We start from the raw sequence: 52,007 nt of genomic DNA on the forward strand, positions 1-52,007 counted from the left end.
TGCATCAACCCTCCATGTGCGGTCAGAAGCCAATGACAGCACTACAGCAGTTATCCGAAGATTCCCTCTTGGAGGATAACATGCGTTTCCACGGAATTGCTGCCGATTGGGTAACGGATTTCAAGGCAGAAGTGGAGCAAAGATTTAATAAAAAACCGTTTAGTCAGGAGTTGACCCCTCCTAGCTGGACGGTTTTTTATTGTCTGGATAAGTAGGGTGGAATAGCTTGAGCGCATTATATACCCCATTTTCAACTAGGTTTTTTCAAAAACCCGCTCATTCTTGCTTGTATTTTTTCAATTTTCCTATATAATAATAAAGAACGTAGATGAAGCTTTTACCTTTATTGCTACAAACTATGTACGCAGCAAATGTTTACAGGCGGGGAGTTCCTGCCGTGAGATTCCGTGTGATACAATCACAATAAAGGCAGGCGTGCATACACTAAGAAGAAAGGCGGATTTATTAGTTATGAAACAGTTGATTTATCTGGACAATGCGGCGACAACCAAAACGCGTCCGGAAGTAGTGGAGGCAATGCTCCCGTATTTTACGGAGTATTACGGCAACCCGTCTTCCGTTTATGAATTTTCGGCAGAGCCGAAGAGAGCGATTGCACAGGCTCGCGAGACGATCGCGAAAGCGCTGGGCGCAAAGTCCAACGAGATTTACTTTACCTACGGCGGCACGGAGTCTGATAACTGGGCGCTGATTTCCACAGCAGAGGCATATCAGGCAAAGGGCAAGCACATTATCACGACCAAGATTGAGCACCATGCGATTCTGCACACCTGTGAGTACCTGGAGCAGAGAGGCTTTGAGGTTACTTATCTGGATGTAGATGAGTTCGGTGTTGTTAAATTAGACGAGCTGGAGAAGGCGATCCGTCCGGACACCATCCTCATCTCTGTTATGTTTGCAAACAATGAGATCGGTACGATTGAGCCGATCAAGGAAATTGGTGAGATTGCGAAGAAACACGGCATTTTATTCCACACCGATGCGGTACAGGCATTTTGTCATGTTCCGATCAATGTAGATGAGTGCCATATCGATATGCTCAGTTCCAGCGCCCACAAGTTAAATGGACCGAAGGGAACCGGCTTCCTTTATATCCGTACCGGATTAAAGACTCGTTCCTTCATCCACGGCGGCGCACAGGAGCGTAAACGCCGCGGCGGTACCGAGAATACGGCTGGTATCGTAGGATTCGGCAAGGCAGTTGAGATTGCGATGGCGACGATGGAAGAGCGCACAGCAAAAGAAAAAGCGATGCGTGACCACCTGATCGAGCGTGTATTAAAAGAAATTCCATTTGCACGCCTCAACGGACATCCGTCCCAGAGACTTTCCAACAATGCAAACTTTGCATTCCAGTTCATCGAGGGTGAATCCATGCTGATCATGCTTGACATGGAAGGCATCTGTGGTTCCAGCGGTTCTGCATGTACCTCCGGATCCCTGGATCCGTCCCATGTACTTCTGGCGATCGGACTGCCGCATGAGATTGCACACGGTTCCCTGCGTCTGACCCTGTCAGCCGAGACAACCATGGAGCAGATTGATTTCACGGTAGACTGCTTAAAGAAGATTGTAGAACGTCTTCGTTCTATGTCTCCGCTGTATGAGGATTACATTAAGAAACATCCGCAGCAGTAAGATTTAGACATTTTAAGCAAAATGAACATCCACAGTGAATGAAGATATAGAGAGGAAACACCCGATGTATTCAGAGAAAGTAATGGATCATTTCCAGCATCCGAGAAATGTAGGCGAGATTGAAAATGCCAGCGGTATGGGTACCGTCGGCAACGCAAAATGCGGCGATATTATGCGTATTTACCTGGATATCGATGACAACCAGATCATCCAGGATGTAAAATTTAAAACATTTGGCTGCGGTGCAGCCGTTGCGACCAGCAGTATGGCGACCGAGATGGTAAAAGGAAAAACCATCCAGGAAGCGATGGAAGTTACCAACAAAGCCGTTATGGAGGCACTGGACGGACTTCCGCCAGTTAAGGTACACTGTTCTCTGCTCGCAGAGGAGGCAATTCACGCTGCTCTCTGGGATTATGCTCAGAAGAATGGCATTGAGATCAAAGGACTCGTAAAACCGAAGACGGATATCGGCGAGGAAGACGTCGAAGAAGAGTATTGATGAAAAAGAAAAAAGTAGTAGTCGGCATGTCAGGAGGAGTTGACTCCTCCGTGGCTGCCTGGCTTTTAAAAGAACAAGGATACGATGTGATCGGCGTCACAATGCAGATCTGGCAGGATGAGACGAATGTAGAGCAGGAAGAGCACGGCGGCTGCTGTGGTCTGAGCGCTGTCGATGATGCCAGACGGGTTGCAGAACGGCTTGAGATCCCGTATTACGTGATGAACTTCAAAAAAGAGTTCAAAGAAAATGTCATGGATTACTTTGTACAGGAATATCTGGACGGGCACACACCGAATCCATGTATTGCCTGTAACCGATATGTAAAATGGGAGTCCCTTTTGCAGAGAAGTCTGGAAATTGGGGCTGATTATATTGCAACGGGACATTATGCGCGTGTGAGGAAGCTGCCGAATGGCCGCTATGCGATCTGCAAGTCTGCGACGGCGGCGAAGGATCAGACCTACGCGCTTTATAACCTGACCCAGCATCAGCTTGCACACACTTTGATGCCGGTCGGCGAATATACGAAAGACAAGATTCGAGAGATGGCGGAGGAGATTGGACTTCCGGTGGCACACAAGCCGGACAGTCAGGAGATCTGTTTCGTGCCGGACAACGATTATGCAAAATTTATCGAGGAAAATAGTAATTGCCGGATTGACGAAGGCAATTTTGTAGATAAGTACGGCAATATTTTAGGTCATCATAAAGGAATTACCCATTATACAGTGGGACAGAGAAAGGGCTTAAATCTGGCACTTGGTCATCCGGTGTTCGTGACGGAGATCCGTCCGGAGACGAACGAGGTTGTGATCGGGGAAAATGAGGACGTCTTTTCTAACCGCCTGACCTGCCGGAACCTCAACTGGATGGAGATTGAGGATCTGGGCGATCAGGAGATGCGCGTCAGTGCGAAGATTCGTTACAGCCACAAAGGGGCATCCTGTACGATCCGCAAGATTGGCGAAGAACGGGTGGAATGCGTATTTGATGAGCCGCAGAGAGCGGCGACGCCGGGACAGGCAGTCGTTTTTTATGACGGCGAATATGTCGTAGGCGGCGGTACGATCGAATAATTTAGAAATGAAAGAAGATTTTAATTGGGCAGAAATGTCTGTCGGCATCAAAGTTGTGCTGCGATGCGATTGATTGGAAACAGTGAATGCGCGGATCATGGAGAGGTTAGAATCTTCTGTAAGATTGGAGTTTTTTATAAATGGCAAGAGGAGAAAGCAGAAAAAGAAAGCCAGGCACACCGGATTACCGGAAACGTTTCTGGGCGGCGGTGACCGCGATTGTGGTCGCGGCGGGTTCCATTGGCGTAAGCCATGCGGGATTTACCCTTCCGAATCAGGCACAGAAGCAGGTGAAGATGGCGGCTGCTGAGACAGAACCGGCGGAACAGACAGCGAAGAAACAGGTGCCGAATGCGGCAAAGCGAAGTCTGGAGCTGGAAGATGCACAGGGCATTCAGGAGGCGGATGCAGCGGCGGTTGCGGACCAGAGCGAGCTGGAGAGTGACAAAACGACGGCGAGCGGCTTCCGGAGTGTCGATGAGACAGTGTATGCGACTGAGAACCTGCTCAATGTGCGTTCGGGCTGTGGAACGGAGTATGAGATTGTGACACAGCTGAATCAGGGTGACAGCGTGCAGCGCGTCGGTATCGGAGACGGCTGGAGCGAGGTGCTTTATAAGGACAAGAGCTGTTTTATCCGTTCCGAATACCTGACGACGACCGAGCCGGGCAGTGAGGAAGCGACGGTCACAGCGCAGGGGGCAGAAGCGGATGCACAGGGTGCACCGGTGTCCAACGGACGTATCGTAGCGATCGACGCGGGACATCAGGCAAAGGGCAATCCGGACAAAGAACCAGTCGGACCGGGCTCCTCGACCATGAAGGCGAAGGTGGCTTCCGGCACCGAGGGTGTATCGACGAAGCTGCCGGAATATGAGCTGACTTTATCAGTTTCGAAGAAGTTAAAACGGATTCTGGAAGAGAGAGGCTATCAGGTCGTCATGATCCGGGAGTCCAACGATGTCAACTTAAGCAATGCGGAGAGAGCGGAGATCGCCAACAAGAGCGGCGCCTCCATTTTTGTCCGGATTCATGGCAATTCGCTGGATAACACGACAGTCAACGGAACACTCTCCATGTGCCAGACGGCGACCAACCCGTACAACGGCGGGCTTCACGCGGCAAGCTATTCTCTTTCCAAGAAGATCACGGACTCTGTCTGCGCGGCAACCGGCTTCAAGAACCGCGGTGTGCAGGAGACAGACAGCATGAGCGGCATCAACTGGTGTAAGATACCGGTTTCCATTGTCGAGATGGGCTTTATGAGCAACCCGGAAGAAGACCAGAAGATGGCACAGGATGATTATCAGGAATTGATTGCCGGGGGAATTGCGAACGGAATTGATGCGTATTATCAGTAAATAGTGAAAAAAACAGATGACAAAAGTCAAAATATCATGTATAATAGTATAGGTGTTTCGAAGAGAAACACCTAATATCTGGAGACGTAGCGAAGCGGCCGTAACGCGGCGCACTCGAAATGCGTTTGTCGGTTCATCCCGGCACGAGGGTTCGAATCCCTCCGTCTCCGCTTCTTGGGGATCCTTGTAAATACAGGGATCCCTTATTTTATTTCATAGGAAATTGCGTCCTATGAAACAAAAAATGCTCCGCGAAGATGCGCACTTGCGCGAAGCAGAAACATGTCGCAAGCGAAAAAGAGCTGCCACGTTTTGAGTGACAGCCCTTGATTGGCAAATTTATGGATTTTTACCGTACCTTCGTATCTTCCGCATAAAACTTCGCATAAGCATCCTGCAAAGTCTTCAGCGTCTTCGGATCTTTTCCTCCGATTGGTTTTCCATCGAGTTCAACGGCCTGGATGCAGAGCCCGCCGGAGCTGCTGACGATGATTTCGTCGGCGTCTGCCAGTTCCTGCATGGTAAATGGTGCCTCGCTGGTCGGGATGCCGTTTTTCTCAGCTAACATCAGCAGATGTTTTAACGTGATGCCCGGAAGAATCAGATTATCTCTCGGTGGGGTGCAGAGAACGCCGTCCTTGATGATTAAGATATTGCTGTGGGCGCATTCGGTGACGCGTTCGCCGCGGTGGAAGACCGTTTCCTGGCAGCCCTGTTCGATGCAGCGCTGGTAAGCGATGACACTTGGAATCAGGTTCAGCGTCTTGATGTTGCAGTGCAGGAAACGGGTGTCCTCCATCGAGATCAGGCGGAAAGTCTTATCAAATGGAATCAGGTCGCACGGAACAGTAAAAATCATCAGATTTGGTTTTACGGTAGCAGGTGGAAACTGATGTCCACGATAGGTAGTTCCGCGGGAACACTGCCAGTACAGCATACCGTGGTCAATCTCATTGGAATCGATGCATTTCTGCAGCTCGGCACGCAGTTCTTCACGCGACATTTCAAACGGGATTTCCAGCAGCTTGCAGCTGTTGTAGAAACGGTCCAGATGGTCGTCTGCGGCAAAAATGTTGTTATTTGCAAAGGTGGTGGCATCGTAGCAGCCATCTCCAAAATAAACGGCGCGGTCCAACATCGGGATTTTCATTTCCTCGAGGGGGCCGATTTCTCCATTGTAATATCCGACATATTTCATTGCATATACTTCCTTTCTATGTTGATTCGAAAATACCTCGTCAAGTGTTTACATTATACCACATCCGCCTATAAGATGAAATCTCCCACAGGCGGATGTGTTCTTATCATTACAGATTTATTTGTCTTTATGTTTAATAATCTTATATCCGCCTACCAGCAGCGTCGGCAGCAGGTAGAAGAGGATAAATCCGTAAGACAGGTACGAATAGCCCTGCTCGATCAAGGTGACAACGCCGACGCGGGATAATACGAGTGCAGCGATCAGCGTGATGACCGTAATCAGACCGCGGTTTGTATCGGACAGCTTGGCAGCGCCCTTTTCCTCCATGGCAACGTCGAAACGGTCGATGATCATGTGGATGCAGCCAGTTGCCGTCTCAACCAGCGTCCAGCCCATAACGAGACTGAACAGTGCCATCAGTGCCGGTCCGCCGTTGACTGCCTTGATCATTTCCATCCACGGGGTTGTGACATCCGCGCCGACGATGGAGGTGTCACCGTAGAAGCACATCATCGCAAAGTAAGACAAAAACCATGGAATAACCATCAGAAGACCGGCGATCAGACCGGAAATAAAGGTTTCTTTCCGTTTGGTCTGGCGTGTCAGGGAGAACATACCCATCGGGATGGAATTGATGTTGTAGGCAACATACAGGATACCGGTGTAAATGCACAGCGGAACAGTGACAGAGCCGTCGTAGGTGCTGGTGTCCATCGTGCTGAATACATGGGAAATGTTGCCGCCCTTGTTGACGAGTACCAGAATTGTAAACAGAATATAGCCGCCGTACAGTAAAATAGTACCGATCGATTCAAATTTCTCGATCACCTTGGAACCCTTAAAGTTCAGGAGTCCGCAGATCAGAACGATCACAACGGAGCCGAGAATATTCGGAAGTCCGACCTGCTCGAAAATACTTCCAGTTGCGGCTGCCATAACGGCAATCAGCAGAATCGCGATGAGGACAGTTAAAATATCCATCATCGGCCAGAGCGGTCCAATGACCTGCTTGATATAGTTTTTATAATCGTAAACCTTGTAGATCCGGCAGATCTCAAAGGTCAGGAAGGCAAACAGGGCAAAACCGATGCCGATCGTCAGTCCGGAGATCCAGCCCATCGCTCCGAATTTCGCACCGTAAGAATAAATCTCACGTCCGGTTGCATAGCCGCCGCCAATCAGAACCGATTGCAACAGGACGCCCGGCAGAATGTACTTGGCGTATGTGCCTTCGTAGAAATTTTTGAATTGTTTCATACCTTTCACTCACTTTCTTTTGTTGACTATTAAAAATTATAAAGGATGAATGAAAAACTTGCCAATAGAAAGAACAGATATTATAATAAGGGAAACTTATAACGAAACAGGAAAAGCCAGATCGAAAGCCCGTAAATTGGGCGGCATGATTCATTTTTTTGCTCGATCAAAAAGACGCGATTACATATAGGATATAGAAATGGGGAAATGAGATGAATTTAAAACAAATGGAATATTTTGTGGCGGCGGCGGAGCAGCTGAATTTTACGCGGGCGGCGAAAAAATGTTTTATTTCGCAGACAGCGATGACGCTGCAGATTCAGTCGTTGGAGGAGAAGATCGGGGTGCCGCTTTTTGTGCGGGACAAGCACCATGTCGAGCTGACGGCGGCAGGAAAGGTATATTTGAACGAGGCGCGGGCGATTCTGGTCCGCGCCGAGGAGGCGGCGAAGCTCGCGCGGACGGCAGCGGAAGGCGTAGCTGGGGAGCTGACGATCGGATTTATCCGGGGATATGAGCAGAGTCGTTTTTCGGAGACGCTCAGAAGTTTTCATGAGGCGTACCCGAATATTTCGATTCATCTGCTGCGGGAAAATATGAGCGCGCTCTATGAGCTGTTAGATAATGGAACCTGCGATCTTGCGTTTAATCTGTCTTTGTACACGCAGAATTACGAGGATTTAAAGCACCGGTTCCTCAAACGGTTTCCGATGATGGCGGTTCTTTATCCGGGACATACGCTGGCGGGAGAGAGCCATCTGATGTACCGTGACCTGGCGCGGGAAGATTTTATCATCATGCAGCCGCAGGGACGTTCCAACGATGAGGCGGAAGAAGTATTGATTTGTTACAATAAGGGCGGTTTTATACCGAATATCGTGGCGCGTGAACGGGAGGTACAGACGGTGCTTCTGGAGGTGTCAGCGGGATTTGGCGTGGCGATTCTCCCAGAATATGCCGTCCGCCATTATCGGAATGCGCGGAATCTGGTAGTGGTTCCGCTTCTCCGCGCGGACGGCAGCCCGGAAGAGCTTGATTTTGAGATCGCATGGCGTCAGAGCAACCCGAATCCGGCGATTGAAAAGCTGCTGCAGTGGGTGGAGACACATGAGTATGTGGAATAATGAAAGCTGGAAGCTGCTGTTCATATCTGTTGAAGGGAGATTAACTGGAAAAATGAACACAACCATGTGCTTATAAAATGAAAAACAGGCATATCGCAGAGAAAAGGATGAAAATCATGCATGGATTCCTGCGGTATGCCTGTTTTGGAATAAATGGATAAGGGCTGCTATCAGTCGGGCTGCATGGTAAAAAGAGTTTGAGCGCAGTCTTTATTTAAATGGGAAAACAACCGTCAACATCCATTTAAATGCTTCCGGTGCATAAACGGCGTGCGGCTTTTTCGCCGGCATGACGAGAACTTCGCCTGCGTGAACCAGGTGCTCGACGCCATCGACCGTGAAGCGGCCGGTGCCTTCCAGAACGGTCACCATCGCATCTCCGGTGGAATCATGGGTGGAGATTTCTTCGCCTTTTGCAAATGCAAACAGAGTAACGCTGACAGCTTCGTTCTGTGCCAGAGTCTTGCTGACGATCTGACCGTCCTCGGCGTTTACCAGACTGGTTAAAGTCTGAACTTTTTCATGGGTGATGTTTTTGATATATGGGTATTCCATGGTGCTCCTCCTCCATAATAAAAAATGATAGTTGTTTATAATGTGCAGATTCCTAGGAAAAGAGAATCTGCGGATGGGTGAACATAAAAGTTGTTTGTGAATTTAGTCCAAGATTCTTCCATCAATCGAAATCGTCGTCACCTGCCACGGAATGAATTTTCCGCTTTCCTGCAGGGCTTTTTTCACGGCGTGCTCGATACCGCCGCAGCACGGAACCTCCATGCGGACAACGGTCACGCTCTTGATGTCGTTGCTGCGGATGATTTCGGTCAGCTTTTCGGAGTAGTCGATGCTGTCAAGCTTTGGACATCCGATCAAAGTTATTTTACCATGGATAAAGTCCTGATGGAAGCGGCTGTATGCGTAAGCGGTACAGTCGGCAGCGACCAAAAGTTTGGCACCGTCGAAATACGGGGCGCGGATCGGGGCTAATTTGATCTGAACTGGCCAGTTGGACAGAGCGCTTATTGGGGTGTTTTCTGAATGGTCACAAGCAGCGGATTCAGAAAAATTGTCATGTGTGATAGCGGAAGCAGCAATGCCAGGACCGCCTGTGGATGTGGCTGCTGAGGATGCATGGGAAGCAGCTGTGTCAGGACGTTTCAGGAAACGGCTCATGGATCCAGGACATCCGCCAAATGCCGGTGTCGCCGGTTTTGCTTCGGAACGTGCGGATGCATTTGCCGCTGCGTTTGCCTCTAATACCTGCTTTGCTTTGCGTGCTGCCATGTGGACCTGGACTGCCGCCTCATCGTAAGCCGCAGCCTCGCGCTCGACAAAGGAGATCGCGCCAGTCGGACAGGCTGGCAGACAGTCGCCCAGACCGTCACAGTAATCATCTTTTAAAAGGGTTGCTTTACCGTCCACCATGCCGATCGCGCCCTCATGACAGGCGGAAGCGCAGAGACCGCAGCCGTTGCATTTTTTCGGATCAATTTCTACAATTCTTCGTACCATATAAATTCCTCGTCTTTCTTATTCGTGTGCATCTGACCGATTTTCATACATGAAAGGATGAGATATGTCAGAACATCTATTTTGATTTTTTTGTTTTCTTAAGTACATGATAAGTATAATCGTCCGGCACAGAAAAGTCCGTTGTTTTTACAACATTTTTGAAAAGTTATAATAGCTGTCGAGAGCTGTTATCCTCCCTTTACTTTCCCATATCCATGTACTATAATTAATACTTATATAGCCTGATGATGCAAAGCTGGATTGATAAGATTCAGCGAGGGCAGTTCGATGTGATTTGGTGGAACTGGTTGAATAAGTCATTTGACAGAGTGATCGGGCGGATGGGAATTATTAGAGTTTTAAAGAGGATTCATAGAGATAAAAATAGAAATAGAAAAGGAAAGAAAATCGGAGATTTCTTTCAAGAAAGGACAACACAAGATGAAATTTGCAAATAGAATGGACCGGTTTGGCGAGGGCGTATTCTCCATGCTGGCACAGATGAAGAAGAAAAAGCTGGAAGAGGGAGAGACGATCGTAGATCTGAGTATCGGCGCGCCGAATATTGCACCAGCACCTCATATTTTAAAAGCGCTCAGCGATGCCTGCCTGGTGCCGGAGAATTACCTGTATGCAATTCAGGATCAGCAGGCGCTCTTGCAGGCAGTGTCTGACTGGTATGAGCGCCGCTATGGGGTGAAACTGGATCCGGAGACGGAGATCTGCTCTCTGCTTGGTTCCCAGGAGGGACTGGCGCACATCGCACTTTCGATCGTGGACGAGGGCGATGTGGTTCTGGTGCCGGATCCGTGCTATCCGGTCTTTGCGGATGGTCCGTCGCTGGCGGGGGCAGAGCTTTACTATATGCCGCAGCGGGAAGAAAATCACTACATCATTGATTTGAAAGAAATTCCGGAGGAAGTGGCACAGAGAGCGAAATTTATGATTGTCTCCTACCCGAACAATCCGACGGCAGTGCTGGCACCGGACAGTTTCTATGAAGAATTGATCGCATTTGCAAAGAAATATGATATTATCGTGCTGCATGACAACGCCTACAGTGAACTGGTATTTGATGGAAGAACCTGCGGAAGCTTTCTGCGTTTCCCAGGAGCGAGAGAAGTCGGAGTGGAATTTAATTCCCTGTCAAAGACCTATGGACTGGCGGGGGCACGTGTCGGCTTCTGCGTGGGAAATAAGGAAGTTGTCAGTCATCTGAAAACGTTGAAATCCAATATGGATTACGGTATGTTCCTGCCGATCCAGAAGGCAGCGATCGCGGCGATTACCGGTGACCAGAGCTGTGTGGCTTCGACCAGAGCTGCTTATGAGAGACGGCGTGACTGTCTGTGTGATGGTCTTGCATCGATCGGATGGAAGATGGAGAAACCGGAGGGAACGATGTTTGTCTGGGCACCGATTCCGGCTGGATTTAGCGATTCGATGGAATTTGTAAAAACGTTATTTGAAAAAACGGGAGTTCTGGTGACACCGGGAAGTGCGTTTGGTCCATCGGGAGAAGGACATGTGCGGATGGCGCTGGTGCAGGATGAAGATGCGATCGCGCTGGCGGTACAGCGGATTGACGCGAGCGGAATCTTAAAATCAGAGCAGTAAAGGCGTAAGCGCATAGAAGAGTCAAGCGAATACAGGGATTGATAGATGAATACAGGAAAAAATATCCGGGAAAAACAGAAAGCACTGGGAATGGCATGGATCTGGCATGTGATCTTAATATTATACATTTTATTTATCTACTCCAATTCCATGCGCCCGGCAGTGCAGTCATCGGCGGAGAGCGGACGGGTTCTCCGGCTTTTGCAGAAGCTGGCAGCAGATACCGGAATAGCCGTACCATGGCTGACCGAGCATATTGTGCGCAAATGTGCTCATTTTATTGAGTATACAGGATTGGGGATTTTGCTGCGGCAGAGTGCTCTCTGTGTGCGTGTGAACGGAGCTATTTTGGAAGAAATGTGGACAGAGGATCCGGCTGATGGGAAAGATAGGACTGGGAGAATGCGTGCGATGGCACCGTGCGGGTCTGTATGGCTGGAAATCCACCGCATCGCTATATTTGCGGTTCCATTTCTGGATGAGACGATTCAGCTGTTTACCGAGGGGCGTTCTGGTCAGATCAGCGATGTGTGGCTGGATATGGCAGGAGCGCTGACCGGAACGTTGCTGTATCTGGCGGCGGGACAGATATATTTACGAATAAAAAAGAATGAAAATGGATAACACATGGAGAAAAAATATGCCGGATCGAAATATAAAAATCACCCTGCAGTATGACGGAAGCCGCTATGACGGGTGGCAGAAACAGGGAAATACAGACAAGACAATTCAGGGAAAACTAGAACAGATTCTTGAAAAAATGGCAGGTCAGCCGGTTGAAGTACACGGTTCCGGGCGGACCGATGCAGGTGTCCATGCCTGGGGGCAGACGGCAAATTTTCATCTGCCGTCATCCTGTGATGAAATGAGTGCAGAGGAGATAAAGGCGTATATGAACCGCTATCTTCCAGATGATATCGCTGTCTTATCGGCGCAGGAGGCAGGAATGCGTTTTCACAGCCGTCTAAATGCCGTTTCCAAGACCTACTGCTACCGGATTGAGACGGCAGCGAAGAAAAATGTATTTGAGCGCCGATATGTGTACGGTCTGGGGGAACCGCTGGACATAGCGTCTATGAGACGGGCGGCTGCGTATCTGACGGGTGAGCACGATTTTAAAGCATTCTGTTCGTTGAAACGGATGAAAAAATCGACGGTGCGGAATCTCACTGCTATTGAGCTGACCATGCAGGAAAGTGTGTGCGAACTGCATTTTCGTGGCAATGGCTTCCTATATAATATGGTAAGAATCCTGACCGGTACACTGATCGAGGTAGGACTTCATAAGCGGACACCGGAATCAGTGGCGGAGGCGCTTTTTTCCTGTGACCGAGCGCTGGCAGGTTTTACGGCGCCGCCGGAGGGGCTTTTTCTGGAACGGGTCGAGTATGAATAAAGCTGCATTGATTTTTGCCAGCTGCCGTGAGGAGCTGGACAGAAATCAGAAAAAATTCATAACAAATGCAATAAGAACTGGTTTCTTTGCATTAAGTTATATAGAAAGGAAATTTCGTCCATGTTTTTGACGGGGCTTTTAACGACCATGGAAGAGCCGGTCGCCTATGATAAGATGAGCGATGAAAAGCTGCTTCTGCGAGTGGCAGAGGGAGATAAGGCGGCATTTCAGCAGCTTTATCAGAATACGGATAAAACTATATACGGTTTTATTCTATCGATTTTGCGGAATCCGCAGGACTCTGAGGAGGTCATGCAGGAGCTTTATTTAAAGGTCTGGACTTCGGCTGGAAGCTATCAGTCGCAGGGCAAACCGCTGGCGTGGATGTTTACGATCGCTAGAAATCTTTGCTATATGCGCTTCCGTGACCAGAAGCATGAAGCGGATATCGGGCTTTCGGATCTTTCTGAGATGGAGACAGGGGAATTCTGTCCCCAGATAGAGGATGCTGCGGATAAGATGGTATTACACGCAGCACTCAAAATATTAAATGAAGAAGAACGGCAGATTGTACTTCTGCGGACATCAGCGGGGTTAAAACATCGTGAGATCGCGGCAGATTTGGAGATGCCGCTGGCAACGGTGCTTTCCAAGTACAACCGTGCTATGAAAAAACTGAAAAAACACCTGAGAGAGGAGGGAGTACATTGACCGATCACTCTGAAACAGCGTGGGAACAGGATGAGATTGAGTCACATCTGCGATCGGCGATGGATGCCCTGACTCCCAACGTATTCGATAAAATCGATCTCTCGACGCCACAGGAGATCTATGTAAAACCATCCCGCCGTGTACGGATGTACCGCCGGATGCGGACCGTGGCGATGGCAGCAGCCGCCTGCCTGTGTGTGGCTGTGTTAGGAGGCGGTGTTTCATTTTACCAGAATCACCGTGTCGATTCGGTGATTGGCATCGATGTCAATCCGAGTATTGAGCTTTCCGTCAACCGGAACGAGAAAGTATTGCAGGCGAATCCGCTTAATGAGGATGCGGAGACGATCCTGGATGATATGAATTTGAAAAATGTAGACCTTGATATTGCGGTCAACGCATTGATCGGTTCGATGGTCCGGAATGGTTATCTGAATGAACTGGACAATGCGATTCTGGTTACCGTGTCAAATGAGAATGAGAAAAAGGCGTCATCATTGCGTCAGGATGTCGTAGGGGATGTAGAGTCTTCCTTGCAGGAACACGCGGTACAGGCGGTTGTTTATGACCAGCGGATGAAGGTAACCGGGGAGATTCAGGATCTGGCGGAGAAATACAATATTTCTTATGGAAAAGCGTATTTTTTGCAGGAGCTGATCCGGGATAACGACCTGGCTGAAAATGATATGAAAAAATTCGCCGGTATGACGATGGAAGAGATTGCGCGGGAGATCGCGGAGCGTGCTTATACGGTAGGTTATTCGAAGACGGACAGCACCATTGAGACGGATGCGGCTCTGGTTCATGAGGTGACATTTCCGCAGACCGAGGAAGAAACCTTAGCGGAGACGACCGTGGAAAGCACCGGTCAGCCGGAAAATGAACCGACGCCGGCAGAACAGCCATCGACTGCCGCACGCCCGGTGGAGACAACCGCCGCAGCAGATGAGGACGAGGAAGAAGTCGATTCGGGAGGCAAGAAAGCGAAGATTGACTATGTGGACTACGAGAGCGGTTCGCTGAACATCGTTTTTAAGGAAAAGGTTAAATGGAAAAATCCGACCGTGTCGGTGGTAGATCCGGACGGTCAGAGCTATTCGGCGAGAATCACGGACACAGGCGGAACCTCCTGTGAGATTCACGTCAAAGGGCTTCCAGCCAATACGGAGTGCACGTTTACGCTCAGCGGAGTGGCAGTGCGGGACGGCGGTTCCTTTGGTACGGTAAAAGGCTATTTCGAGACGCCGGATATTGCGGATGATCTGATTGATGAGGATGACGACGATGCGGATGATGATACAGTGGAGACAAAGCCGTCCGAGACATCCCGTGCGCCGGAGACACTGACAGAAGCAGTAAAAGAGAGCACGCACTCGGAGACAGAGTACAGTCAGATGGAGACAAAGCAGACGGAAAAAGAAACGAAGACAGATGCGGAGTCAGCTAATTAAAGCGGAGTGTATGAGGATATATGATTCCTGCTACCTGAACCATGATATGTCTGGAGTTACCAGAAGTTGGTTCGGGCAGCAGGAATTTTAAGAATCATTAGAATTATTTGCAGGAAGCCTCGTGACGGAAAAATATCCGGGGCATTACGAGACTGTAAAATGTTTCGAACTGGTAAATAATTATAATTGTTCAAAAAAACATAAGTGTTTGAAAAAAATACTTGACGAAACAAAAATTTATGATATAATAATAAATGTGGCTGAGACAGCTATGAAATAAAAGATTGGGCTATCGCCAAATGGTAAGGCAACGGACTCTGACTCCGTCATTTTCAAGGTTCGAATCCTTGTAGCCCAGCTATTTTGAGACAGTGAGGATGATTCATCCTTGCTGTTTTTCTTTTATCTTTTCTATTTTTTTCTGATTGGTAGATTCTTAAAGATTCCAACGATTGACAAATTCCCTAAAGTACAATAGACTTATCTGGAAACATAATTGAGAAAAAGTTTCAATAGTATTTTTCTCTCTATGCTTTGCTTCAAAATCAGGCGGATGTAGAAGTCTGATGACATACAATGAGTTTGACTAATGAAGAGAGATGGAGGCAGAGAATGACATTAAAGGATTTATCAATAGGAAAAACTGCAACCGTTCGGACAGTTGGCGGAGAAGGTGCACTGCGGCATCATTTTCTGGATATGGGATTGATTCCGACTGCATCGGTTACGATGGTAAAATATGCGCCGATGGGCGATCCGGTTGAGGTGCGGATTCATAGCTATGAACTGACGTTGCGCCTGGCGGATGCAGAGAAGATAGAGATTGAGAATGTACGCGAGGCAGGAACCGAAGCAGCGGACAAAAAGGAACATGGGATTCCGATGGCGCGCGCGATCGATCACCCTGGACTCGGAGAAGGTGGAAAATACCATACAAAGGCGGAGGAACACCCATTGCCGGATGGCACCGTTCTGACGTTTGCCCTGGCAGGTAATCAGAACTGTGGCAAAACGACGCTTTTTAACCAGCTGACCGGATCCAATCAGCATGTGGGGAATTTCCCGGGTGTGACGGTGGACCGGAAGGATGGCACGATCCGCGGACATGAAAATACGAAAGTGACCGACCTGCCAGGAATCTATTCCTTATCGCCATATTCGAATGAGGAGCTGGTGACGCGTCAGTTTATTTTGCAGGAGCACCCGAAGGGAATCATCAATATCGTGGATGCGACAAACATTGAGCGCAACCTGTATCTGACCATGCAGCTTCTGGAACTGGATATTCCGATGGTTCTGGCGCTTAATATGATGGACGAGGTGCGCCAGAACGGCGGTTCTGTCCGTGTCAACGAACTGGAGGAAGAACTGGGGATTCCGGTTATCCCGATCTCAGCGGCAAAGAATGAAGGAATCGGAGAGCTGATCGATCATGCGCTTCATGTAACGCATTTTCAGGAGAAACCGGGACGGCAGGATTTCTGTGATGCGGATTATCACGGTGGCGCGGTGCACCGCTGCCTGCATGGTATTATGCATCTGATCGAAGATCACGCGCAGAATGCGGGTATTCCGGTGCGCTTTGCTGCATCGAAGCTGGCAGAAGGCGATGAGGAGATTGAGGCGCGTCTGAATCTGGACACGAATGAAAAAGAGACGCTGGAACATATTATCTGCCAGATGGAGAAGGAACGCGGGCTGGATCGGGCAGCTGCGATTGCGGATATGCGGTTTGGTTTTATCGAAAAAGTCTGCAGGCAGACAGTCGTCAAACCGAGGGAAAGCCGGGAACACCAGCGAAGTGTGAAGATTGACCGTCTTCTTACTGGAACCTACACGGCGATTCCGGCATTTATTGCAATCATGGGTCTGGTATTCTGGCTGACATTTAATGTGATTGGCGCGGTCCTTTCAGATGGTCTGGAACTGGTGATTGGATGGCTGACAGAGCGGGCAGACGCAGCGCTGACAGCGGCAGGTATCAATCCGGTGCTCCATTCCCTGCTGATCGATGGTGTGTGCAATGGTGTCGGAAGTGTTTTGAGCTTTCTGCCGATCATTGTGACGCTGTTTTTCTTCCTGTCGCTTTTAGAGGACAGCGGTTATATGGCACGTGTGGCGTTTGTGATGGATAAACTGCTTCGAAAGATCGGTCTTTCCGGACGGAGCATCGTGCCGATGCTGATTGGCTTTGGCTGCACGGTACCAGGAGTCATGGCAAGCCGGACGCTTTCTTCGGAGCGGGATCGAAAAATGACGATCCTGTTGACTCCGTTTATGAGCTGTTCCGCCAAGATTTCGATTTATGCGTTTTTTACCGCTGTCTTTTTCCCGCATCATGGGGCGATTGTTATGATTGCACTTTATCTGTTGGGAATCCTGATGGGAATTTTGATGGCAATGCTTCTTAAAACAACTTTATTTAAGGGTGAAGCCGTTCCGTTCGTCATGGAGCTTCCGAACTACCGGATGCCGGGGGCGCGCAATGTCGCCCAGCTTCTCTGGGAAAAGGCAAGGGATTTCCTGCAGAAAGCATTCACAGTTATTTTTGTGGCGACGATTTTAATCTGGTTCCTTCAGACATTTGATCTGCACCTGAATGTTGTGTCCAATTCCCAGCAGAGTCTTCTGGCGGTTATTTCTGGTGTGATTGCACCACTGTTTGCGCCGATGGGATTAGGCGACTGGCGTGTCTGCACGGCACTTCTGACCGGATTTATGGCAAAAGAGAGTGTTGTATCAACGCTGTCGGTTCTGTTCGGGACGACTCAGAGCCTGCGTGACATTCTGACCCCTCTTTCAGCGGTCAGTCTGCTGGTTTTCTGCCTGCTCTATACGCCGTGCGTGGCAGCGATTTCATCGGTCAGACGCGAACTGGGCGGAAAATGGGCTTGCTTTGTCGTGGTGGCGCAGTGCGTGATTGCGTGGATTGTAGCGTATGCGGTCTATCTTTTGCTAGGGATGGTAATGTAGGTTTTGACTGAAAGTGAACCAAGGAAAAATTTCAAGCAACAAAAGGAGCTGCTGTTTTATTCTTTTTATGGGTTTACAGTAGACAACATTTTAGAAAAATGTTTATAATAGTAGGAAGTGAAAAAATAGACAGGAAAGTAACCGGATGGACAGTCATTCGAAAAAATGGATCCGTTTTTATCGAATAGAACCAGGAGGCGGGGACGGAGTTAATGCAGACGATCAATGAAGACATCAAAAATGGCACATTTAAGCCGGTTTATCTGCTATACGGCGAAGAGGCGTTTTTGAAGCAGAGTTATAAAAAGAAGCTGCGGGCGGCGATCTCGGGCGATGATACGATGAACTACAATTATTTCGAGGGAAAAGGGCTGGATGTGAACGAGCTGATCAGTCTGGCGGACACGATGCCATTTTTCAGCGAGCGGCGTCTGATTCTGATCGAGGACAGCGGATTTTTCAAGACTTCTTCGGAGGCGCTGGCGGAGTATCTGCCGATGATGCCGGACACGACCTGCATCGTATTCGTGGAGGAGGCGGTCGATAAGAGAAACAAACTCTACAAAAAGGTCAAGGATCTGGGTCACATTGCGGAGATGAAGCGGCAGGACAGCGCGCAGCTCGCCAGATGGGCGGCGACGATCCTGGCGCAGAATGGGCGGAAGATCACGCCGTCCACGATGAATCTCTTTTTGGAGCGCGTCGGCGATGATATGGAAAACATCCGGATGGAGCTGGAAAAACTCATTTCCTACACGATGGGCAGTGAGGTAGTGACGGCAGAGGATGTGAAAGTCATCACGACCGTGCAGATCACGAACAAGATCTTCGACATGGTAGCGGCGATCACGGCGGGAAAGACGAAGCGGGCGATGGATCTGTACGAAGACCTGCTGACACTCAGGGAGCCGCCGATGCGGATCCTGTTCCTGATTGCCAGACAGTTTAACCAGCTTTTGCTGGTGCGAGAATTGCAGGCGTCCGGCGCAGACCGGGGGACGGTTGCCTCGAAATTGAAAGTACCTCCGTTCGTAGCCGGAAAGCTCAGCAGCCAGGCGGCGGCATTTACGAAAGAACAGCTCATTTCCTATGTGCAGACCTGCGTGGATGCCGAGGGGGCAGTCAAGACCGGGCGGATGGGCGACCGGCTGGCGGTGGAGCTGCTGATCAGTCAGCCCAGAAGTTCCGTGCGCTGATTCTAAAGGGCAGTGCCAGCATCAGAATCAGCGGTTCTTCGGCCGGACCCGGCTGGAAAAGAAGCAACAAAAAACCATTATTCTGTCACACCCACAGAATAATGGTTTTTTAATTTGGGTTAATTTTTAATATATAATTCGAAAGATCCGCTCTGGATAATTAAGCCAGAGTATTTACAGCCTTGGAAAGACGGGATACTTTGCGGGAAGCTGTATTCTTGTGGTATACGCCCTTGGAAGTAGCCTTGTCGATCTCGCTGGTAGCAGCTAATAATGCAGCCTGTGCAGCAGCCTTATCTTTTGCAGCAACAGCAGCTTCTACTTTCTTAACAGCAGTTTTAACTTTGGATCTGATAGCCTTGTTTCTTGCAGCTCTTGTCTCTGCAACTAAGATTCTTTTTTTTGCGGATTTAATGTTAGCCAATGTAGTGTACCTCCATCATAAATTCTTTTATTTTGATTCGTAATTCATTTTGTATTTGGTTTGCATTAAAGCCTGGACACGGACAGTTCAATGTAAACATACTATTACATTCTATCGAATAAAGGCAGTATTGTCAATATCTATTTGCCTGTTTTTAGGGAAAAATTCGGAAAAAATGAAAGGGGAGCTGAAAAAGCAGCTCTTGTCAAGTTGCATAAGCGGAATAAAAAATAAAAAAAATTGATCGTTCAATATGATGAAATTGTGAAAAAATAAAAAAAGTGCTTACACGAATGGAAAAAAGACGTTATAATAGCGAACCGTAACCCAAATCGAATATAGTTTGAAAAAACGCAGTGAGATTGCATACAGCAGTAGAGATCGAAACGAGTTTCCGATTTCTGCTGCCTTTTATTTTGTGAAATTTATCACGGACAGCATCTTGTGCGTGGGTGTGTCGGACTGATTTGCCGTTGCATCTGGATAGAAGCAATTATTTTATAGGAGGAGAATGAAAATGCCAAGAAATAAGAGAGAAAGTTTTATCTATTCCGTTATCATGTGTTTCACGATGGTACTCTGGATGAGTATGTACAATGTAACCCTTCATATGGGACATTTATCCTTGGAAACGATCCGCGAAGGATGGATCGGATTCCCGTTTGCATTCGTGTATGCGTTTCTGTTTGACTGGTTCATCGTGTCCGGTCCGGCGAAGGGAATTGCGTTCCGTTACTTTGTATCACCGGAGAGCAGCACACTTCGTAAAGTAATCACGATCTCCTGCTGCATGGTCGTTCCGATGGTATTTGTTATGTCCTTATATGGCGGTCTGGAAGCCTGCGTGAAATCCGGCGCATGGAGCCAGCTGCTCATCATCTGGCTGACCAATATTCCGAAGAACATCATCATGGCGCTTCCGTTCCAGCTCATTGTAGCAGGTCCGCTGGTGCGCCGCGTGTTCCGTACCGCATTCCCGGAGGGAACCGTGCTGCAGGAACCGGTTATGTAGGGAGATAGCAGAAAATTTATAATCATCGTAACTGTTCAGTACCTTCACAGTCACGCGCAAAAATCTATTAAAAATTGCCTACGGCAATGGAATTTTTGCCTGCTGGCCCATGTTTTTGTACGGTCAGCGCAGTAAATGCGCAGACCTACTGAACAGTTACTAATCATCATTATATAAAAAGAGGATATCTGTTTTTTGTATCATTATGGGTTCAGCAATACCGAAGCATAAAATATGCCGTCCCACCATTCAAACCGTGCATCGCCGTGGTACTGTTCGGCGATCATGCGGATCGATTCGGTTCCGATGCCGCTTCCGGCAGGTTTGGTCGATACCAGTTTTTCATTCATCCAGGTAGGGCTGAATGCGCTGGTGTTGTCCGTGGTGATGGACAGGGTGGAGGTACCCGTCTGCACCGCGGAGAGACGGATGAAAGGCGGCGTGTTTTCAGAGCCGGAACACCCGGTCTGACAGGCGTCCAGGGCATTTTCCAGCAGATTTCCGAGAAGCACGCACAGTTTCGTCTCCGGGATGACCGGGTGATCGGACAGCTGAATGTGGATGTCAAACTGGATTCCGGCGCTTTCCGCCTTATCTGCATAGAAGGAAAGAATGGCGTTGAGCGCATAATTGTTGCAGTATACGCGGTCCGAATGAGTCGGATGTTGTTTTTCGTAGTCTGCGAGGTATGACTTCAGATCCTCTAAATCGCCGCGGTTGGCACAGTCCTGAATCACCCGAAGATGCTGGCGGAAATCGTGGCGCGCCCGGCGGTTTTCGATGATCCGGGACTGGAGCATTGTGTACTGGTCACGCTGGATCTGCAAAAGACGTTCCATCGCCTCACTGCGGGCATTGGCTTCCAGCTGTTCCCTGAGCTGTTGGATAAACAGGATCATGAAATGACTGATTAAAAACATGCAGATCAAAAGCATGAACCGCGCCAGCAGTGCGGCGACTGTGATGGTACCGCTTCGGATATTTCCGGTTAAAAGCAAAAGAATCAGGGTCACAGAAGCGGGGAGCAGCCACGCTGTATTCCAGAAAGACGGGATTGATACGGAAGAAAGCCCCTCGACGGTCCGGGTCATTGCTTTTGCCATGAAATAGATACTGCACAAAACGAGGAGAAAGGTAACCAGCCCGGTCTCCCAGGAGAAAAAGTTGTAGCCGAAGAGCGCCTGACAGATGCAGAAAGCGGCGGCACGCACGACCAACAGATAATCGATGATAAATAAATATAGAAATAAAATCATTCCGCTCTCGGCGTCTACCATCAGCTTAAATAAAACGCCAAAGCAAGGGAGCGCGAGGTATTGCACCCATACACTGGACAAACCGCTTTGAATCAGGAACAGAAACAGAAGCAGATAGCCCAGTTCGAATCCACAGACCCAGAGAAAAGTTTTCCACGGAGAATGGCGGAGTTTTTTGTGAAATGGAATACATGCCAGAATATGAAACGGAAAAGTGCTCAAAAATTCATTAAAAAATAATTCAATCATAGATGCGGACCTCCCCGGACTAAATGGTACGAATATTGGATATATTGTTCCCGGACATCCCGGTATTTCAGGCGGCTGATGGGAATGGAGGCGCCGCTTTTCATCAGAAAACGGTCTTCCAGAAGCTTATCGACATCCTCCAGGTTTACTAAAACCCCCTTGATGCAATCGCAAAACCAAGGATAGGACAAAAGCAGGGCAGAAAAATCCCGCTGATTCATGGAAATTTCATGTTGGCTCCGATCCCGCATGTGCACCAGAATCCGCCGCTTCAGATATTCTGTGTACGATATCTGATGCAGAGGCAAGCGAAGCTCTGTTCCCTGGCAGGGAACCAGAACGGAAACCTCCGCCTCGTCGGCGGAAAGATGGCATCGTTCCAGCGCCTTTGAAACGCGCTCCATCGTAACCGGTTTTAGCAGATAAAAAGCCGCGTTCACATCGTAACTGTCCACTGCAAAATCCGGCGAAGTAGTGACAAAAACGATCCGGCAGGAAGCATCCAGCGCGCGGAGTTTTTGGGCGGTTTCCATTCCGCTTAATCCATCCATATAGATATCTAAGAAGACAATATCGAAGGAACCGACGGTAAAGCTGGCGAGAAATGTTTCACCATTTGGAAATATTTCTGGTGCAGCAGTAGGAATACGGTGCTCCTTCATATAAGAAAAAATCAGATGCGATAATTGTTCGGCATCCAATTTCAAATCATCTACAATCGCGATTTTCAAAACAAAATCCCTCTTTTCTTCTGATTGTCTGGGAAAAGGCTGCTTACGCATGCTTCGAACCTTTTGATCCTAATATCATAAAAGTATCATAACATAAAAAGAAGCAAAAAAGGCATAGTTTTTACATCTTGTGTCGTATTTTGGCATCTTGTGTCGTTTTTATTGAAATTGTTTGCCTGTAAGATAAAATGAGAGAAAATATTAGTTCGTATATCTGACAAAACCATTTTATATACAGGAGGGGAAAGACGCGTATGATAAAAAGGAAATGGTATGAACGAGTACCGGCGGCAGCGCTGGCGGCGATGCTGATGGTAAATGGCGGCGGAACAAATCTGCAGGTAAAGGCAGAGGTTGTGTCCGTATCGGAGGAGGATTCCACTGATGCGAAAAAGGCAGATCGCGGTGAAACAGAAGAAAAGGAGAGCCAGGATCGCGACAATAAGTCGAAAGATTACGGCGAAGATGGCGATGTAAACAAAAAAGGTGGAGAAAACGCCGGCGGAGAGAAAAAGACAGACGAAGCAGAGAAAAAAGTAGAGAACTCGGAAGAATCGGGCGGAAACGGTGGACAAACTTCGGGTTCAGGCGCTTCGAAAGAGGAAGAAACGTCAGAAAACGAGAGAGAGCCGAGGAAAGACAAGTCTGAGAAAGAAGATTCGACTGAGAAATCCGGGGATGAAAAGGACGAGCCGGACGGAAAATCGGAAGAATCGGGTGATAAAGCTAATAATCTACCAGGGGGGGAGTTAAATACAGACGAATCTAAGAAAAACCCGGAAGAAAAGCCAGCCGGAGACTTGACTGAGAAACCAGCTGAGAAACTTCCAAAAGAGATTTCTGCAGAAATCGCGCCGGAAGTGCCGGAGAACGTGGAAGAGGCAGAGCCCTCCACACTGGTCGTGACCGGATTTGAGGAACTTCCGGAAGAAATTCTGGGACAGAGACTTGCACTTGGAAGCTCGGAAAGCGATATCAGCTTTCCAGATACCCTGACGGTAACGGCTCGGGAAGAAAAAGCGGACAGTGAGGAAGAGGACGAAGAAGATGGTTCCGGAGAAGAAAAGGTCCAGAAAATGAGTATTGAGCAGAAAAGTGAATCCGAAGACGAGTCTGCGGATGAGATGGAGTCTGAAGATAAAAGTAAGTCTGGGGATGAGGTTGAGTCTGCAAATGAGACCGACCAGCCGAAAACAGGCAGCCGGGAGAAAAAACGGAAACTGAAAGGGATCACCTGGGAATTAGATCCAGAGCAGAGTGTTTATCCAGAATTTCAGAGTGGTATCTCTTTGAAAGAATATTTCTCTGAATTTGACAAGGACGGCAATCCGGTCGAGACCGAGGATGAGACATTCGCGGACTATGAAGAGGCGAATGCGCCGTACAGCGGGGCAGTCTATGTCTACCGGGCAGTTCTGCCGGAGGAAGACGAGGACGGAAATAGCATCGAGTATACATCTGAGGAGATACCGGAGATCTGCGTATTGATTGGGGATCCGGAGGTGGCGGCATATGAGCTGAGCCAGACGGTGCCGGAGTATACGGTGCAGTATGAGCAGACAGATAGGTACTATTTTAAAGTTTTTACGATAAGGGGAGAAACACTTGGCACAAAGTCATTATACAGTTCAAAAGAAGAAAATGGATTGGCGATTAACGATGCAATTCAGGATTGTAAAGAAAATTATAATGAACAAGGAGAAATCAAATTAACAATTAATGATACGAATGAGGATAATTGTTCATTTATAATTAAAGAAAGCTGTACGATTGACTTATATGGTTCTTATAGAAGAAACAGAGGAACTTTATTCACAATCGATGCGCCGGATATAGAAGTGACCATTAATAATCATGCCGATATAGGCGTAGGATATTTCTATGAAAATAATTACCCGGATACATCTTCGGTGACATTTACAAATCCTGATAAAAAGAATATCAATGCATCGTTTGTCATTGAAAAAAACGACAATGTGGATGTGAGTGGAGCAGATATCTGTAGCCAGGGAGAAGTACAGGCATTAGTTATAAAAAAAGATTATGAAATGACAGGAGGTACAGTAAACGGCGCTGTTTCGATCATGGGGGATGCTACATTTACGATGCAGGACGGAACCGTGAACGGAACAATCGAAGGCTCAGGAGATGCAACATTCATTATGAATGATGGCACGCTGAATGGTGCGATTCATATTGTTCCGAATGTAGAAATCCAGGGGGGAACGATAAATTCGGAATCTTCGGATGACAGATATAGCTATGCTATTTATTTAAATGAAAATTCAAAGTTGGCGGTAAGCGGGGGAAGCATATCCGCAAAGAATACAGCAGGAGCCGCTTATGGTATTTTAGGCAGTGATGGATGTGAGGTGGCTTTATCTGGAGCAGTTGATATTACAGCATCAGCGCCGGATGGAAAACCAGCTTCTTCCATGTATTACTCACAGGCGACTAAAACACTGGATGCTACAGGTGTGACATCTTTTGAAAAGCCATTTGTTATTTCAACAGGTGGCTCAAATTTGGAGAAGATTTCTCCGTTTTTTAACTGGGTTAAGGGAACAGAAAATAATATTTCGATGCTATTCCGAGATATCCAGTTTAAAGCGAGTGGAACGATTTTTGAGGTAGGTACATCGGGGGCATATGATAACTATAAAGCTATGAAGTATGGCAATTATATCCGCGTCCTTGATGAAACATCACTCCCGCCAACGATTGTAAGCGGGGAGATAACAGATGTATTGGTCACTGCTTCTGCGTCAGACAGCAGTCAGGTAGATGTGACGTATAAAGTAAAGGTTGATGGAGCAGAAAAGGAAGAAACCATCACATCGAGCCAGAGTGATCTGAATAATATTCTGTCTGCAATCTTAGATGCGGATACAGAGCCGGGCTATACGTTGACATTTGGTTCTGGAAATCAGGCATTCAGTGGAAATGTGACTGTTGATACAGGAGAAAATGCAACGATTGTCTTAAGGGGTAAGCTGGATGGACGATGCCGTCTTCTCGGCACTGGTACGCTGGACTCATACATGGACGCGGCTGGATTTGATGGCAATACAGCTGGTAAGATTCGGGTAAAAGGCGGTTCAGTTATCAGCACAAGCGGCAGTACGATCTATTTGACGAAAGCGGATTTGGAAGTGAGTGGAAATGCGCTGATAGAGGATCGGTCGTCGGGTACAGAACCCCATTATGCAGTCCGGGCAGAAGGCGAGATGCTAGTAAATGTAAACGGGGGAACGATCCGTTCTCTGAATAATATAGCTATTTATCAGGATCGTCCAGGCAGTAGTGCGTACAGTGCGACTCTGATTATGACGGGAGGCACAGTCTCGGGAGGAAACTATGGAATTAGCAGAGGAACTTCAAGTAAAACTGTAATTTCAGGTGGTTCAGTTTCTGGTACGACGGCGGATGTATCTTTTAGAGCGAAAGAAAGCAACATCATCGAAAAATTCGAGGTTAAGGGTGAAATACCATTTAAGACGATCCAGCTTGAGAGAAGACAGGACATGAATATAGATCTGACGGAATCATGGCTGGCAGACAGAAACGAGCTTTCGATTATTTGTCCACAGGGCGCGGGAGATGATAACTCCATTCAACTGTGTACGATAAAAAAGGTCGGATATAGAAACTTCCTCGATCATATAAAACTAAATATTAACGGTGCGATTTTTGTCATTGATAATACAGTGAGCGATACAGAGGCGGATATACGTATCTATTGGAAAAAAATAGAGGCAGTTCCTAGACTGGATTATTACGAAAATAAGAATGCAGGCACTCCGATTTATACAGAATACCTTGCACCGGGTGGAACTCCGAGTAAAGTAGTGATTGATGGAATGACAAATGATGGCTGGAAGGATCAGTATGGAAATGTGGTAACAACTGAGAATAGCTTGTATCGCAATACTCAGCTTTATCCTTTCTACAACGTAGCTTTGAATACCAGTGTAGATGCAAAATTCCTTACGTCTTCATCGGCACTAATTACAGGTACGACAGACGGCACGGCGGTTTATTATGGAAAGAGTCCTCGGTTTGGAGATACTATAAGTGCGGCAGAACTGGAAGCTTCGTTCAATGCGGGCACAGGTGCAGGTAAAGCGGATGTAGAGAACGGCAAATTTTCTATTTCAGCCACAGAGTTAGAGCCATGCACAGATTATACTTACTATCTGGCGGCGAAAAACGATAATGCTGACTATTCCAGCGTGCAGAAGCTTACATTTAAAACAACTACACGCACACTGACAGCGGATGATTTTCATTATACAGATGTGCTGGAGACCACATATAATGGAGAGGCGTATCCATCTACATTTAACATTACACCGAATGATGAAAATCGGAGAAATAGTAACTTTACAGTCGATTCAATCAAATTCAAAAAGAAACTCTCCGACGACACCTATGCGTCAGACTTTGAAACCGAACGACCAGTAAACGCCGGAACATATGGGGTATTTGTCACGACGACGAGTGAAAAACCTGGAATCGAGCGCGCAGAGGCTCTTTATATAGTCGATGTTACGATCAAAAAGGCGAAACTGGATCCGAACTGGTTTAGTAGGAAGGAGTGGGCTGTTTATGAAACCCAAAAGGAAGAAATTCCTCCGTTTTTAACAAATGATTCCATTTCCGGCTATGGAGTGCTTGGTTATAAGCTCTATACTACGGATGCGCTTGAGGAGAAAGTACCGCTAAATAGTGATGGTCTTTACAATGCGACCACAGATCTAACTGCTTCATATGGTCAATATTCGCTGGGAGTCACCTGTACCGGTGGAGAAAATGTGGAAGCACAGAGTGAACCAATATATTTTGGGGAGGTTCGGATTAACCGTTCAGGCAATTACGCTACGGTCGAGTGTGAAGAGGTTACATATGGAAATCCGCCGCAGCCGCAGATAAAAGATGCGAGAGACACAAGCGGAGGTGTTACCTATCTGTACAGCCAGGAGCGGGACGGAGAGTATTCTTCGTGGAATCCTCAGAATCCAGTAGGCGAGTGGTATGTGAAGGCAAGGATTGGAACCAGCCTGAATTATAACGCGGTAGAAAGCGCTCCAGCGCAATTTCGCGTAGAAAAAGCATGGCTTGTTCCGGAGATTGCTTCCGTGGATAGCAAGACATATAATGGAAATAGTTATGCGTCGGGTACCTTAAAACTGGTGCCAGCGGAAGAAAACCAGATTCCAGAAGGAGATAAAACGGCAGTCGGAGTGGCGGGTGCAGTCACGGGAACCTTTGTGTGGTCATCTGAGCAAGCAGGAACGACGGGAGTGCATGTAGTTGATATAAAGTTAAATTCGGCATTGGAAGGAAATTACAAACTGGCACAGACGAGACTCTATGCGGAACAGTTTGGAGATGCAAAGATCGAAAACGCGAAGATTACCAATGTATCAGTTAAGCAGATTTCAGAACTCACCTACAATGGAACCGCGCAGAGAGCCGATGTTACCACAACGGGTACAACGGTGGATGGAAGTCCGATAACCTTTGTATATGCAGAGACAGAAGATGCACTGGAGACAGCTCCACAGTCCGAGGTTCCGGAGTTCCAGAATGCCGGGACGCACACTGTGTATTATAAGGCAACGGCGTCGAATCATGACGCGGTGACGGACTGCTTTGAGGTCACGATTGCCCCGGCGAAGCTTATTGTGACGGCGGAGGCGAAAAAAGTTACCTATAAAGAGGCAGCATCGGAATACAGCTATACAGTCAGCGGTTTTGTGAACAACGAGACTGAGGAGGTACTGGAAGGTAGTGTAGCATATGACTGCGCGTACACGGCGGGCAGCGATGTGGGAGAATATGATATTCTTCCGTCCGGGCTGACTGCCAAGAATGGAAATTATGCGATTCAGTATCTGCCGGGAAAACTTACCGTGGAACAGGCAGAACCAGAATTTTCACTGGAAAATCTGGCACAGTTGAACCGAATCTATGACGCTCAGGCGATTCTGCCGCAGATTATTTCTGACAGCGACGGAAATATGACGATGACGATTCTCAGTGGCACAGAGGTATTGGCAGCAGTTCCGGCAGATGTAGGGACGTACACGGTGCGTGTAGCCACAGAAGCGGGTAAAAATTATAAGGAAGGCAGTGCCGGATATACATTCGAAATCCAGCGAGCGCCGCTGCGTGTGACTGCGGTGAATCAGCAGGTAACAGTTGGATCAGAAATTCCGGCATATACGGTAATTTACAGCGGATTTGCAGGAAATGACGATGCGGATGTTTTAAGCGGTACGCTTCAATTTACGTGTGAGTATACAGCCGACAGCCCGGTGGGAACGTATGCGATTGTTCCGTCGGGACTTACTTCTGAAAATTATGATATTCAGTTTGTAAACGGCGCACTTACGGTAACGAACCGCGCCAGCGATGGTTCTGGTAATTCTGGCTCATCGTCTTCTGGCGGCTCCGGTTCGTCCTCTTCCAGAGGTTCGGGTAGTTCCTCTAAGACTTCGGCTGCTTCCGGACCAGCGGCAAAGGGCAACTGGCAGCAGGATGCGGCAGGTTGGAAATTCACCTATGAAGATGATTCCAGCGCAGTGGGAAGCTGGATAACTGATGAAGCAGGCAATCAGCGTGAAATGTTTGCGTGGGCGAACATCAATGGAAATTGGTGGGCGTTTGGCGCAGACGGCTACATCAAGACCGGCTGGGCACAGGATGGAAAGGATAACCGCTGGTATCAAATCAATGCGAATACCGGTATGAAAACGGGATGGCATTTTGATGAAGCGGGCGATAAACACTGGTATTACCTGAATCCGGTCAGCGGCGAGATGCTGACCGGCTGGAGACAGATTGATGGAAAATGGTACTATTTTGCAGAAGTGACAGGAGGTCCGCTTGGATCGATGTACCAGAACGCACAGACCCCGGACGGCTACCGGGTTGGTGCAGACGGCGCCTGGGATGGCGGCGAAGCAGTCAAATAGGAAATGAAACAGACTTGATACGCTCTGCCGATCATGCGAAAATGTGTGATCGGCAGAGCTCTTTTTTGATGTCTGACAATCCCTTACAAATTTATGAAAAACCTATGAAAAATCCCCCCGCCCCCTCGCCAAGAGAAAAAAGTTATGTTATAATTTATGGAAGAATGCGTTTTTGGCGCAGCGGTTTCAGAAACGGGACGTATTGAACCGGAAGCCGCGGCATATATAAAAAAGGAACCATGTATGCTCAACGAAGACAAGATAAAATTAATGACCGAACTGGCACTGTTTGAGAAGAAGCATGCTTCCCAGATGAAAACAGTCAATCAGTATTTTAAAAGCGACTATATCAGCCGCAATCTGCTCCGGGGATTTATAAGCTATACATTGTGCAGCATACTTCTCTTTGGAATGTGGATATTATTTAATGTAGAAGTAGTTCTGAGTTCGATAGGAATGGATGAACTGAAGGGACTGGCTTTTCGAGGAGGAGCTTTATACCTCGGGGGGCTTTTTCTGTATGTCGTGCTGACGATCATCGTGTATGGCGGGCGGTATGAGTACGAGGAAAAGATGAACCGGATCTACATAGCGAAACTGAAACATCTGGATAAGCGCTACGATATACACCGGCGCGCCAGAAAAATGGAGAGAGAGAGGAGAGGCAGATGAGAGGACTCCTTGCAGGGAAAGAAGCACTCAAGGCTTTCTATGCGAGATACAGTGCATTTGTGAATGCATTCCTGCGTTTTATAACTGCCTTTGCGGCGGTGTTTCTGATTAACCAGAACATCGGACTGATGCCGAAACTGAGCGGCGGTCTGGTGCCGCTGTTTGCGGGAATTATATGTGCATTTCTCCCATTTGGAGCCATTGCGTTTCTGATTGGGATTTTTTTGCTGGCACAGCTCTTTGCAGCATCGATGGAAGTGGCGCTCATCACCTTGGTGTTCCTTCTGATCGTGGTGCTGCTGTATTACGGATTTCAGCCGGGTGACAGCGCGTACCTGATTGTAACGCCGATCTTGTTTTTTCTGAAGGTGCCGTTTGCAGTCCCGATGATTCTCGGACTGACTGGAAGCCTCGTATCGGTGATTCCGATGAGCTGCGGGATTTTTCTGTACTACGTGATTCTGTATGTGAAGCAGAACGGAAGCTTCCTGGCGGGCAGTGAGCAGACTGAGATCACGCAGATGCTGGCGCAGGTCATCAAAAACCTGCTGGCAAACCCGGCGATGCTTGTCATGATTGCGGCATGCTGCCTGGGGGCGCTGACGGTCTGTGTGCTCAAGAAACTGTCGATCAACTACTCCTGGGGGATCGCGATCGGAGCTGGCCTTATTTTACAGATTCTGGTTGTGTTTATCGGCGATTTCCGCTTTGGCGTTCCGGTGTCCGTGCCGGAACTGGTTGTGGGAATGATTGGTGCGGTCATTGCATCGCTGATCTATCAGCTGTTTGTTTTTTCGGTCGATTACAGCCGGACTGAGTACACGCAGTTTGAGGATGACGATTATTATTACTATGTGAAAGCGGTTCCAAAGATTGCGATCTCGAGGACGGATGTAAAGGTACAGGAAATCAATAAAGTAAAGAGAAGATAGACTATTTTATAAAAGAAACTTGTTGTTAAAAGAAATGCGTGACGGGTCATATGTACGTGACTGGTAACAGAAACGCAGCCCGAAAGGGAGGGAAAAGAATGGCAGAGATACTGGCGGAGATTTATTCGTGGATCTCGTTCGTACCGAAGATAACCTTTAAAAATTTAATAGAGATCGCGATTATAGCAATTCTGGTATATGAAATGCTGATCTGGATCAAAAATACGCGGGCGTGGACGCTTCTGAAGGGTATTATTTTTATTCTTGCATTCTTTCTGGCAGCTGCGATCCTGGAACTGGATACGATTCTGTGGCTTCTGGAAAAGACGTCGTACATTGCGGTGACGGCGATCATCGTTATTTTTCAGCCGGAGCTGCGGAAAGCACTGGAACAGATCGGAAGCCAGAACGTGCTGACGACGCTGTTTTCAACGGATGATACGAAGAAAAATGAGGATTTCAGCGAAAAGACGATCGCAGAGCTGGTGCGTGCTTGTTTTGAGATGGGAAAAGTCAAGACGGGCGCCTTGATCGTCATCGAGAGGGGCACGCCGCTTGGAGAGATCGAGCGGACGGGCATCGAGGTCGATGGTATCGTGACGAGCCAGCTTCTGATCAATATTTTTGAGCACAACACGCCGCTGCACGACGGCGCAGTCGTGATTCGCGGTAACCGTGTGACGGCGGCGACCTGTTATCTGCCGCTCTCGGACAATATGGATATCAGCAAGGCATTGGGAACCAGACACCGTGCGGCAGTCGGAGTCAGTGAGGCGACCGATAGCGTGACGCTGGTTGTATCGGAAGAGACAGGGCGTGTGTCGGTGGCTGTGTCCGGACGGCTTAAGAGTGTCAAGGATGGAGATGAACTGAGAGATATATTGTCAGTTCTGGTAAAACGGGAAACGGAAAACACAGGTCGTTTCAGAATATGGAAGGGAAGACGCAGAAATGAAAGAAAAGCTGACGAATAATCTTGCGATCAAGCTGATTGCCCTGTTCTGTGCTTTCTTTGTGTGGCTGGCGGTCGTGAATGTGGCGAACCCGATCAAGGTATCGACGAGGGAGGTTCCGGTCACGATCACGAACGATCAGGTGCTGGAGCAGGCGGATCTTGCCTATGATGTGGTAGGCAAAAAAACGGCGACGATCAATTTCAAGATCCGGACGAAGGATGATTATAAGGTAAAGGCGTCGGATTTCAACGCCTATGCGGATTTATCGGAAATGTATGATGTGACGGGTGCGATCCCGATCCGAGTGGAAGTGGTGAACAATGAGGAACTGCTGGAGTCCACGCCGGTTGTGAAGTCCCCGGAGGTCATCAAGATCACGACCGAGGCGCTGCAGACCAAGGCATTTACGCTGAAAGCGTATCCTCAGGGCAAGGCGGCAGAGGGTTACGAGGCGGGTAAGGTGACAATGGTGCCATCCCAGGTGACGGTTAAAGGACCAACCTCCCTGATCGGACAGATCAGCAGCGTGGGTATCCGTTTTAATATTGACGGTGCTGCGGCGGATGTCGGTGGAACAGCAACACCGGAGTATTTTGACGCCAATGGAAATGTGCTGTCAGATTTGGGAGATTCTGTCAAGACGGTTGGCGGAGATGCCTCTTATACGATGCAGATCCTGAAAGTAAAAGAAGTACCGCTTGATTTTGACGTCAGTGGTGAAGTGGCGGATGGATACCGCTATACGGGTCCGAAGACGGATATCAAGTCGGTGTCTGTGGCGGGGCTTAAGACGGATCTGGCATCGGTCAGCACGCTCACGATTCAGGGACCGTCCCTTAATGTGCAGGGCGCGACGAAGAATGTGGAGTGCGAGATCGATCTGGATGATTATCTGCCGTCCGGGCTTACGATCGTGGGACTGGACAGCACGACGATCAACGTGACACTACAGGTGGAGAAGTTGATAGAGAAGACCTTTACGGTCAAACCGGAGGATGTGACTCTAAACGGAAAGAACAGCAGCTACAGCTATACCGTCGAAGATACGAAGATGGAAGTCAAGGTACAGGGACTTGAGGAGGATTTAAGCAGCCTGTCGGCGGCGAAGATGAATATCCGGGTCGATGTATCAGGCATGGGACTGGGCGAGCACACGGCAGCGGCGCAGTTCCAGCTGGGGGACGCGTATAAGATGCTGTCGGCGCCGGCTGTGACAGTGCGGGTCAGCGAACATGGAAGCTCCAGTGCCCAGACGACGGAAAGCACCGAGAGTGACCGTGGAGACACGGGCAGCCAGAGCAGTTCCAACCGGGAGAGCGGGGCAAGCTCGGCAAAAGAAAATGTGGATGCAGAGAGCGGCAATGCTGCATAAAGCATGGTATGCCATCCACAAATGAGGAGAAAGAAGTTAAACAATGGTAAAAGCAAAAATTAAATTAAAAAACCCGACTGGTCTGCATTTGAGACCGGCGGGAATCCTGTGTAATGAGGCGGTAAAATTCGATTGTTCTGTCCAGTTCCAGTTCCGTGGCACCGTGTCCAATGCAAAGAGTGTCCTGAGCGTGCTTGGGGCGTGCATCAAGAGCGGTGATGAGATCGAGTTTATCTGTGATGGAAAAGACGAGGAGGAAGCTCTGTCGGCGATGCTGAAAATAGTTGATGACGGGCTGGGCGAGTAGGGAAAACCGGTGCGGTAAAAGAATGTGTACAGACGTACAGATAGGATGAAACTATGATCGTTTATTTGGTTTGCTATGCGGCTTCGCTGCTTCTGGCGCTTGGCCGCCATTATCTTTTATCCGGCGCAGGGCTTCTGGCGGCGGCGGCGTATCTGTATGCGTCAGACTATATCCGGAGTGGAAATCTTCTGCATCTGCGGGGGATTTTCGCTCTTTCCTTTGTAGGTGGACAGGGACTGGCGTGTATGAAGCTTAGTTATTTAAGTCAGGCATGGAGTGCGGGAACGTGGCTGGGACTTTTGGCGGCGTTTGCGGGCTTTTATCTGGCTTTTTATTATCTGGAAGCATTTTCCGGTGAGGCGTCCGTCCGCGTGGGCGGTCATTCCGGCGCGGTGCAGCGCCGGGGGTTGGAATCTTATGCCGGAACCGTCTTTTTCTGCGCGGTGGCGCTGGCGGCGCTATCGGCAGGCTGTTTCGCGATCGAGGCGGTCTATATGGGCTATATTCCGCTGCTGCTCCGGGGCGTTCCGCATGCTTATTCCTATTTCCATGTGACCGGGCTTCATTATCTAACGGTGTCCTGTGTGCTGGTTCCGGCGCTCTCTGTGATCTATTTTTGCATCGAGGGCGGTCGCAGCCGGGGACGGCTGGTATGTATGCTTCTGGCAGATGCAGCGGCGGTGGCGATTCCGCTTCTGTGCGTGTCGCGCTCCCAGCTTCTGTTTGCGGTACTGCTGGCATTGATTACCTACATACAGATGGAACACCAGCTGAATCCGATTTATGTTGTTTTTGCGCTGGCAGGGCTGATTGTGCTCTACATTCTGCTGACGATCGCGCGCAGCCATGATACTGCCTACTTGAATACGGTTTTTGAGATGAAACGGCACCTGCCGATTTTTGTGACGCAGCCGTATATCTATATTGCAAACAATTACGATAATTTCGACTGTCTGGTCAAGGGACTTGTGAAGCACAGCTGGGGCATGAAGATGCTGGCACCGTTCTGGACGCTGACGGGACTCAAGTTTCTGGTTCCGTCGTTGACGGCATTTCCGTATTATGTGACGAAGGAAGAGCTGACGACGCTGACGATGTTTTATGATGCGTACTACGATTTCGGCATAATTGGCGTGTTCATCTTTTCTGCCATATTAGGAGCGGCGGCGTATCTGCTGATGCGGATGATGCGCCAGGTGCAGAATCCGATTACCTATCTTCTGTACGCACAGTTTGCACTTTACATGCTGTTATCGTTTTTCACAACCTGGTTCAGCAATCCGTCCACATGGTTTTATTTCGCGGTGACAGCGGTTGTGGCCTTTCTGGTATCGCATAAGGTTGCAGGGCGGTAAAAATATATGGATTAAGATATAAAAATGAAATAAAATCTGCTATAATAACAAAAAGACGACAATTCAGTAAGTTAAAGTGCTGCTTGTATACAGATAGAGTTGCCGCATGGATCAGTTTTACAGAAAAGAGGGCAAGCCAATGATTTCAGAAAAAATGATACCGCTTATGAAAAATAACTCCGCCATCCGTATGATGTTTGAAGAGGGCAATAAGCTGGCGGCGAAATATGGACGTGAGAATGTGTTTGATTTCAGCCTTGGAAATCCGAGCGTACCGGCTCCGGCAGAGGTAAATCAGGCAATTCAGGATATCGTAAAGGAAGAAGATTCCCTGTTTGTACACGGATATATGTCCAACGCAGGCTATGAAGATGTGCGTGAGACGATCGCTCAGTCGTTAAACCGCCGGTTCGGCACCTCCTTTCACGCAGGCAACATCCTGATGACGGTCGGTGCGGCAAGTGGTTTGAATGTCATTTTAAAGACCCTGTTAAATCCAGGAGAGCAGGTCATTACCTTTGCACCATACTTTGTAGAGTATGGTTCCTATGTCCGCAACTATGACGGCGAGCTGGTGGTTGTATCTCCGAATACGGTGGATTTCCAGCCGAATCTCGTTGAATTTGAGGAAAAGATCAACGAAAAGACCAAGGCAGTGATCATCAACACCCCGAATAACCCGACCGGCGTTATTTATTCCGAGGAAACACTGCAGAAGATTGCAGCAATTCTGGAAAAGAAACAGAAGGAATTTGGCACATCGATCGTGCTTCTGTCCGATGAGCCGTATCGTGAGCTGGCTTACGACGGCGCGGTTGTACCGTATGTGACAAAATATTACCGCAATACAGTGGTTTGCTACTCGTACAGCAAGTCCCTGTCCCTTCCGGGCGAGCGTATCGGTTATCTGGTAATCCCGTCTGAGATGGATGAGAGCGCAAATGTATTCCAGGCGGCAACGATCGCGAACCGTGTTCTGGGCTGTGTCAATGCGCCATCCCTGATGCAGAGAGTCATCAAGCGCTGCGTAGATGCGAATGTGAATCTGGAAGCTTACGACCGCAACCGTAACCTGCTTTACAACGGATTGAAAGAGTGCGGATTTTCCTGCATCAAGCCGGAGGGCGCGTTCTACCTGTTTGTGAAATCTCCAGTGGAGAATGAGAAGGAATTCTGCGAGGTATGCAAACAGTACAATGTACTGGTAGTACCGGGAAGTTCATTCGCGTGCCCAGGTTATGTGCGCATCGCATACTGCGTATCATATGGACAGATCGAGAGATCGCTTCCGGCATTCAGAAAGATTGCGGAACACTATAATCTGGTATAGCGAAATTGTATCATCGTCTTGGAAAGGAAAAGGATGAGATGAAACGATGTTTTAGAATGATTCTGAATATTGTGATTCCGCTCCTTGGTTTATGTCTGGTCATCTTTTTAGGTCCCAGACTTCTGCATTTTTTCATGCCGTTTGTGGTCGGATGGATTCTGGCACTTTTAGCAAATCCGCTGGTTCGGTTTCTGGAACGGCGCGTGAAGCTGGTGCGGCGCCACGGCTCGATGCTGATCATTATTGCGGCGCTGGCGATCGTGATCGGTCTTTTTTACGGGGCGGGTCTTCTGGTTTACCGGGAAATGGGAAGTTTTCTGGCGGATGCACCGGAAATATATCAGAGTGTGATCGCTGAGATCGAGAATGCATTGCAGAATGGGCGGAAGCTTGCAGAATATTTTCCGCAGAATTTACAACCGCCGCTGCTGGCATTTTCGGATAATCTGGATGGTCTGTTTGGAAAACTGGTATCGCGGGCGGCGGAACCGACCGTGCAGATCGCCGGACATGTGGCGAAGAGTATTCCGAATCTTCTGGTAAATATGGTCATTATTATCCTGTCTTCATACCTGTTTCTGGCGGATCGGGAGTCCATCATGCGGTGGCTGAAAGAGCATCTTCCGGCATTTGTATTCCGCTATATCGAGTATATGAAACGGGACGCAAAGGGACTGATTGGTGGATATTTTCTGGCACAATTCCGTATCATGTGTGTGGTGGCGCTGATTCTCGCGGCAGGATTTTTGGTGCTGGGTGTCCGCTACGGTGTCCTGTTGGCGTTTTTGACGGCGATTCTGGATTTTCTGCCGATCTTTGGAACGGGAACGGTGCTGTTCCCATGGGCGGTTGTGAAACTGTTTGCGGGGGAGTATGCGTATGCGACCGGGCTTATCCTGCTCTACATCCTGACGCAGGTCGTCCGTCAGATCATCCAGCCGAAGATCGTCGGGGAGTCGATGGGATTGCCGCCTCTGATGACGCTGTTTCTTTTGTATCTGGGATTTAAGCTGCGCGGGCTGACAGGCATGATTCTGGCGGTGCCGGTGGGGCTTGTCTTTATCAATTTTTATAAATATGGGGCGTTTGATTCGATGATCCGGAATTTCAGAATGCTGATGGAGTCGATTCAGAAATTCCGGAGGGAAGAATAGGGGGAAGTTTCCTTATTATATAGTAAAATTTTCTTGGTAATTTAATCTGGATAAATTATGCGGCGTATCGCGATATTTTTTCTTATATGCCCGGAGGAACGCAGCATAATTGCGGAATCCGGATTGATAGCAGGCTTCTGTGACGGGGGTGCCCCGGCGCAGGAGCTCGTTTGCGTTTTGGAGGCGTTTTTCAGTCAGGTATTCGGTAATGGTGTAGCCGGTTTCCTGGCGGAAGAGGCGCATCATGTGGTATTTGCTCATGTAAAAGCGGGCGGCGAGCTGGTCGATGGTGTGGTCTTCTTCTGGGTGTTCAGAGAGGTAGCGCATGAGTTCCAGAATTTTTTCGCCGGAAGGGGAGGTCGGAACGTATTCCCGATGGTTTTCGGAGGCGGCGCGATCAAGGTGTACCATAAATTCCAGGAATAATAAACGCAGAAGAAGCTCGGATCCATAACTGCTGCCACCAAGGGATTCAAAGTTAGCATTGTCTGTGCCATTGTCATTTGTACCACCTGCCTGATAGGCATTTTCCAGTCTTGACAGCGCCTCTAAGAGCGGCGTCATGGTAAGGGAACCGAGGCGCAGAACATCGGACTGCTGTTCTCTGGCAAGCTGGAAACAGAGGTCGAGCGCACAGTCAGCACAGGAGAATGCATCCAGGCATTCCGGCGACAGGTAGAGGATGATGCGCTCATATCGGCTTTTGTATGGCACGACCGGCTTGTGCAGGCAGTGCGCGCCGACGAGGACGATGTCGAGCGGACGGAGGTGGTAGGAACGGCCTTCCACGATGTAGTCTGCTTCGCCATTTAACAGGATCAGGACTTTGTGGAAATCATGATAGTGGTAGGCAACCGGTGTATCCATCTGCCCGCGCAGGTGGAAGAGGCGGAATTCGTGGTTGAGGTAGCCGCGTTTTTCGTAGGCGGGGGATTCGTGGGTGGTATTTTCTGACATAAGGGGACTCCTTTTTTGAGTGTATTGCAGGTTGATTGTTGCGGGAAATTATATCAGATGTGAGTTGACTCCCATCTCGGCATTCTTGAACTTGTATAAATGCATTGAGTTTGTTATGTTGCTCTGAGATAAATATGTTTTGAAACACAGATATTTCATTTCTTATTTCGTAACTGTTCAGTACCTTCACAGTCACGCGCAAAAATCCATTAAAAATTGCCTACGGCAATGGGATTTTTGCCTGCTGACCCATGTTTTCGTACGGTCAGCGTAGTAAATGCGCAGACCTACTGAACAGTTACCTTATTTCATATTATATAGCATTATATGCAATATTTAAAGCATGATTCTTCTATTAAAAGCTGCTATATTTTCCTAAAATTGAAATTAAAGAAAGCATAGATGGAATATTATGAAAATGCAGACATATTCAAAACATAAATGGATATGCATGATAAAGTGATTTCAAGAACGGAAGTAGAATAGAAATCATGGATGAAAGATTTTTATGGTATTGATTAAAAGGGGCAGGAGGTATCGCGATGAAACAGGTTGTGCTTGAAAAATATCACTGTATGGGAAATGATTACCTGGTGTTTGATCCAAATAAGAATGATTTGGAATTGAATGCGGAGAATATCAAGAAGATGTGCAGCCGTCATTTTGGCATCGGCGCGGATGGCATTCTGGCGGGTCCATATCTGGGGGAGAATGATTTTTATGTACACATCTACAACGCGGACGGAAGCGAGGCGGAGAAGAGCGGCAACGGCATGGGTATTTTTGCAAAATATCTGCGGGACGCGGGATATGTGCAGAAAACGACGATCTCCTGGAAAACGCTGGGAGGCGAGGAGACAGTCTTTTATCTCAACGAGGATGCGACCCGTGTGAAAATTTCGATGGGACATCCGACGTTCTGGAGCGATGAGATTCCGGTGACCGGCGAGCGGCGGGAGATGGTAAACCAGACGATGGTATTTGGAAAGATTCCGTATGTCACGACTTGTCTTTCAATGGGAAATCCGCACTGCGTCATCTGGATGAATGAGATTTCGAAGGAAATGGTGTGCCGGATCGGCGAGCATTCGGAAACATCCGAATATTTCCCGGAAAAGGTCAATACGCAGATTTTAAATGTCCTTGACCGGACGAATATCCAGATCGAGATCTATGAGAGAGGCGTTGGATATACGCTGGCGTCCGGAAGCTGCGCCTGCGCGGCGGCGAGTGCGGCATACCGCCTGGGACTTGCCGATCCGCATATGTACGTCCATATGCCGGGTGGCACGCTGGAAGTGGAAATCAAGGAGGACGGCATGGTTTACATGGTCGGCGAGGTCGGCTATGTGGGACATATCCAGTTGGGAAATGAATTGAGCGAACAGCTGCGGATTAAATAAAAAAGTATTTGACAGAAAAATATCGGACTGCTATATTTTATTTATAAAAATTGTGAAAAGAATGACAGGGGCATTCTCACACAGCAAAACGATCATAAACGTATGCTTGAAATTTTTGGGGCTGTATAGGCAGGAAAATTTTGGGCGTATATGAAAAGAGGGCGAGGGGGCTGACTGGAAACAGAGACAGCTGCCTCGTTTTTTATAGGAGGAAATGGCGATGGGAGAGAATACGAACCGATCCGAACCTTTTTTTGATGAAGATGTTGATTTGGTAAAGCTGCAGTTTACCGATATTTTTGGACAGTGCAAAATGGTCCAGATGACGCGGAGGCAGGCGGAAAAAGCGATGAAAGAGGGGTATGCAATCAACCGGTTTGCGCTCGGCGGCTTACAGAAAGCTGGGATCGAGGGCGCGGCGGCGCCGGAGTATCTGACGGACCAGAGCGAGAGTGTGGAATTGTACTTGAAGCCGGATGCATCAACGTATCAGGTTCTTCCGTGGGATTCCGGGCAGGAAAATGTAGCGCGCGTGATCTGCCAGGTCTGCAATGCGGATGGGACGCCGTCCTGGACGGATTCGCGTCATATTTTACAGGAAACGGTAAAACGTGCCGAGAAGATGGGACTGGACTTTGATTTTGATTTCCAGTGTGAGTTTTATCTGTTTCACACGGATGATGATGGGAGACCGACGACGGTGACGCATGAGGTTGCCGGGTATTATGACGCGGGGCCGATCGATTTGGCAGAGGGCGTCCGCCGGGACATGGTTCTGAGCCTGGAGGAAGCAGGATTTGCGGTCGAGAGCACGCATCATGGTCTGACTGCCGGACAGCACAGCTTCGTCCTTCCGGCGCGCCGGGGCATTGAGGCGGCAGATTATTTACAGACGTTCAAGGCGGCGGTCAAACGGATTGCGAAACGCCATGGTCTGCATGCGACTTTTATGCCGAAGCCAAACATGAGCGGCGACGGATCGGGGCTTCATGTGGGCGTGTCGATCTCTTCCAGACGGGGCGCGGAGGCGATGGCGCAGGCGAAGCATTTTGCAGCAGGCGTGCTTAAAAATCTGAGTGATATGATGATTTTTACGAATCCAACCGTCAATTCATATAAACGTCTGGCGGCGGAGCGGAGCACGGTGTTCCAGCCGGAGTTCCCGGCGGCTGTGTGGGAAAAGGGAAGTGAAAAGGCAGTTCATGTGAAGGAAGACCGGAACGGACGTATTTCCGTGGAAGTGCAGTTCCCGGATCCGTCTGCGAATCCGTATCTGGCGCTGACGGCGATTCTGGCAGCAGGACTGGAAGGAATCGAGAAGGCGCTGGTGCTGGATGAAGAAGCGGGCGATGAGGATGCGCCGCGGTTCCCGGAGACATTGGGGATATTGCTCCAGAAGCTGGATCAGAATGAATTTGCACACCGTGTATTTGGGGAAAAGTTCTGCCGGATGTACGGCGAGGGCAAGAAAGAGGAGTGGGAACGCTTCTGTGCCTATGTGACGGATTGGGAAACAGCGGAATATCTGTATCGTTGTTAGGGGGTACGAAATCGCAGTGAGGTGAGACCACGTGGGAAACATCATAGTAGCATTTTCGAAGCCGCAGGACGGACGAAATATTAGAAATATACTCGTAAAACATGGAATACAGGTCACAGCCTCCTGCACATCGGGCGCGCAGGTTTTAGCGTTAACTGATGATTTGCGAAGCGGGATTGTGGTGAGCGGCTACCGGTTTGGTGATATGACCTGCCGGCAGCTTGCCGACCAGCTGCCGCCGGGATTTGATTTGCTTCTCATTGCTTCCCCAAGCCGGTGGAGCGGCGAAGCGATGGGAAAGATTGTCTGCCTGCCGGCGCCGTTTAAAATGGGAGATTTAGTTTCAACGGTCCGCATGATTGAGCAGACGCAGGCGGAAAAAAGACGGCGGATGCGCCGCCAGCCGCCGCAGAAGCGCAGGGAAGAGGATCAGAAAGCGATCGACACCGCAAAGGCTATTTTGATGGAGCGGAACCGGATGACGGAGCCGGAGGCGCACAAATATCTGCAGAAATGCAGCATGGACAGCCAGGTCAGCCTTATTGAGGCGGCACAAATGGTAATCAGTCTTTACAAAATGGCGTAAGATCCTTTACAATAGGATCAAAAAGGCAGAAGGAGCAGCAAAAACGATGAAATTTACAAAAATGCAGGGACTTGGCAATGATTATGTCTATGTCAACTGTTTTGAAGAAACGGTAAACGATCCGGAGAAGCTGGCGATTGCCGTCAGTGACCGCCATTTTGGAATTGGTTCCGACGGATTGATTCTGATTACCCCATCCGAGGTGGCAGACTGCCGCATGGATATGTACAATCTGGACGGTTCCCGAGGCGCGATGTGCGGCAACGGCATCCGCTGTGTGGGAAAATATGCGTATGACCACCATATCGTGGACAAGCCGCAGATTTCTGTTGAGACATTGTCCGGGATTAAATATCTGGATATGAAGGCCGAAAATGGCAAAGTAACGGCGGTCACCGTCGATATGGGCGAGCCGGAGCAGACTTCCGAGCTTCCGGAGAAGATCGAGGTAGATGGAACGGAGTACGAATTTACCGGAATTTCCATGGGAAATCCGCACGCCGTTCTGTTTATGGATGAGATTGATTCCCTGGATCTGGAGACGATCGGACCCAAATTCGAGTTCCATAAGCGTTTCCCGGACCGTACCAACACCGAGTTTGTCAAGGTTATTGACCGCACGCACGTAAAAATGCGTGTCTGGGAGCGCGGATCCGGCGAAACAATGGCATGTGGAACGGGTGCCTGCGCGGTTGCCGTTGCATCTATTCTGGCAGGGCATACGGAGGATGAGGTTGAGGTCGAGCTGCTGGGCGGCTGCCTGCAGATCCGCTGGGACCGCGAGAAAAACCGCGTGTTCATGACTGGACCGGCGGTGGAAGTGTTTAGCGGGGAGTATGAGGAATAATTAAACAGGAAACTTTGGGACTTCTTTCACATATGGTAGTAGTACAACGATATGTGAGAGGAGTCTTTTCTTTTGGAAGAAAAAAAGAAAGTGATGATAGATGCCGGGCACGGCGGAACGAAAGATCCGGGAGCAGTATTTGAGGATCGGATGGAAAAGGACGATACCCTGCGTCTGGCGCTGGCAGTAGGGAGGATTCTCGAGGAAAATGGGGTGAATGCCGTCTACACGCGGTCAACGGACGTCTATGACACGCCCTACCAGAAAGCAGAGATGGGAAATGAGGCGGGCGCGGACTATTTTGTTTCCCTGCACCGCAATGCGGCGAGTGAGCCGGGAAAAGGTTCGGGCGTCATGACGCTGGTGTACAAGACAGGCAGGGAATCAGAACAGCTGGCGGATTCAATCCAGGGAGAGCTGGCGCGCACCGGATATGTGGATCTCGGCGTGATCGAGCGCCCGGATTTGATTGTGCTGCGGAAAACGCAGATGCCGGCGGTTCTGGTTGAAGCCGGATTTATCGACAATCCGGAGGATAACAAGCGGTTTGACGCGCAGTTTGACGAAATTGCGGCGGCGGTTGCATCTGGGATTCTAAATGTAATCGATGACGACATGGATCGCCGTCCGGTGGAAGAGAGCGACTATTATTACCAGATCCAGACGGGGGCGTACCGCATCCGATCGCTGGCAGAGCAGCAGTTAGAAGAACTGCGCCGTATGGGATTCCCTGCATTTCTGGTGTACGATGGGACGTATTTCAAGCTTCGGGTCGGTGCGTTTAAAAATCTCGACAACGCCGTGCGGATGGAACGGGAACTGCGGAAGGCGGGATTTCCGACGGTGCTTTTGTATGAGAGGGAGGTGAAGTAGGGGAGAAAAGCTGAAAAACAGGCACTATCTGAAAATAAGAATAGAATGACTTATTTGATTGATTTTTGCTGTGCTTTTTGTAAAAATGAATGGAAAAAATTCCCTCATTATGGTATGCTGAAGATAGAAAGCAACATGCATTTTCTTGTAGATAAAGGGAGGGGTTTGGTATGTCAGAGAAGAAAAAAATTATCATCACGATTGCGAGGCAGTATGGAAGCGGCGGTGCGGATACGGGCAAAAAGTTGGCGGAAGATCTGGGGATCAGTTTTTATGATAAGAACATTCTCCGTATGAACTCAGATGAGAGCGGTATCAAAGAGAGCTATTTCCATCTGGCAGACGAGAAGGCGGGCAACCGGCTTTTATACAAGATTATCAATACATTGACACCGGAAAAGGGCGCACCGTCGTTCGGTTCCGATCTCATTTCAGCCGACAATTTGTTCCGCTTCCAGTCGGAAGTGATCCGGAAGCTGGCGGCGGAGGAATCCTGCGTCATCATCGGCCGCTGCGCGGATTATGTGCTGGACGGCACCGAGGGACTGATTCGTGTGTTCCTCTACGCGGATATCAAGGTGCGCGAGGAGCGCGTGCGTGAGCGGAATCTCTACGCGGACAAAGATGTCCTCAAAAATATCCACCGGATCGACCGGGAACGCCGCGATTATAATCGTTATTATGCAGGGCGCGACTGGGAGAAGCCGGAGAATTACGACCTTTTGATCAATACGACACAGATTGGTGTGGACGGGGCGGTTCAGTTGATTAAGGATTATTTAAAAATGAGGGGGCTTTTGTAAGGGAAAAAGAATGACTTCCACTTGCAATTCAATATAGTATCGTGTAAAATGGCACATACAGCCGGGCGAATACGAGAGTGTTTGGACGGCTGTATGTGCTGTTTTGCTATTATTACAAGTAAGGGGAAAATATGAAATATCAAAATGATATTGACAAAATGAATACGAACCGGAATTTATTTCTGATGTCGCTGCCGATCTTCGTGGAGCTGTTATTGCAGCTTTTGGTCGGAAACGTTGATCAGATGATGGTAAGCCGGGTATCGCAGCCCTCGGTGGCAGCGATTGTCAATGCGAACCAGATCATGAACCTGGTGATTATCGTGCTGAGCATGGCATCGACGGCGGTTACTGTGATTTTGTCCCAGTATCTGGGCGCGCAGGATGAAAAAAATGCATCCCGGACCTGCATGGTCTCGATCGTGCTGATCGGCGGCGTCAGTCTTGCGGCAACGATTCTGGTTTTTGCCGGGCACACGCCGCTTTACCGGGCGATCCATGTGCCGGAGGAGGTTTTTGATGAGGCGTCGCTGTATCTGCTGATTGTCGGCGCATTTATTCTGGTGCAGGGACTTTATCTGACCTTCTCAGCGATGATCCGCGCATTTGCCATGGTAAAGGAAGTCATGATTATATCAGTTATCATGAATGCCATGAATATTGTGGGAAATGCGATTTTAATCAACGGCTGGTTCGGAATGCCGCAGCTTGGGGCGGTCGGGGCGGCGATCTCGACGGATATCAGTAAGTTAGTTGGTCTGGCATTGATGATCGGAATGTTTTTCAAGAGCCACCGCGTCAAAATGGGAATGAGTTATCTGCGTCCATTTCCGGTGCAGATTTTAAAAAATCTCTGCCTGTTGGCAATTCCGACGGGGGTCGAAAGTTTTTCGTACAATCTCTCCCAGATGATGATTCTGGGAATTGTTAATTCCTTTGGCACGCTGGTTACTGTAACCAAGGGATATTGTACGATTTTTGCCAATATTGATTATGTTTATGCGATGGCGATCGCGACGGCAACCCAGATTGTGCTGGGCTACCTGATCGGAGCGCGCCGTCTGAATGATATACAGAAACGAGTGAATGCGACATTGAAGGTTGCGATTGCGGCGTGTGTCGGGATGGCGGTGCTGATGTGCCTGGGAGGTAAATACATTTTCCTGATTTTCACAGACAACCCGGAGATCATTGCGCTTGGACGGCGGATTCTGGTGATTGAGATTGTGCTGGAGATCGGGCGCGCGGTCAACATTGTTATGACCAAATGCCTGATTGCGGTCGGCGATGTCCTGACCCCGACCACGGTCGGAATCACCTTCCAGTGGGTCGTAGCTGCCGCCGGCTCCTGGTTGCTCGGCAGCAAGCTCGGCTGGGGGCTGGAAGGCGTCTGGATCGCAATGGCAGCCGATGAATGCGTGCGCGGACTCATTTACGCGGTGCATTTTAAGAAAGAACGTTGGAAGAAGAATTTTAAGGGCGTGAAGACGGAAGCAGAGTTGGGAGAGGCGTAGAAGATAAGCGAAGAAAGAAAGTGTGAGAAAAAATGAAAGAAACAGGATGGAAAAAGACAGCAGGGAATGGTTCTGATGGAAAAAGAACGGAAGGAAAGAAATCGTTTGGTCGGGGGGAGAAAACAACTGGATTTTCCAAGAATAGTGCAAAAGTGGGAGTCAATGGGGAAAAACAGGGAAAAGCTGCTCGTAAAGTGTCTGGAGTTGAGGATAAATGGGGCACACATGGGGACAGGAAACGAAATGTAGGGGAAAAAGACGGTCAGAAAACGGTTCGTGGTGGACAGCGTGGAAAAACAAAATGTCCGATTTACCGTGAGTGCGGTGGCTGTCAGTATCTCCATTTAACCTATGATCAGCAGTTAAAAGAAAAACAGAAGCGCATGGAAGAACTGCTGGGCGGTGTCTGTCCGGTTCGTCCGATCATTGGAATGGAAGAGCCGTATCATTACCGCAATAAAGTTCATGCGGTATTTGGATTGGATCGGAAAAATAATCCAATTTCTGGCATTTACAAAGAGGGGACACATCGGATTCTTCCGGTGGATTCCTGTCTGATTGAGGATCAGAAAGCAGACGAGATCATCGTGACGATCCGGAGTATGCTTCGTTCGTTCAAGATTCGTGTTTTTGATGAGGACACCGGATACGGTCTGCTGCGTCATGTATTGATTCGCCGCGGCTTCACAACCGGCGAGATTCTGGTCGTTTTGGTGACAGCATCCCCGGTATTCCCGTCGAAGAACAATTTCGTCAAGGCGCTTCGTGAAAAGCATCCGGAGATTACAACCATTGTTCAGAATATCAATGGAAGAAACACCAGTATGGTACTGGGGGACAAAGAACATGTACTGTATGGAAAAGGATATATCGAAGATGAACTCTGCGGACTCCGGTTCCGTATTTCGTCCCGTTCCTTCTATCAGATTAACTCAGTTCAGACTGAGAAGCTGTACGGAAAAGCGATGGAACTGGCAGGACTTACAGGCAAGGAGACGGTACTGGATGCTTATTGCGGTATTGGTACCATCGGTCTTATCGCCAGCAAGCACGCAGGCAAGGTGATCGGTGTAGAGTTGAATCAGGATGCAGTGCGGGATGCGGTGCAGAATGCGAAGAAGAACGGCATCACCAATGCACAGTTCTTCTGCAATGACGCCGGACGGTTCATGACCCATATGGCAGCCCGCAGCGAGAGCGCCGATGTCGTTTTCATGGATCCGCCGAGAAGCGGAAGTACCGAAGAATTTATCGACGCGGTAGCCCTGATGCAGCCGAAACGTGTCGTCTACATTTCCTGTGGTCCGGATACATTGGCACGCGATTTGAAAGTATTCGCAAAGCACGGTTATCGGGCGAAAGAAGCATGGCCGGTGGATTTGTTTGGGTGGACGGGGCATGTGGAAACAGTCTGCCTTCTGTCAAGAAAAGCCCAATAAATCAAAGGATTTCGCCATTTTGGGAATAAAATAGATGTGTGTTTCTGTTTCCGCAGAGTGATGATATATCAGGAGGTTTACCCCAGGGGATAGGCTTTGGAGAACGGGAGATATACATTTTGGCGAAAGAATACTTTTTCGCAAAAGCGGTTTTGTTAAAGGAGCGTATGATGAAGGAAATTGAACAGTTCGCAACCCAATTTCGAAGAGCGATTGACTTGGCTTTGGAAGCAGGGGAGTTTGATAACGACAGCATATATCGCAGATTTCCACGTGCTTGCTGCGGAGATACGAGTGATTTGTTAGCTCAGTATTTATTGGATAAAGGTATCAAAACAGATTATGTCTGTGGAACATATTGGGGTAAACCGGATGGAAACGGACAATCTCATGCATGGCTGATGGTAGACAAATATATTATTATAGATATCACAGGTGACCAATTTAGTGGCAAGTCTACTTTTCTTAATTATGACAAATCAGTTTATGTAGGTGAGGGAGATGATTTCCATAGGCTCTTTGAGGTTGAAGATAGAGATGTTCATGAGCATCGTGGATTGAGTGCTTTGGGTGGTTTTTGTGGACCGAGGCTGTGGGATTTATATAGAAAAATTCTAAAATACATTTAGTCAACCACTTTTTATGGGGATAAAACCATTACCCCACTTTGAAAACCTATTGCATACTTTCGCTATGCAGTATAAAATAAATGTTCAGGGGAATATTGAAACCGTATGTCTGCTTTCAAAGAAACCTTGATTTTCTGCGGTTTGTGGGATATTAAGGAACGAAAATGGATATGTGTTTTGTAGCCTTATGAATGAACCATTTGAATATCGCAGCAGTGGGGTGTTTTGAAACTCTGCTGAATAATAGGCTTTTGCTAAAAGGTATCACTTTTGTGAAAATGTATGATACTTCCTGGCAGAAGCCTTTTTATATAAAGATAACTTGACTTCTAAATCTTACTGATGTAATATTTACACAAGTGCAGTAGGATTGCGGACGAAATTTTTTTGTTGCGAAATCTTACGCATGTAATAAAAGGAAGGAGGAATGCATAGTACGATATACCCAGCAAAGAGAAATTTTTTTACTTAAAAATCTTACGAGTGTAATATTTTGAAGATATAGCGTACATTGAAAATAGAATATGACCATATCAGCAAAGCAAAATGAATGGAGGTCAATATGAAGAAAGGAAAAAGCAGAAACAAGCGAAAGAAAACAAGAAGCAGGCTCCTATGGATTGCGATTGCTGTTATAGGAATAGCTGCGGTAATTTCTGCAGTATGTGTGGCAGGAATGTTGGCAACAAAGGAAAATGCCTGGAAGACACCGGAAGAACTTCTGGTGGAGTACATGGATCATATTCCAAAACAGGAGTATGAAGAAATGTATGCAATGCTACATATTGAGGCATCGGGAAATGTCAGTCAGGAGGATTTTGTAACTCGAAATTCAGCTATTTATGAAGGTATAGAAGTCCAGAATATAGCTGTCCAGATTATTGCATATGACGAGGAGCAAATGACGGTAACCTACCAGACTTCTTTCGATACAGTTGCAGGAACTATCAGCTTTGAGAATAAAGCACTTTTCCTAAAGGACGAAGAAGGATATCAGTTAGTTTGGGATGATTCCCTGATTTTTCCGAATCTGGCATCTACAGATAAAGTAAGAGTTTCCACTACACAGGCAGAACGAGGAGAAATTCTGGATAGGAACGGACGTGTCCTTGCAGGAAAAGGTACAGCATCTTCGGTTGGAATCGTTCCGGGCAAGTTGGAAAACAGAGAGGAAGCAATCGCACAGATTGCAGAACTAGTGGAAATCACACCGGAAGCGATAGAAAAGAAACTGTCTGCAAAGTGGGTAAAGGATGATTCTTTTGTTCCCATTAAAACAATTCCAAGAGTGGAAGAAATTGAGTTAATGTCTATCAGTCCAGATGAAGAAGTCCTAAAGGAGAAAGAAAGGCATGAAAAGTTGCTGGAGATTCCCGGAGTGATGATATCTGATGTTGAAGTGCGTGAATACCCATTAGGAGAAGCAGCGGCACATTTGGTCGGATATGTTCAAAGTGTTACTGCGGAAGATTTAGAGGAGCATGCAGGAGAAGGCTATACAGCCAATAGTGTAATCGGCAGAAGCGGAATGGAGAGCTTGTTCGAGAGTGAACTGAAAGGCCAGAACGGTTGCAGGATTTACATTGTAAACTCGGAAGGCAAAGAGAAGGAGGAACTTGCTTGTATCCTGGTACAGCATGGGCAGGACATCCAGCTTACGATAGATACTGATTTACAGGTTTCCTTGCATGAGCAGTTTAAGGAAGATAAAAGCTGCTCGGTAGCCATGAATCCTTATACCGGAGAAGTATTGGCTTTGGTCAGCACACCGGCCTATGACAATAACGATTTTATTATGGGATTGTCGAGTGAGCAGTGGACTGTACTTAACGAGGATGAGAATAAGCCAATGTATAATCGCTTCCGGCAAGTGTGGTGTCCGGGGTCTACATTCAAGCCAATTACCGCAGCGGTCGGCTTGGAATCAGGAGCAATCGATCCAATGGAAGATTACGGCAACGTAGGCTTAAGTTGGCAAAAGGATGCATCGTGGGGTTCCTATCATGTAACAACACTCCATGCATATGAACCAGTCATTTTAGAGAATGCCCTAATATATTCCGACAATATTTATTTCGCAAAGGCAGCATTAAAGATTGGCTCAGAAGAGATGGAGAGTTCTTTGACTGGACTTGGTTTTAATGAGGAACTGCCATTTGAGATTAAGATGGCAGAGTCGCAGTATTCTAATTCAGAGGGAATTGAAACAGAAACACAGTTAGCAGACAGCGGTTACGGTCAAGGGCAGGTTTTGGTGAATCCATTACATATGGCATGTATCTATTCTGCTTTCTGTAACGAGGGAAATGTTATAAAGCCGTATTTAGTATATCAGAAAGACGCAGTAGCTGAGTATTGGATTCCGGGAGCCTTTTCTAATGAGACAGCAAGCCGTGTATTGGAAGGAACAAAAAAGGTTGTGAATGATTCTAATGGAACTGGATATGCAGCCCATCGGGATGACATTCTTTTAGCAGGAAAAACAGGTACGGCAGAAATCAAGGCATCGAAGGATGATACTTCGGGTACGGAATTAGGATGGTTTGCAATTTTTACAGCAGAAGATACGGTAGAACGTCCTATATTGATTATTAGCATGGTAGAAGATGTGAAAGGAAGAGGAGGAAGCGGATATGTTGTTAAGAAAGACAACCTGGTTCTGGAAGAGTGGTTTGGCAGCAATTAGCTTTGTATTAATACTTAGTATTTCGGGGTGCAGTGATGCACCCCCGGAAGAAAATACAGTTTCGGAAACGGTAATAGATGTTCAGGCTATTCAGGAAGAATCAGAGGAGGATGCAGATGAAATTATAAGCGTCTGCATTGATCTTTATGAGAAAGCAGAAGAAGAAAATAAATTAGCGGATTTGGAAACAATCCGTAGTATTGTAAATCGTCTTGGAGAAAATGGCTATTCGGCAGTTGACAGCAGAAATCAAATTAACATGACGGAACCAGAGAAGGTAGTGGAATTCTGCGAAAAGGTGGATGCACAGGAGGAAGCAGAAATAACGATTCTTGAAATCAGTTATTTGGGCGGATTTGTAAAATACGATTTGCACACAAAAGGCGGAAATGTGGATGTGGTCAGAAGCTATTACAAGTATGAAAATGGAAATATGAAAAGAGAGGTTATAGGAAACTATCAAGCGGAGTATTGGAATTATACAGAAGAAGGTTACCTGATGTTTTCCGGTGTTTGGTTTTCAGAAGAATTATATGTTCTTACATTGAGTGGAGCAGAGGAACATACCGCATTACGGGTACAGCCATTGGATGAAACATATAGGGAGTTGAGTCGGAAATATCTCAACCCAATCAGCTTTGAACGGAATAATATGTTCATTGTGGATTGGAGTGAGGAGGATTTCGGGGATTTGAATTTCTATGATATGTATGACATTCTTTATCCAAAAGTGAATGGTCAATATGCTCCCTATGTTGCTGATGACAACTTATCAGTCAGTGCAGTTTATCAGATTCCAAAAGAAGAATTTGAAAGTGTTATTATGAAATATTTCAACATTGATAGTGAAACGCTACAATCAAAAACCATCTATGATTCGGAGAATTTGACTTATGAATATAAGCCGAGAGGCTTTGAAGGTAAACGCTCCATACCAAGTACCCTATAAGCTAAAAGCCGC

Annotated in this window: 41 protein-coding genes and 2 tRNA genes; 35 read left to right on the forward strand and 8 right to left on the reverse strand. The window is 48.0% G+C overall.

The window, feature by feature from the left end; all coding sequences use genetic code 11:
• Window positions 1–471 precede the first annotated feature (471 nt).
• The 5 genes from nifS (at window position 472) to PG862_RS08590 (ending at window position 4,771) form a co-directional block, all read left to right on the forward strand.
• Entirely contained in the window at window positions 472–1,659 is a 1,188-nt protein-coding gene (nifS, locus tag PG862_RS08570; RefSeq protein WP_022358754.1) for a cysteine desulfurase NifS, read from the forward strand.
• Between the two features lie 64 nt (window positions 1,660–1,723).
• Window positions 1,724–2,161 (forward strand): Fe-S cluster assembly scaffold protein NifU, encoded by a 438-nt coding sequence (gene nifU / locus PG862_RS08575; protein WP_022358753.1) that lies wholly within the window; start codon window positions 1,724–1,726, stop codon window positions 2,159–2,161.
• Window positions 2,161–3,240, forward strand: coding sequence for a tRNA 2-thiouridine(34) synthase MnmA (mnmA, locus tag PG862_RS08580; protein ID WP_270707109.1), 1,080 nt, complete (start codon window positions 2,161–2,163; stop codon window positions 3,238–3,240). Before nifU ends, mnmA begins: the two co-directional genes overlap by 1 nt.
• 140 nt (window positions 3,241–3,380) lie before the next feature.
• Window positions 3,381–4,601 (forward strand): N-acetylmuramoyl-L-alanine amidase, encoded by a 1,221-nt coding sequence (locus tag PG862_RS08585; RefSeq protein WP_270707110.1) that lies wholly within the window; start codon window positions 3,381–3,383, stop codon window positions 4,599–4,601.
• A gap of 80 nt (window positions 4,602–4,681) precedes the next feature.
• Window positions 4,682–4,771: transfer RNA gene (locus PG862_RS08590), tRNA-Ser, on the forward strand.
• A gap of 179 nt (window positions 4,772–4,950) precedes the next feature.
• Here PG862_RS08590 and PG862_RS08595 read toward each other — a convergent pair.
• Together PG862_RS08595 and PG862_RS08600 are read right to left on the reverse strand one after the other, a co-directional pair.
• Window positions 4,951–5,799, reverse strand: coding sequence for an aminotransferase class IV (locus PG862_RS08595; RefSeq protein ID WP_270707111.1), 849 nt, complete (start codon window positions 5,797–5,799; stop codon window positions 4,951–4,953).
• 117 nt (window positions 5,800–5,916) lie between these two features.
• On the reverse strand, window positions 5,917–7,059 hold the full coding sequence (locus tag PG862_RS08600) for a YkvI family membrane protein (protein ID WP_270707112.1): 1,143 nt from the start codon (window positions 7,057–7,059) through the stop codon (window positions 5,917–5,919).
• 212 nt (window positions 7,060–7,271) lie between these two features.
• Between PG862_RS08600 and PG862_RS08605 the strand changes: the two genes are divergently transcribed.
• A complete protein-coding gene (locus PG862_RS08605; protein WP_118467060.1) occupies window positions 7,272–8,183 on the forward strand; it encodes a LysR family transcriptional regulator in 912 nt (303 codons plus the stop codon).
• A gap of 210 nt (window positions 8,184–8,393) precedes the next feature.
• Here the strand turns inward: PG862_RS08605 and PG862_RS08610 are convergent, their stop codons facing one another.
• Both PG862_RS08610 and PG862_RS08615 read right to left on the reverse strand, forming a co-directional pair.
• A complete protein-coding gene (locus PG862_RS08610; RefSeq protein ID WP_270707113.1) occupies window positions 8,394–8,738 on the reverse strand; it encodes a cupin domain-containing protein in 345 nt (114 codons plus the stop codon).
• A gap of 102 nt (window positions 8,739–8,840) precedes the next feature.
• Window positions 8,841–9,695 carry an ATP-binding protein gene (locus PG862_RS08615; RefSeq protein ID WP_270707115.1) on the reverse strand — a complete coding sequence of 285 codons (855 nt, stop codon included), beginning with the start codon at window positions 9,693–9,695 and terminating at the stop codon, window positions 8,841–8,843.
• Between the two features lie 441 nt (window positions 9,696–10,136).
• Between PG862_RS08615 and PG862_RS08620 the strand changes: the two genes are divergently transcribed.
• The 8 genes from PG862_RS08620 (at window position 10,137) to holA (ending at window position 19,039) form a co-directional block, all read left to right on the forward strand.
• Window positions 10,137–11,312 (forward strand): aminotransferase class I/II-fold pyridoxal phosphate-dependent enzyme, encoded by a 1,176-nt coding sequence (locus tag PG862_RS08620; protein WP_118523986.1) that lies wholly within the window; start codon window positions 10,137–10,139, stop codon window positions 11,310–11,312.
• Window positions 11,313–11,357: 45 nt separating this feature from the next.
• Window positions 11,358–11,936 carry a VanZ family protein gene (locus PG862_RS08625; RefSeq protein WP_243022830.1) on the forward strand — a complete coding sequence of 193 codons (579 nt, stop codon included), beginning with the start codon at window positions 11,358–11,360 and terminating at the stop codon, window positions 11,934–11,936.
• A gap of 16 nt (window positions 11,937–11,952) precedes the next feature.
• Window positions 11,953–12,708, forward strand: a complete 756-nt coding sequence (gene truA / locus PG862_RS08630) for a tRNA pseudouridine(38-40) synthase TruA (RefSeq protein ID WP_270707117.1) — start codon at window positions 11,953–11,955, stop codon at window positions 12,706–12,708.
• 120 nt (window positions 12,709–12,828) lie between these two features.
• Window positions 12,829–13,419, forward strand: coding sequence for an RNA polymerase sigma factor (locus PG862_RS08635; RefSeq protein ID WP_117795989.1), 591 nt, complete (start codon window positions 12,829–12,831; stop codon window positions 13,417–13,419).
• Window positions 13,416–14,870 carry an anti-sigma-I factor RsgI family protein gene (locus PG862_RS08640; RefSeq protein ID WP_270707119.1) on the forward strand — a complete coding sequence of 485 codons (1,455 nt, stop codon included), beginning with the start codon at window positions 13,416–13,418 and terminating at the stop codon, window positions 14,868–14,870. The genes PG862_RS08635 and PG862_RS08640 overlap by 4 nt, the downstream gene beginning before the upstream one ends.
• Before the next feature lie 285 nt (window positions 14,871–15,155).
• Window positions 15,156–15,228: transfer RNA gene (locus tag PG862_RS08645), tRNA-Gln, on the forward strand.
• Between the two features lie 254 nt (window positions 15,229–15,482).
• On the forward strand, window positions 15,483–17,843 hold the full coding sequence (feoB, locus tag PG862_RS08650; protein ID WP_270707121.1) for a ferrous iron transport protein B: 2,361 nt from the start codon (window positions 15,483–15,485) through the stop codon (window positions 17,841–17,843).
• Between the two features lie 212 nt (window positions 17,844–18,055).
• On the forward strand, window positions 18,056–19,039 hold the full coding sequence (gene holA / locus PG862_RS08655) for a DNA polymerase III subunit delta (protein ID WP_270707122.1): 984 nt from the start codon (window positions 18,056–18,058) through the stop codon (window positions 19,037–19,039).
• Window positions 19,040–19,199: 160 nt separating this feature from the next.
• On the opposite strand, the gene rpsT is transcribed toward holA, so the two are convergent.
• Complete coding sequence (gene rpsT, locus PG862_RS08660) at window positions 19,200–19,463, reverse strand: 30S ribosomal protein S20 (RefSeq protein ID WP_022358531.1); 264 nt, start codon at window positions 19,461–19,463, stop codon at window positions 19,200–19,202.
• Window positions 19,464–19,980: 517 nt separating this feature from the next.
• On the opposite strand from rpsT, the gene PG862_RS08665 reads away from it, so the two are divergent.
• Window positions 19,981–20,475, forward strand: coding sequence for a DUF2798 domain-containing protein (locus PG862_RS08665; RefSeq protein ID WP_117795985.1), 495 nt, complete (start codon window positions 19,981–19,983; stop codon window positions 20,473–20,475).
• Between the two features lie 203 nt (window positions 20,476–20,678).
• On the opposite strand, the gene PG862_RS08670 is transcribed toward PG862_RS08665, so the two are convergent.
• Both PG862_RS08670 and PG862_RS08675 read right to left on the reverse strand, forming a co-directional pair.
• On the reverse strand, window positions 20,679–21,980 hold the full coding sequence (locus PG862_RS08670; RefSeq protein WP_270707124.1) for a sensor histidine kinase: 1,302 nt from the start codon (window positions 21,978–21,980) through the stop codon (window positions 20,679–20,681).
• Window positions 21,977–22,711, reverse strand: coding sequence for a LytR/AlgR family response regulator transcription factor (locus PG862_RS08675; protein WP_270707126.1), 735 nt, complete (start codon window positions 22,709–22,711; stop codon window positions 21,977–21,979). The genes PG862_RS08670 and PG862_RS08675 overlap by 4 nt, the downstream gene beginning before the upstream one ends.
• Window positions 22,712–22,965: 254 nt before the next feature.
• On the opposite strand from PG862_RS08675, the gene PG862_RS08680 reads away from it, so the two are divergent.
• The 9 genes from PG862_RS08680 to ytvI all read left to right on the forward strand — a co-directional run bounded on the left by PG862_RS08680 (window position 22,966) and on the right by ytvI (window position 37,769).
• Window positions 22,966–29,691: an MBG domain-containing protein gene (locus PG862_RS08680; protein WP_270707128.1), complete on the forward strand. Its 6,726-nt coding sequence runs from the start codon at window positions 22,966–22,968 to the stop codon at window positions 29,689–29,691.
• A gap of 156 nt (window positions 29,692–29,847) precedes the next feature.
• A complete protein-coding gene (locus tag PG862_RS08685; RefSeq protein ID WP_243023758.1) occupies window positions 29,848–30,363 on the forward strand; it encodes a hypothetical protein in 516 nt (171 codons plus the stop codon).
• Window positions 30,360–31,295: a hypothetical protein gene (locus tag PG862_RS08690; RefSeq protein WP_022359167.1), complete on the forward strand. Its 936-nt coding sequence runs from the start codon at window positions 30,360–30,362 to the stop codon at window positions 31,293–31,295. The genes PG862_RS08685 and PG862_RS08690 overlap by 4 nt, the downstream gene beginning before the upstream one ends.
• Before the next feature lie 98 nt (window positions 31,296–31,393).
• Window positions 31,394–32,269: a diadenylate cyclase CdaA gene (gene cdaA, locus PG862_RS08695; protein WP_117795982.1), complete on the forward strand. Its 876-nt coding sequence runs from the start codon at window positions 31,394–31,396 to the stop codon at window positions 32,267–32,269.
• Window positions 32,247–33,623: a CdaR family protein gene (locus tag PG862_RS08700; RefSeq protein ID WP_270707130.1), complete on the forward strand. Its 1,377-nt coding sequence runs from the start codon at window positions 32,247–32,249 to the stop codon at window positions 33,621–33,623. Before cdaA ends, PG862_RS08700 begins: the two co-directional genes overlap by 23 nt.
• A gap of 43 nt (window positions 33,624–33,666) precedes the next feature.
• On the forward strand, window positions 33,667–33,930 hold the full coding sequence (locus tag PG862_RS08705) for an HPr family phosphocarrier protein (RefSeq protein ID WP_107001249.1): 264 nt from the start codon (window positions 33,667–33,669) through the stop codon (window positions 33,928–33,930).
• 53 nt (window positions 33,931–33,983) lie between these two features.
• Window positions 33,984–35,285, forward strand: coding sequence for an O-antigen polymerase (locus PG862_RS08710; RefSeq protein ID WP_118684823.1), 1,302 nt, complete (start codon window positions 33,984–33,986; stop codon window positions 35,283–35,285).
• A gap of 139 nt (window positions 35,286–35,424) precedes the next feature.
• A complete protein-coding gene (locus tag PG862_RS08715; RefSeq protein WP_107001247.1) occupies window positions 35,425–36,615 on the forward strand; it encodes a pyridoxal phosphate-dependent aminotransferase in 1,191 nt (396 codons plus the stop codon).
• 38 nt (window positions 36,616–36,653) lie between these two features.
• Window positions 36,654–37,769: a sporulation integral membrane protein YtvI gene (ytvI, locus tag PG862_RS08720; protein WP_118467082.1), complete on the forward strand. Its 1,116-nt coding sequence runs from the start codon at window positions 36,654–36,656 to the stop codon at window positions 37,767–37,769.
• A 15-nt stretch (window positions 37,770–37,784) separates the two neighbouring features.
• Here the strand turns inward: ytvI and PG862_RS08725 are convergent, their stop codons facing one another.
• Complete coding sequence (locus PG862_RS08725; RefSeq protein ID WP_118467084.1) at window positions 37,785–38,726, reverse strand: AraC family transcriptional regulator; 942 nt, start codon at window positions 38,724–38,726, stop codon at window positions 37,785–37,787.
• Between the two features lie 542 nt (window positions 38,727–39,268).
• Here PG862_RS08725 and dapF (PG862_RS08730) point away from each other — a divergent pair.
• The 11 genes from dapF (PG862_RS08730) (at window position 39,269) to PG862_RS08780 (ending at window position 51,995) form a co-directional block, all read left to right on the forward strand.
• Window positions 39,269–40,129: a diaminopimelate epimerase gene (gene dapF / locus PG862_RS08730; RefSeq protein ID WP_117795977.1), complete on the forward strand. Its 861-nt coding sequence runs from the start codon at window positions 39,269–39,271 to the stop codon at window positions 40,127–40,129.
• A 220-nt stretch (window positions 40,130–40,349) separates the two neighbouring features.
• Complete coding sequence (locus PG862_RS08735; RefSeq protein WP_270707136.1) at window positions 40,350–41,669, forward strand: glutamine synthetase family protein; 1,320 nt, start codon at window positions 40,350–40,352, stop codon at window positions 41,667–41,669.
• A 31-nt stretch (window positions 41,670–41,700) separates the two neighbouring features.
• A complete protein-coding gene (locus PG862_RS08740) occupies window positions 41,701–42,255 on the forward strand; it encodes an ANTAR domain-containing response regulator (RefSeq protein WP_118471876.1) in 555 nt (184 codons plus the stop codon).
• Window positions 42,256–42,301: 46 nt separating this feature from the next.
• Window positions 42,302–43,102 (forward strand): diaminopimelate epimerase, encoded by an 801-nt coding sequence (gene dapF, locus PG862_RS08745; protein WP_270707138.1) that lies wholly within the window; start codon window positions 42,302–42,304, stop codon window positions 43,100–43,102.
• Between the two features lie 72 nt (window positions 43,103–43,174).
• A complete protein-coding gene (locus PG862_RS08750; RefSeq protein ID WP_270707140.1) occupies window positions 43,175–43,975 on the forward strand; it encodes an N-acetylmuramoyl-L-alanine amidase in 801 nt (266 codons plus the stop codon).
• 170 nt (window positions 43,976–44,145) lie between these two features.
• Entirely contained in the window at window positions 44,146–44,778 is a 633-nt protein-coding gene (locus PG862_RS08755; RefSeq protein WP_022358543.1) for a cytidylate kinase-like family protein, read from the forward strand.
• 131 nt (window positions 44,779–44,909) lie between these two features.
• Entirely contained in the window at window positions 44,910–46,292 is a 1,383-nt protein-coding gene (locus tag PG862_RS08760; RefSeq protein ID WP_118482005.1) for an MATE family efflux transporter, read from the forward strand.
• A 32-nt stretch (window positions 46,293–46,324) separates the two neighbouring features.
• Window positions 46,325–47,731, forward strand: coding sequence for a 23S rRNA (uracil(1939)-C(5))-methyltransferase RlmD (gene rlmD, locus PG862_RS08765; RefSeq protein ID WP_270707142.1), 1,407 nt, complete (start codon window positions 46,325–46,327; stop codon window positions 47,729–47,731).
• A gap of 119 nt (window positions 47,732–47,850) precedes the next feature.
• Window positions 47,851–48,360, forward strand: coding sequence for a hypothetical protein (locus tag PG862_RS08770; RefSeq protein ID WP_049889967.1), 510 nt, complete (start codon window positions 47,851–47,853; stop codon window positions 48,358–48,360).
• Between the two features lie 562 nt (window positions 48,361–48,922).
• A complete protein-coding gene (locus PG862_RS08775; protein WP_119247090.1) occupies window positions 48,923–51,046 on the forward strand; it encodes a penicillin-binding transpeptidase domain-containing protein in 2,124 nt (707 codons plus the stop codon).
• Entirely contained in the window at window positions 50,994–51,995 is a 1,002-nt protein-coding gene (locus tag PG862_RS08780; RefSeq protein WP_270707144.1) for a DUF6070 family protein, read from the forward strand. Before PG862_RS08775 ends, PG862_RS08780 begins: the two co-directional genes overlap by 53 nt.
• The last annotated feature ends 12 nt before the right edge of the window (window positions 51,996–52,007 follow it).

Origin of the sequence: Clostridium fessum (genome assembly GCF_027698965.1) — a bacterium.
Taxonomy (GTDB): domain Bacteria; phylum Bacillota; class Clostridia; order Lachnospirales; family Lachnospiraceae; genus Otoolea; species Otoolea fessa.

Excerpts from the sequence above, each read along its gene's own strand:
- PG862_RS08620 (WP_118523986.1), top strand. The coding sequence starts at position 10,137 with ATGAAATTTGCAAATAGAATGGACCGGTTTGGCGAGGGCGTATTCTCC.
- PG862_RS08690 (WP_022359167.1), top strand. The coding sequence starts at position 30,360 with ATGAGAGGACTCCTTGCAGGGAAAGAAGCACTCAAGGCTTTCTATGCG.
- dapF (WP_270707138.1), top strand. The coding sequence starts at position 42,302 with ATGAAATTTACAAAAATGCAGGGACTTGGCAATGATTATGTCTATGTC.
- PG862_RS08710 (WP_118684823.1), top strand. The coding sequence starts at position 33,984 with ATGATCGTTTATTTGGTTTGCTATGCGGCTTCGCTGCTTCTGGCGCTT.
- feoB (WP_270707121.1), top strand. The coding sequence starts at position 15,483 with ATGACATTAAAGGATTTATCAATAGGAAAAACTGCAACCGTTCGGACA.
- PG862_RS08595 (WP_270707111.1), bottom strand. The coding sequence starts at position 5,799 with ATGAAATATGTCGGATATTACAATGGAGAAATCGGCCCCCTCGAGGAA.
- PG862_RS08715 (WP_107001247.1), top strand. The coding sequence starts at position 35,425 with ATGATTTCAGAAAAAATGATACCGCTTATGAAAAATAACTCCGCCATC.
- PG862_RS08780 (WP_270707144.1), top strand. The coding sequence starts at position 50,994 with ATGTTGTTAAGAAAGACAACCTGGTTCTGGAAGAGTGGTTTGGCAGCA.
- PG862_RS08735 (WP_270707136.1), top strand. The coding sequence starts at position 40,350 with ATGGGAGAGAATACGAACCGATCCGAACCTTTTTTTGATGAAGATGTT.
- PG862_RS08680 (WP_270707128.1), top strand. The coding sequence starts at position 22,966 with ATGATAAAAAGGAAATGGTATGAACGAGTACCGGCGGCAGCGCTGGCG.
- PG862_RS08585 (WP_270707110.1), top strand. The coding sequence starts at position 3,381 with ATGGCAAGAGGAGAAAGCAGAAAAAGAAAGCCAGGCACACCGGATTAC.
- PG862_RS08670 (WP_270707124.1), bottom strand. The coding sequence starts at position 21,980 with ATGATTGAATTATTTTTTAATGAATTTTTGAGCACTTTTCCGTTTCAT.
- PG862_RS08755 (WP_022358543.1), top strand. The coding sequence starts at position 44,146 with ATGTCAGAGAAGAAAAAAATTATCATCACGATTGCGAGGCAGTATGGA.
- mnmA (WP_270707109.1), top strand. The coding sequence starts at position 2,161 with ATGAAAAAGAAAAAAGTAGTAGTCGGCATGTCAGGAGGAGTTGACTCC.
- PG862_RS08625 (WP_243022830.1), top strand. The coding sequence starts at position 11,358 with ATGAATACAGGAAAAAATATCCGGGAAAAACAGAAAGCACTGGGAATG.
- holA (WP_270707122.1), top strand. The coding sequence starts at position 18,056 with ATGCAGACGATCAATGAAGACATCAAAAATGGCACATTTAAGCCGGTT.
- PG862_RS08685 (WP_243023758.1), top strand. The coding sequence starts at position 29,848 with ATGGAAGAATGCGTTTTTGGCGCAGCGGTTTCAGAAACGGGACGTATT.
- PG862_RS08725 (WP_118467084.1), bottom strand. The coding sequence starts at position 38,726 with ATGTCAGAAAATACCACCCACGAATCCCCCGCCTACGAAAAACGCGGC.
- PG862_RS08705 (WP_107001249.1), top strand. The coding sequence starts at position 33,667 with ATGGTAAAAGCAAAAATTAAATTAAAAAACCCGACTGGTCTGCATTTG.
- nifU (WP_022358753.1), top strand. The coding sequence starts at position 1,724 with ATGTATTCAGAGAAAGTAATGGATCATTTCCAGCATCCGAGAAATGTA.
- PG862_RS08700 (WP_270707130.1), top strand. The coding sequence starts at position 32,247 with ATGAAAGAAAAGCTGACGAATAATCTTGCGATCAAGCTGATTGCCCTG.
- PG862_RS08665 (WP_117795985.1), top strand. The coding sequence starts at position 19,981 with ATGCCAAGAAATAAGAGAGAAAGTTTTATCTATTCCGTTATCATGTGT.
- dapF (WP_117795977.1), top strand. The coding sequence starts at position 39,269 with ATGAAACAGGTTGTGCTTGAAAAATATCACTGTATGGGAAATGATTAC.
- PG862_RS08615 (WP_270707115.1), bottom strand. The coding sequence starts at position 9,695 with ATGGTACGAAGAATTGTAGAAATTGATCCGAAAAAATGCAACGGCTGC.
- nifS (WP_022358754.1), top strand. The coding sequence starts at position 472 with ATGAAACAGTTGATTTATCTGGACAATGCGGCGACAACCAAAACGCGT.
- truA (WP_270707117.1), top strand. The coding sequence starts at position 11,953 with ATGCCGGATCGAAATATAAAAATCACCCTGCAGTATGACGGAAGCCGC.
- PG862_RS08610 (WP_270707113.1), bottom strand. The coding sequence starts at position 8,738 with ATGGAATACCCATATATCAAAAACATCACCCATGAAAAAGTTCAGACT.
- cdaA (WP_117795982.1), top strand. The coding sequence starts at position 31,394 with ATGGCAGAGATACTGGCGGAGATTTATTCGTGGATCTCGTTCGTACCG.
- PG862_RS08635 (WP_117795989.1), top strand. The coding sequence starts at position 12,829 with ATGTTTTTGACGGGGCTTTTAACGACCATGGAAGAGCCGGTCGCCTAT.
- PG862_RS08605 (WP_118467060.1), top strand. The coding sequence starts at position 7,272 with ATGAATTTAAAACAAATGGAATATTTTGTGGCGGCGGCGGAGCAGCTG.
- ytvI (WP_118467082.1), top strand. The coding sequence starts at position 36,654 with ATGAAACGATGTTTTAGAATGATTCTGAATATTGTGATTCCGCTCCTT.
- PG862_RS08600 (WP_270707112.1), bottom strand. The coding sequence starts at position 7,059 with ATGAAACAATTCAAAAATTTCTACGAAGGCACATACGCCAAGTACATT.
- PG862_RS08775 (WP_119247090.1), top strand. The coding sequence starts at position 48,923 with ATGAAGAAAGGAAAAAGCAGAAACAAGCGAAAGAAAACAAGAAGCAGG.
- rlmD (WP_270707142.1), top strand. The coding sequence starts at position 46,325 with ATGAAAGAAACAGGATGGAAAAAGACAGCAGGGAATGGTTCTGATGGA.
- PG862_RS08760 (WP_118482005.1), top strand. The coding sequence starts at position 44,910 with ATGAAATATCAAAATGATATTGACAAAATGAATACGAACCGGAATTTA.